The 55,975-nt window shown below is 69.3% G+C and carries 56 protein-coding genes and 2 pseudogenes (1 of these 58 cut by a window edge); 20 read left to right on the plus strand and 38 right to left on the minus strand.

What is annotated here, in order from left to right:
• On the minus strand, positions 1-629 hold a 629-nt coding region (locus AB0873_RS26065; protein WP_366602858.1), incomplete at its 3' end, for a transposase.
• 118 nt (positions 630-747) lie between these two features.
• Positions 748-1,358: pseudogene (locus tag AB0873_RS26070) on the minus strand (transposase family protein); the annotation flags it as partial.
• 56 nt (positions 1,359-1,414) lie between these two features.
• Here AB0873_RS26070 and AB0873_RS26075 point away from each other — a divergent pair.
• Positions 1,415-1,558, plus strand: coding sequence for a hypothetical protein (locus AB0873_RS26075; RefSeq protein WP_366602860.1), 144 nt, complete (start codon positions 1,415-1,417; stop codon positions 1,556-1,558).
• Between the two features lie 588 nt (positions 1,559-2,146).
• The gene (locus AB0873_RS26080; RefSeq protein WP_366602861.1) at positions 2,147-5,593 is read left to right on the plus strand and encodes a S8 family serine peptidase; all 3,447 of its coding nucleotides are present in this window, start codon (positions 2,147-2,149) and stop codon (positions 5,591-5,593) included.
• Between the two features lie 102 nt (positions 5,594-5,695).
• Here AB0873_RS26080 and AB0873_RS26085 read toward each other — a convergent pair whose 3' ends face one another.
• Positions 5,696-6,397 (minus strand): transposase, encoded by a 702-nt coding sequence (locus tag AB0873_RS26085; protein WP_366602863.1) that lies wholly within the window; start codon positions 6,395-6,397, stop codon positions 5,696-5,698.
• A gap of 839 nt (positions 6,398-7,236) precedes the next feature.
• Here AB0873_RS26085 and AB0873_RS26090 point away from each other — a divergent pair.
• On the plus strand, positions 7,237-9,702 hold the full coding sequence (locus tag AB0873_RS26090; RefSeq protein ID WP_366602865.1) for a right-handed parallel beta-helix repeat-containing protein: 2,466 nt from the start codon (positions 7,237-7,239) through the stop codon (positions 9,700-9,702).
• A gap of 149 nt (positions 9,703-9,851) precedes the next feature.
• Here AB0873_RS26090 and AB0873_RS26095 read toward each other — a convergent pair whose 3' ends face one another.
• The 7 genes from AB0873_RS26095 to AB0873_RS26125 form a co-directional block, all read right to left on the minus strand.
• Positions 9,852-10,436: a hypothetical protein gene (locus AB0873_RS26095; protein WP_366602866.1), complete on the minus strand. Its 585-nt coding sequence runs from the start codon at positions 10,434-10,436 to the stop codon at positions 9,852-9,854.
• A gap of 796 nt (positions 10,437-11,232) precedes the next feature.
• A complete protein-coding gene (locus AB0873_RS26100; protein ID WP_366602868.1) occupies positions 11,233-11,589 on the minus strand; it encodes a hypothetical protein in 357 nt (118 codons plus the stop codon).
• Between the two features lie 77 nt (positions 11,590-11,666).
• Positions 11,667-12,563 carry a ribokinase gene (locus tag AB0873_RS26105; protein WP_366602869.1) on the minus strand — a complete coding sequence of 299 codons (897 nt, stop codon included), beginning with the start codon at positions 12,561-12,563 and terminating at the stop codon, positions 11,667-11,669.
• A complete protein-coding gene (locus AB0873_RS26110) occupies positions 12,560-13,936 on the minus strand; it encodes a helix-turn-helix transcriptional regulator (RefSeq protein WP_366602870.1) in 1,377 nt (458 codons plus the stop codon). The genes AB0873_RS26105 and AB0873_RS26110 overlap by 4 nt, the downstream gene beginning before the upstream one ends.
• A gap of 79 nt (positions 13,937-14,015) precedes the next feature.
• Positions 14,016-14,897, minus strand: coding sequence for a carbon-nitrogen hydrolase family protein (locus tag AB0873_RS26115; protein WP_366602871.1), 882 nt, complete (start codon positions 14,895-14,897; stop codon positions 14,016-14,018).
• 185 nt (positions 14,898-15,082) lie between these two features.
• Positions 15,083-15,415, minus strand: a complete 333-nt coding sequence (locus AB0873_RS26120) for a hypothetical protein (RefSeq protein ID WP_366602872.1) — start codon at positions 15,413-15,415, stop codon at positions 15,083-15,085.
• 132 nt (positions 15,416-15,547) lie between these two features.
• Positions 15,548-16,195, minus strand: a complete 648-nt coding sequence (locus AB0873_RS26125; protein WP_366602874.1) for an AAA family ATPase — start codon at positions 16,193-16,195, stop codon at positions 15,548-15,550.
• A 75-nt stretch (positions 16,196-16,270) separates the two neighbouring features.
• On the opposite strand from AB0873_RS26125, the gene AB0873_RS26130 reads away from it, so the two are divergent.
• From AB0873_RS26130 to AB0873_RS26140, 3 genes are read left to right on the plus strand one after another with little or no spacing between them, the layout of a single operon-like run.
• On the plus strand, positions 16,271-17,419 hold the full coding sequence (locus tag AB0873_RS26130; RefSeq protein ID WP_366602958.1) for a tyrosine-type recombinase/integrase: 1,149 nt from the start codon (positions 16,271-16,273) through the stop codon (positions 17,417-17,419).
• Positions 17,416-17,775 (plus strand): helix-turn-helix transcriptional regulator, encoded by a 360-nt coding sequence (locus AB0873_RS26135; protein WP_366602876.1) that lies wholly within the window; start codon positions 17,416-17,418, stop codon positions 17,773-17,775. Before AB0873_RS26130 ends, AB0873_RS26135 begins: the two co-directional genes overlap by 4 nt.
• Positions 17,772-20,324, plus strand: coding sequence for a hypothetical protein (locus tag AB0873_RS26140; protein WP_366602877.1), 2,553 nt, complete (start codon positions 17,772-17,774; stop codon positions 20,322-20,324). Before AB0873_RS26135 ends, AB0873_RS26140 begins: the two co-directional genes overlap by 4 nt.
• Before the next feature lie 265 nt (positions 20,325-20,589).
• Here AB0873_RS26140 and AB0873_RS26145 read toward each other — a convergent pair whose 3' ends face one another.
• Entirely contained in the window at positions 20,590-22,011 is a 1,422-nt protein-coding gene (locus tag AB0873_RS26145; protein WP_366602879.1) for an MDR family MFS transporter, read from the minus strand.
• 54 nt (positions 22,012-22,065) lie between these two features.
• On the opposite strand from AB0873_RS26145, the gene AB0873_RS26150 reads away from it, so the two are divergent.
• From AB0873_RS26150 to AB0873_RS26160, 3 genes are read left to right on the plus strand one after another with little or no spacing between them, the layout of a single operon-like run.
• Entirely contained in the window at positions 22,066-22,596 is a 531-nt protein-coding gene (locus AB0873_RS26150) for a MarR family transcriptional regulator (RefSeq protein ID WP_366602881.1), read from the plus strand.
• The gene (locus tag AB0873_RS26155) at positions 22,593-23,159 is read left to right on the plus strand and encodes an NAD(P)H-dependent oxidoreductase (RefSeq protein ID WP_366602883.1); all 567 of its coding nucleotides are present in this window, start codon (positions 22,593-22,595) and stop codon (positions 23,157-23,159) included. The genes AB0873_RS26150 and AB0873_RS26155 overlap by 4 nt, the downstream gene beginning before the upstream one ends.
• A 24-nt stretch (positions 23,160-23,183) precedes the next feature.
• Positions 23,184-24,095, plus strand: a complete 912-nt coding sequence (locus tag AB0873_RS26160; RefSeq protein ID WP_366602885.1) for an NADP-dependent oxidoreductase — start codon at positions 23,184-23,186, stop codon at positions 24,093-24,095.
• A 412-nt stretch (positions 24,096-24,507) separates the two neighbouring features.
• On the opposite strand, the gene AB0873_RS26165 is transcribed toward AB0873_RS26160, so the two are convergent.
• Together AB0873_RS26165 and AB0873_RS26170 are read right to left on the minus strand one after the other, a co-directional pair.
• On the minus strand, positions 24,508-26,484 hold the full coding sequence (locus AB0873_RS26165; RefSeq protein WP_366602886.1) for an ABC transporter ATP-binding protein: 1,977 nt from the start codon (positions 26,482-26,484) through the stop codon (positions 24,508-24,510).
• 126 nt (positions 26,485-26,610) lie between these two features.
• Positions 26,611-27,084, minus strand: a complete 474-nt coding sequence (locus AB0873_RS26170) for an NUDIX domain-containing protein (RefSeq protein ID WP_366602888.1) — start codon at positions 27,082-27,084, stop codon at positions 26,611-26,613.
• A 299-nt stretch (positions 27,085-27,383) separates the two neighbouring features.
• Here AB0873_RS26170 and AB0873_RS26175 point away from each other — a divergent pair, with 299 nt between their 5' ends.
• Positions 27,384-28,739: a helix-turn-helix transcriptional regulator gene (locus AB0873_RS26175; protein WP_366602890.1), complete on the plus strand. Its 1,356-nt coding sequence runs from the start codon at positions 27,384-27,386 to the stop codon at positions 28,737-28,739.
• Entirely contained in the window at positions 28,736-29,401 is a 666-nt protein-coding gene (locus AB0873_RS26180; RefSeq protein WP_366602892.1) for a 2'-5' RNA ligase family protein, read from the plus strand. The genes AB0873_RS26175 and AB0873_RS26180 overlap by 4 nt, the downstream gene beginning before the upstream one ends.
• Before the next feature lie 75 nt (positions 29,402-29,476).
• On the opposite strand, the gene AB0873_RS26185 is transcribed toward AB0873_RS26180, so the two are convergent.
• The 4 genes from AB0873_RS26185 to AB0873_RS26200 are packed head-to-tail and all read right to left on the minus strand — an operon-like array spanning position 29,477 to position 33,323.
• Positions 29,477-30,490, minus strand: a complete 1,014-nt coding sequence (locus AB0873_RS26185) for an ornithine cyclodeaminase (protein WP_366602893.1) — start codon at positions 30,488-30,490, stop codon at positions 29,477-29,479.
• On the minus strand, positions 30,480-31,472 hold the full coding sequence (locus tag AB0873_RS26190) for a pyridoxal-phosphate dependent enzyme (RefSeq protein WP_366602895.1): 993 nt from the start codon (positions 31,470-31,472) through the stop codon (positions 30,480-30,482). The genes AB0873_RS26185 and AB0873_RS26190 overlap by 11 nt, the downstream gene beginning before the upstream one ends.
• Before the next feature lie 59 nt (positions 31,473-31,531).
• Positions 31,532-32,107, minus strand: coding sequence for a GTP cyclohydrolase I (folE, locus tag AB0873_RS26195; protein WP_366602897.1), 576 nt, complete (start codon positions 32,105-32,107; stop codon positions 31,532-31,534).
• On the minus strand, positions 32,097-33,323 hold the full coding sequence (locus AB0873_RS26200; RefSeq protein WP_366602898.1) for a hypothetical protein: 1,227 nt from the start codon (positions 33,321-33,323) through the stop codon (positions 32,097-32,099). Before AB0873_RS26200 ends, folE begins: the two co-directional genes overlap by 11 nt.
• 146 nt (positions 33,324-33,469) lie before the next feature.
• Here AB0873_RS26200 and AB0873_RS26205 point away from each other — a divergent pair, with 146 nt between their 5' ends.
• Positions 33,470-33,958, plus strand: coding sequence for an NUDIX hydrolase (locus tag AB0873_RS26205; protein ID WP_366602900.1), 489 nt, complete (start codon positions 33,470-33,472; stop codon positions 33,956-33,958).
• Positions 33,959-33,963: 5 nt separating this feature from the next.
• On the opposite strand, the gene AB0873_RS26210 is transcribed toward AB0873_RS26205, so the two are convergent.
• Genes AB0873_RS26210 through AB0873_RS26250 form a run of 9 tightly spaced genes read right to left on the minus strand, consistent with a single transcriptional unit; the run spans position 33,964 to position 40,920 of the window.
• The gene (locus tag AB0873_RS26210; RefSeq protein ID WP_366602902.1) at positions 33,964-34,362 is read right to left on the minus strand and encodes a hypothetical protein; all 399 of its coding nucleotides are present in this window, start codon (positions 34,360-34,362) and stop codon (positions 33,964-33,966) included.
• Entirely contained in the window at positions 34,353-35,207 is an 855-nt protein-coding gene (locus tag AB0873_RS26215) for a hypothetical protein (RefSeq protein ID WP_366602903.1), read from the minus strand. The genes AB0873_RS26210 and AB0873_RS26215 overlap by 10 nt, the downstream gene beginning before the upstream one ends.
• Positions 35,204-36,145: a hypothetical protein gene (locus tag AB0873_RS26220; protein WP_366602905.1), complete on the minus strand. Its 942-nt coding sequence runs from the start codon at positions 36,143-36,145 to the stop codon at positions 35,204-35,206. Before AB0873_RS26220 ends, AB0873_RS26215 begins: the two co-directional genes overlap by 4 nt.
• Complete coding sequence (locus tag AB0873_RS26225; protein ID WP_366602906.1) at positions 36,142-37,527, minus strand: FAD-dependent protein; 1,386 nt, start codon at positions 37,525-37,527, stop codon at positions 36,142-36,144. Before AB0873_RS26225 ends, AB0873_RS26220 begins: the two co-directional genes overlap by 4 nt.
• Complete coding sequence (gene tmk / locus AB0873_RS26230; RefSeq protein ID WP_366602908.1) at positions 37,524-38,144, minus strand: dTMP kinase; 621 nt, start codon at positions 38,142-38,144, stop codon at positions 37,524-37,526. The genes AB0873_RS26225 and tmk (AB0873_RS26230) overlap by 4 nt, the downstream gene beginning before the upstream one ends.
• Before the next feature lie 2 nt (positions 38,145-38,146).
• Positions 38,147-39,046 carry a PfkB family carbohydrate kinase gene (locus AB0873_RS26235; protein WP_366602910.1) on the minus strand — a complete coding sequence of 300 codons (900 nt, stop codon included), beginning with the start codon at positions 39,044-39,046 and terminating at the stop codon, positions 38,147-38,149.
• A 22-nt stretch (positions 39,047-39,068) separates the two neighbouring features.
• Positions 39,069-39,785 (minus strand): 7-carboxy-7-deazaguanine synthase QueE, encoded by a 717-nt coding sequence (locus tag AB0873_RS26240; protein ID WP_366602912.1) that lies wholly within the window; start codon positions 39,783-39,785, stop codon positions 39,069-39,071.
• Positions 39,782-40,171 carry a 6-carboxytetrahydropterin synthase QueD gene (gene queD, locus AB0873_RS26245; protein ID WP_366602914.1) on the minus strand — a complete coding sequence of 130 codons (390 nt, stop codon included), beginning with the start codon at positions 40,169-40,171 and terminating at the stop codon, positions 39,782-39,784. The genes AB0873_RS26240 and queD overlap by 4 nt, the downstream gene beginning before the upstream one ends.
• The gene (locus tag AB0873_RS26250) at positions 40,168-40,920 is read right to left on the minus strand and encodes a dTMP kinase (RefSeq protein ID WP_366602915.1); all 753 of its coding nucleotides are present in this window, start codon (positions 40,918-40,920) and stop codon (positions 40,168-40,170) included. Before AB0873_RS26250 ends, queD begins: the two co-directional genes overlap by 4 nt.
• A 337-nt stretch (positions 40,921-41,257) precedes the next feature.
• On the opposite strand from AB0873_RS26250, the gene AB0873_RS26255 reads away from it, so the two are divergent.
• Entirely contained in the window at positions 41,258-41,809 is a 552-nt protein-coding gene (locus AB0873_RS26255) for a CYTH domain-containing protein (protein WP_366602917.1), read from the plus strand.
• A 44-nt stretch (positions 41,810-41,853) separates the two neighbouring features.
• Here the strand turns inward: AB0873_RS26255 and AB0873_RS26260 are convergent, their stop codons facing one another.
• The 4 genes and pseudogenes from AB0873_RS26260 to AB0873_RS26275 form a co-directional block, all read right to left on the minus strand.
• The gene (locus AB0873_RS26260; protein ID WP_366602919.1) at positions 41,854-42,312 is read right to left on the minus strand and encodes a DUF296 domain-containing protein; all 459 of its coding nucleotides are present in this window, start codon (positions 42,310-42,312) and stop codon (positions 41,854-41,856) included.
• 109 nt (positions 42,313-42,421) lie between these two features.
• Positions 42,422-42,587 (minus strand): annotated as a pseudogene (locus AB0873_RS26265) (asparaginase); the annotation flags it as partial.
• A gap of 119 nt (positions 42,588-42,706) precedes the next feature.
• On the minus strand, positions 42,707-43,048 hold the full coding sequence (locus AB0873_RS26270) for a PPC domain-containing DNA-binding protein (protein ID WP_366602921.1): 342 nt from the start codon (positions 43,046-43,048) through the stop codon (positions 42,707-42,709).
• 4 nt (positions 43,049-43,052) lie between these two features.
• Positions 43,053-43,361 (minus strand): hypothetical protein, encoded by a 309-nt coding sequence (locus tag AB0873_RS26275; protein WP_366602922.1) that lies wholly within the window; start codon positions 43,359-43,361, stop codon positions 43,053-43,055.
• A 141-nt stretch (positions 43,362-43,502) separates the two neighbouring features.
• On the opposite strand from AB0873_RS26275, the gene AB0873_RS26280 reads away from it, so the two are divergent.
• Entirely contained in the window at positions 43,503-44,237 is a 735-nt protein-coding gene (locus tag AB0873_RS26280) for a haloacid dehalogenase-like hydrolase (protein WP_366602923.1), read from the plus strand.
• On the opposite strand, the gene AB0873_RS26285 is transcribed toward AB0873_RS26280, so the two are convergent.
• On the minus strand, positions 44,234-45,502 hold the full coding sequence (locus AB0873_RS26285; protein ID WP_366602924.1) for a helix-turn-helix transcriptional regulator: 1,269 nt from the start codon (positions 45,500-45,502) through the stop codon (positions 44,234-44,236). The genes AB0873_RS26280 and AB0873_RS26285 overlap by 4 nt on opposite strands.
• A 187-nt stretch (positions 45,503-45,689) precedes the next feature.
• On the opposite strand from AB0873_RS26285, the gene AB0873_RS26290 reads away from it, so the two are divergent.
• A complete protein-coding gene (locus AB0873_RS26290) occupies positions 45,690-46,298 on the plus strand; it encodes a CYTH domain-containing protein (RefSeq protein ID WP_366602925.1) in 609 nt (202 codons plus the stop codon).
• Here the strand turns inward: AB0873_RS26290 and AB0873_RS26295 are convergent.
• From AB0873_RS26295 to AB0873_RS26320, 6 genes are all read right to left on the minus strand, one after another.
• Positions 46,228-46,683 (minus strand): helix-turn-helix transcriptional regulator, encoded by a 456-nt coding sequence (locus AB0873_RS26295; protein ID WP_366602927.1) that lies wholly within the window; start codon positions 46,681-46,683, stop codon positions 46,228-46,230. The two genes, AB0873_RS26290 and AB0873_RS26295, sit on opposite strands and share 71 nt — an antisense overlap.
• Positions 46,684-46,993: 310 nt before the next feature.
• Positions 46,994-47,782: an endonuclease/exonuclease/phosphatase family protein gene (locus AB0873_RS26300; RefSeq protein ID WP_366602929.1), complete on the minus strand. Its 789-nt coding sequence runs from the start codon at positions 47,780-47,782 to the stop codon at positions 46,994-46,996.
• A 5-nt stretch (positions 47,783-47,787) separates the two neighbouring features.
• Entirely contained in the window at positions 47,788-48,402 is a 615-nt protein-coding gene (gene tmk, locus AB0873_RS26305) for a dTMP kinase (RefSeq protein ID WP_366602931.1), read from the minus strand.
• Positions 48,399-49,502 (minus strand): radical SAM protein, encoded by a 1,104-nt coding sequence (locus AB0873_RS26310; protein ID WP_366602933.1) that lies wholly within the window; start codon positions 49,500-49,502, stop codon positions 48,399-48,401. Before AB0873_RS26310 ends, tmk (AB0873_RS26305) begins: the two co-directional genes overlap by 4 nt.
• On the minus strand, positions 49,499-50,476 hold the full coding sequence (locus tag AB0873_RS26315; RefSeq protein ID WP_366602935.1) for an aminoglycoside phosphotransferase: 978 nt from the start codon (positions 50,474-50,476) through the stop codon (positions 49,499-49,501). The genes AB0873_RS26310 and AB0873_RS26315 overlap by 4 nt, the downstream gene beginning before the upstream one ends.
• On the minus strand, positions 50,473-51,060 hold the full coding sequence (locus AB0873_RS26320; protein ID WP_366602936.1) for a metal-dependent phosphohydrolase: 588 nt from the start codon (positions 51,058-51,060) through the stop codon (positions 50,473-50,475). The genes AB0873_RS26315 and AB0873_RS26320 overlap by 4 nt, the downstream gene beginning before the upstream one ends.
• A gap of 36 nt (positions 51,061-51,096) precedes the next feature.
• Here AB0873_RS26320 and AB0873_RS26325 point away from each other — a divergent pair, with 36 nt between their 5' ends.
• Complete coding sequence (locus tag AB0873_RS26325; protein WP_366602938.1) at positions 51,097-51,543, plus strand: hypothetical protein; 447 nt, start codon at positions 51,097-51,099, stop codon at positions 51,541-51,543.
• Here AB0873_RS26325 and AB0873_RS26330 read toward each other — a convergent pair.
• A complete protein-coding gene (locus tag AB0873_RS26330; protein ID WP_366602939.1) occupies positions 51,533-52,138 on the minus strand; it encodes a hypothetical protein in 606 nt (201 codons plus the stop codon). The genes AB0873_RS26325 and AB0873_RS26330 overlap by 11 nt on opposite strands.
• A gap of 421 nt (positions 52,139-52,559) precedes the next feature.
• Here AB0873_RS26330 and AB0873_RS26335 point away from each other — a divergent pair, with 421 nt between their 5' ends.
• The 4 genes from AB0873_RS26335 to AB0873_RS26350 form a co-directional block, all read left to right on the plus strand.
• Entirely contained in the window at positions 52,560-53,234 is a 675-nt protein-coding gene (locus tag AB0873_RS26335; protein WP_366602941.1) for an N-acetyltransferase, read from the plus strand.
• A gap of 37 nt (positions 53,235-53,271) precedes the next feature.
• Positions 53,272-53,715: a hypothetical protein gene (locus tag AB0873_RS26340; RefSeq protein ID WP_366602942.1), complete on the plus strand. Its 444-nt coding sequence runs from the start codon at positions 53,272-53,274 to the stop codon at positions 53,713-53,715.
• A gap of 38 nt (positions 53,716-53,753) precedes the next feature.
• Positions 53,754-55,172 carry an APC family permease gene (locus tag AB0873_RS26345; protein WP_366602944.1) on the plus strand — a complete coding sequence of 473 codons (1,419 nt, stop codon included), beginning with the start codon at positions 53,754-53,756 and terminating at the stop codon, positions 55,170-55,172.
• A gap of 361 nt (positions 55,173-55,533) precedes the next feature.
• Positions 55,534-55,975, plus strand: partial view of a hypothetical protein gene (locus AB0873_RS26350; RefSeq protein WP_366602945.1) — the 5' portion only. The gene runs 221 nt beyond the window's last position; only the first 442 of its 663 coding nucleotides appear in the window; the start codon lies at positions 55,534-55,536; its stop codon lies off the right edge, out of view.

Consider the following 55,975-nt stretch of genomic DNA (forward strand, 5'->3'; position numbering starts at 1 on the left):
GAGGCCACCATCACCAGGCCGTCACCCCGGCCCTCACCGGCATCCAACCACGAACACCTTGCCGGTGCCGCGCTAAGGAGGGTGCACCAGTGACCCTCATCCTCCGGTATCCCGCAGCGGATCCGGCGTGCGACCACCTCAGGACGGTCAGCCTCGTCAACGGCATGGTCGTCCCAGGACGTCGGGAGGAACAACCGCCAATCCAGCGGGCACGACGCGGTGTCGGTGACCGCGTGGACGCTCACCCCGATCTGACAGTTCGCCACCTTGCCCAACGTCCCCGAGTACTGCCGCGCCACGCCGGGTGAGCCCTTGCCGTCTTTCGGGAAACCGGTGTCATCGACAACCCACGCCACCGGCCCGACCACGTCGACCGCCCGCACGGCCAACCGCATCCGCACCGCCGTGGTGTCCCACGTCGAGGTCGTCACGAACTGCTGCAACCCCTGATGATCCACCCCGAGCCGATCCGCCATCGGTTGCATCGACTTGCGTCGCCCGTCCAGCAGCAGCCCTCGCAGATACGTGCCACCCTTCGCCCGCTGATCCGACCGCACCAACGGGGTGAACACATCCGCGGCGAACGCCTCAAGCCGTTGCCGCACAACGAAAAGCTCGTCAGGGGTCACCGCAACATCGAACTACCCGGAACCACTCCAACGACTCAGCGACACGCCGACCTAACAAAGCACTACTAAGGGCTGTCTCGTAACTCGCTGAAGGCGTTGCCCGGCACCGGGTTGGTGCTCAGCTCGTGAGGGCGATGTTGTGCAGGTTGGCGATGCCGGAAGCGGCATCGGTCAATGTGTGGGCGGCGCGGCGGTAGTCACGCAGAATTTTCCAGCACTTGAGCCTGGCCAGGGTGTGTTCGACCCCTGCTCGGACGGTTCGGTGCTGGACGTTGAGGGCTTCCTTCCAATCCGGCAGGTCGCTGCCGTCAGACGGCTTGCGGTACGGCATGATCACTTCGGGGTTGCCCCGGTAGCCGCCGTCGGCCATCACCGGCCGCCCGTCCAACTTCTCGGCGATGCCCAAGGTGCGGTAGACGGTCGTGTCGTTGCGGTTGCCGGGCTGCGGGTCGCCGACGGCGATGACCAGGCGGGTGCTGGCGTCGATGGCGATCTGCAGGTTGGTGGAGTAGCGGTCTTGCTCCGGGCGGCCAGGCGGTGGTCCCGGGTGGGGATCAGAGGGCCATCGACGATGGCGATCTGCTCGACCGGCCGCTTACGCACCGGCGCCAGGGCCAGCAGCGGCGCAAGGGTGTCGATGACCCGGTGCGCCGCGGAGTGCGACACCCCGAACAGCGGCCCGATCTGCCGCATCGTCAAGTTCGTACGCCAGTAGGCCGCCACCAGCAACCTCCGGCCACCCGACCCTCAGCCGCTAAACGATCTCGACCCACAGGTATTGACAATTGCTCCGCATCCCGGTTGAGCACGCCATTGCGGAGCTGAAGTGGTGGCGCCATCTGCAACGCTTCGCCGGCCGCTGCGAGATCCTGCCCGAGACCATCGACGCGGTCGCGGGCTTGCTATGCGACCGCGTGATCACCCGGTAGCCGATCCACATCAAGGCATCCCACACTCTGGCAATTGCCCACGAGATCGTAAATACGCTGGTCGCGGGACTTCGTCAAGATCTTGACAAGGTCTGGGGCGGGTCGCCATGCTGCGCACGCAGCTATGGCGATTGTCTACTCGCGCATCTCGCCGATCCGCGGTCGCTTCCCTCTGTTGTTCGAGCCCTTATCCGTAGGGCTTTCGCTCGAAGGCTCCACAAGAGCCAGTAATGTGAGGTATTAACAGTGATCCAAAGAAGTCCCTCACCCTCCTGCCCGGGGGGCGGCTCCGCCCGCTCTGTGGCCCGGGTATTGACGGCCGCGGCGGCCGCGGTGGTCCTAGCCGCCGGTAGTCCTGTACCGGTCGCTGCTTCGGCTGAGTCGCCTCCGGCGCGGCCGGCGGGCGTCGCCGGTGGCATATGGTCGGTAACCCTGATCACCGGCCACACGGTGGTGGTCCGCCGCGATGCGGCCGGTCGGTTCTCAGCGACGCCCCCGGACACCGAACGGTTCACCATGACAGAACGCGGTGGACACCTATATGTGGTCCCCGATTCCGTCCTTCCCCTGCTTCACACGGTGCTGGAATTGGACCTGTTCGACGTACGGGCGTTGATTAACGAGGGTTTGGACGATGCCCGGTCTGAAGCTCTGCCGTTGCTGATGGCACAAGAGGGCGCCGAGAACGGCAAGCGGCTCGTCGCATCCACGGCGGGCGCGATCAAGGTCACCCACGTGTTGCCGAGATCCGGCATGGTGGCGGCGGCCGTGCACAAGAAGCAGGCAAGGCGCCTCGGCACCCAGCTAAAGGATCTTGCGGGGTCGGGGGCGAAGCCGAGCGCCATTGGTGCTGGTATGGCCGGGGTCTCGCACGTCTGGCTGGATCGCAAAGCGACGGTCACGCTCGACCGCAACATTGTACAGATCGGTGCGCCGCAAGCATGGAGCGCCGGCTATACCGGCTCCGGTGTGAAGATCGCTGTGCTGGACACCGGTTATGACCCCGCCCATCCGGATCTGGTCGGGCGGGTCTCCACCGCGGCGGACTTCAGCGGCAAGGGCAGCCCGATCGACGGGCATGGCCACGGTACTCACGTGGCGGCCGTCGCTGCGGGCAGCGGCGCTGCCAGCGGCGGTCAGCGGCGGGGGATCGCCCCTGACGCGACTCTGATCGTGGGAAAGGTGCTCGGCGACACTGGATCCGGGCCAATTTCCAACATCATGGCCGGTATGGAGTGGGCGGTCGCGCAAGGCGCTGATGTGGTCAACATGAGCCTCGGTGCGGCACCGACCGACGGCAGCGACCCACTTTCTCGTGCGGTGAACGAACTCACCAAACGGGGAACCCTGTTCGTGATCTCCGCCGGCAACTCGGGAGCTAATGGTCCGAAGACGGTGGGTTCGCCGGGTACCGCCGAGGCGGCCCTCACCGTCGCTGCGGTGGATGGCGCCGACACGGTGGCGCCGTTCTCCTCCCGGGGTCCGCGCCTGGACGGGGCGTTGAAGCCGGACATCGCAGCGCCCGGGGTCTCGATCATCGCGGCACGTGCGGCCGGTACCAGCATGGGTACTCCGGTGGATGACAGATACACCTCAGCGTCCGGGACTTCAATGGCCGCCCCGCACGTCGCCGGTGCTGCCGCGTTGCTGGTGCAGCGCCACGCGGACTGGACACCTGAGCTGCTTAAAGCGGCTTTGGCGGGCACCGCCGATCCGCGCAGTGAGGTCGGTGTCTTTGATCAGGGCGCGGGCCGCATTGACATTGCCGAAGCCATCGATGCCACGGTGGTGCCTGAGGATGAAGACGTTGACCTGGGCCTGCTGACCTTTCCGCAGACCGGGGTCATTCAGAAGGCGGTGGGTTGGCGCAACGAGGCAGCAGAGCCCGTGGTGCTGAACTTCTCGCTCGACCTTTACGGCCCGGACGGCACCGCCGTTCCCGACAGTCAGGCGTGGCTGTCGGTGGAATCGGCGACCGTTCCTGCTCATGGGCGCGCCGAGGTCACCCTGAATGTCGACGCTCGGCACACTCAGTCCGGCCAGCACACCGGCTACCTGACAGCGGCCGTGGCCGGCACAGACCGGAAGCTTCAAACCCCGGTGGGGTTCACGGACGAACAGGAGATGTACCAGCTCACAGTGCGTGGCACCAACAGGGCCGGACAACCCGTCGACCGCAGCTCCCGCGTGTCGGTCATCAACATCAACGGCGCGACCCCATTCTCTGCGCTGCTTCGACCGTTCGACGACACTGGTGTCCTGCGCCTGCGGGTACCACGGCAACGATTCCACGCCGAAGCCCACATCCAAGACTACACGTTCAGGTTCGACAATGCCGGCGTCGCCCAGGACCGCGAGAACGACGCCGTGTCCGTCATACAACAGCCGGAAATCCTCGTGGACGGCGACACGACCGTGGACCTCGATGCGCGCACCGGCGTTGGGTGGTCGACCACGCTGGAGGGTACGCCCACCGAGGTGGCCGAACGAGCGGTCGACACCTTCCGTTGGGACAATAACAACAACGCTTTCAGGCTGCATACTTGGACCAACTTTCCCGGCAGCATGCCGACGTTCTTCTCCCCGCAGGTTCCAACGACGGTTGGCCGCTTTGAGGCGGCGACCACTGACCTGCTGATCAAACCACGAATCACCCTTGAGGTCGGCGGCCGTCGCGTGAAGGTCGCATTGGACCGAAAAACACCGCTCCCCAACCGTGGCGGACGCTTCCCAGTCGTTGACCTGGCCGCAGGAACCGAGTCCGACTTCGCGGACAAGGACGTTCACGGCAAGATCGTCGTGGTCCGGCGCGGCCAGCCGCTACCCCAGGTGGCCGCGCGAGCCAAGACCGCAGGAGCGGTGCTGCTGGCGATCACCAACGACCGACCCGGCATCTTCCAATCAGACCTGCTGTTCACCGCGAACATGCCCGCAGTAATCGTCGACGGCGGCGACGCCGCGATGCTTCACCAGGCGACTGGCGACTACGGCTGGGTCACCATAATTCCGGACTCGCCAGTGAACTATCGCCTGCACAGGCGGGCGACTGGCGGTATGCCCCAGCCAGCTGATAAGCGATATTCGCGTCAGGAAATCAACCAATTGGCGCGGCTTGACACCCATTACCATCACCCCGCCGGCAGCCTGAGATCGAATATCAACTTCGCCGACGCCTTTGGAGACACATATGCCCTAGTCGGAAGCCGGGACCGGGTCGAGTACTTCACGGCCGGCGTCGAGGCGGCCCCCTCGCTGTCCTGGATATACCCCCCGCAGTCGACACCTGGTGGGCCGCAAGGCATTCACACCTGGACGCGTGATAAGCGCGTCTACAGACCCGGCGAACGCGATACCCTGCACTGGCTCCGCGCCCCCCTACGCCCAGGTCTCGGCGGCCTAGAGAACGTGCCGGTGAGCCGGACCGCGACGACGCTGACCGGTGCAGTGACGGACGTGACCGACGCCGACGGCGCCCGCGGCCACATCACAGCCCTGGGGGGCCTACCCCAACCAACCCATCTAATCTCGCTGTATCGCGACAACACGCTGGTTGGCCAGGCGGCCACACGTAGCGACTTCCGATTCCCAGTCACGACCGACCGGGCCAGATACCGGCTGGTCACCGAACAGGACACCAAGGCGGGCGCCCCGCTGAACACCCGCCGGACCGCCACTTGGGATTTCACCTCGGAGAAGCCGGCCGGAAACAGCCAGGTGCTGCCCCTGCCAGTCGTCGATTTCAACCTGGACTGCGATAGCACCGGCAGGCTCACCGACCGCAAGATCACCCTACGGGTCATGCCGCAGGCCGGAACCGCCTCGATCCAACTCCACAGCCTGGCTATCTCCGTCTCACCCGACAAAGGAGTCACCTGGCAAACGCTGAAGCGCCACCACTCCTTCGAGGAAGGCGCAACCTTCGAGCTACCGAAATTTACAACCGGCCAGATCCTGTCCTTCCGGATCCAGGCGACGACTTCTCCAGGTGACGTTCGCCACGAGGAGACCATAATCCAAGCAATCCAAGTCCGTTAGCCCCAGCAGCCGCCGCCACAAGGTCGCCCGCCGCTGCGGCGGGCGACCTTGCGTTTCTGCTGGTAGGGGCAGTTTGGGGGATCTGTCGCCGATCTTGTGAAGTCAGTGCGTGAGTAGGACGCGTTTGCGGAGTAGGTCGAGGCCGGCGCGGCCGAACATCTGTCGTTTGATCATCTTGAGGCGGTTGATGGTGCCTTCGACGGCGCCGGAGCTGTGCGGCAGGGTCAGGCCGTTGCGGACGGCGTCGAGGTCGCGGCGAAGGTTGCGGGAGATCCGGGCCAGCGGCGCGAGGGTGTCCTGTTCGACGGCGGCGGTCCACTCGTCGAGGCGGTCGCCGTGGCGGCCGGTCATCATCACCGCGAACGCGCGGACGTGTTTGACCAGCCGGTCGAGGTCACGGTCGCGGTTGCGCAGGTCGCGCAGTTTGGCGGCGTCGCGGGGATCGAGGTGGTCGGGGTGGGTCATGATCCATGAGGTGACCTGGCGGACGGTGGGTGGTTTCGGACCGGGGTGCGGGGCGTGACCGCGGCCGGTCCGGAAGCGGCGCAGGTAGCGCTGAACGGCGAGTTCCCCGCCGGGGTAGCCCTGTTGCTGGATCTCGCGGAACAGTTGGGTGGCGTTGCGTTCGCCGTCGTTCCAGCGTTGGTGCAGGTAGCCGGTGCAGCTGCCAGGTGCGGCGCCGATCACGCCCAACGTCGAACGCAGTTGACCGTATAGTGCTTCCAGTACGGCGGCCGGCGGATCGTGTGGGTGCTCCGTGGGTGCTCGGATGCCGGCGATCCAAGCCGGATTCCACTCCAACATGCTGGATTTCTGTCGCGAGCGGCCGCCGATCAACCGACCACAATCAGCAACAACCGCCCTGACCTGCTGATACCGCGCGGTATCCACCTGGATTTCCGGCAGAGTTCCGGACGGAATCACCTTACGTTCAGTAGCCGCGACAAAGTCGCCGGGTGAGGATTAAAAGTCAGCAGCTCTACCTATTGAGCTAGCGGCCCGCCGCGCCACAAGGCTACCCGAGTTCCTGGCGAGGAGGCGCGCGGATTTCCCGACAGCCGGTCTCCCGCAGCCTATCCTTGCCAGGATTGGGCGTCTGCTGCTGCGCCTGCGGCCCTCAGGCCGCATTTTGCGCCGGGTCTGGATCCGCCTGCCACCAACCTGTCGGGACTACCTGTCCAGGTCTATGCCCGTCGGGGCCGTTCACTCGTTGATCAAGCAGCCGTCGTCCAGGTAGGCGGACACTCCACCCAGCCGCTCGTGTCGGCGTAGGTGAGTACCACGCAGGAGCGCAAAAGTGGTTTCAGGTCGCCTGGGGGACGTCCCCTGACGGGCGCCTGCGCTGCGGGATGGTACTCAAGCAGGTTGTCGACGTCGCCGAGCATCACACCCAAGCGATCAAGAGCCTTCGGCAAGGCGACCTTGAAGCACGTCGGGGCGGAGGAGCCCGGCCCGCAGTCGCCTACATTCGACAGATGGGAGGGCTGCATGCTGGTTTTCGGCGAGTTCCCCACGTCCACTACCTGCGCGCGGTGTGGGCTGCCCGCTCAGTGACCGGCCGGCGATGGCGTACGGGATCTATTCTTCCGGCGTGGTCTGTCGCCCTAGCCGGCGGCGGCTTGATCGCGGGGGAGGCGTGGCCAATGGGGATGCCGACGCTGGTCGTGTCGCTGACGCGGCCGAACGCGTACCGAGGGATCGGGCTGGCGGTGGCGGCTGCCCCCCACGGTGCGCTGATCGTGGTGGAGCCGGGCCGTTACGACGGGCAGGTCGCGGTGCGGGCGAAGGCGGTCACTATCCGGGCGGCCGTACCGGGTGGGGTGTTGGTGGAGAGCCGCGACGCCGCACCTGCGGTCTACTGCGAGGGTGCCGAGGTCGCGCTGCAGGGTCTGGTGTTGCGGACGTGGAGTTCCGACGCGCCGGCGACCGTCTCGACGGTCGGCGGAACCGTGACCTTGGAGTCGTGCACCGTCACCGGGCAGGCGGCCAACGCCGTGATCAGTGAGCGGGGTGCGGCGCACTTGCGCAGCTGCCACGTCAACGGGATGCGCCGCGGTGTGGCCTACATCGACTCCAGTGGAGTCATGGAGCACTGTCGGCTGTGGGACTTCGACGAGTACGCCGTGCTGTCCAAACGAGACAGCCAGCCGGCCATGCGGCACTGCCACGTCAAGGACGTCGGCCAGGGCTTCGAGGCGTTCGAGGGCGGTCGTGGCACGGTGGAGGACTGCCAGTTCACCGGTGTGCGGCAGGCAGCCGTGGTGGCGAGCGCCCGTTCCCGCCCGACGGTACGCCGGTGCCGGATCTCCGACGGCCGGGGCAGCGGGTTGGCGTTCAGCGGGTCGGCCGGTGGGCTGGTCGAGGATTGTGAGCTGACGGACCTGGAGGGTTGCGGCGTTGAAGTTTCCGGCGGGGCCGAGCCAGACATCCGCCGCTGCCTGATTGAGCGGGTGGGCCGCAACGGGATCTACCTCAGCGGCTCGCGCGGCACGTTCTCCGATTGCACCGTGACCGCCAGCCGGCTGCCTGCAGTCGCGGCCGTCGACGGGGCGGCACCGCAGGTTAGTGGCGGCGTGCTGCGGGGCGCGCGGGAGGACGCACTGCTGATCCAGGCCGCCGCCGGCCGGTACACCAACCTTCAGATCGAGGACTCAGGCCGGTACGGCGTGAGGGTGCAGGGCGGCGGCCCGACCCTTACCGATTTGACGGTCACGGGCGGCGAGGGCGGAATCGTGCTCGACGGTGCCCTCGACGCGGACGTCCGGATCGAGGGCGCCACCGTTCGGGGCGCCTCGCAGAGCGGAATTGGCGCTGAGGGTCCTGGCCGGCTTACCGGCACGATGGTGCGGGTGGAGGATGCGCCAGCGGGATTGGTCGGGGCCGAGAGGATCTCGATCAGCCTCACCGACTCCACGGTCTCCGGCGGCACTGTCGGCGTCGTCGGGGCAGGCCAGGCCGGCCTGCGCCTCGACCGCTGCACGGTCACCGGCATGGCCGGGCCGGGGGTGGTGCTGCGGGAGCAGTCCCGGCTGGACATGCGGGCGAGCACGGTGCGCGACTGCGGCGGGGACGGCGTGCAGGTGGAAACCGACGCCCCGGTACTGGTCGACCGGTGCGAGTTCGTCAACGTCACCGGCGAGCCGGTGCGGGGCGCCGACCGCCCGCTCGTGTCGGTGCTCGCCCCACAACCGACCGACAACCGGGACGAGCCGACCTCGGCTGGCTCCGAGGCCAGCGCCGACGGCACCGGCCGCGACGGCGATCCGGATCGCACCGACGTCGATGCCGACGCCACCAGCGTCGACGCCGTGTTGGCGGAACTGGACGCCATGATCGGCCTGGCAGCGGTCAAGCGCGAGGTGCGAACCCTGGTTCACCTGATCCGGGTGAGTGAGCAGCGGCGGCGGGCCAACCTGCCGGTGCTGCCATTCAGCCGGCATCTCGTCTTCACCGGGCCGCCGGGCACCGGCAAGACGACCGTCGCGCGCATCTACGGGCGGCTGCTCGCCCACCTCGGCATACTGTCAAAAGGGCAGGTCGTCGAGGTAGCCCGGGTCGACCTGGTGGGCGAATACCTGGGCAGCACCGCGCTGAAAACCGCTGCGGTGTTCGAGCGGGCGCTCGGCGGCGTGCTCTTCGTGGACGAGGCTTACACGCTCGCCCGCCAGTTCGGTGCCACCTCAGACCTCGGCTTGGAGGCAATCGACACCCTGGTCAAGCTGATCGAGGACCATCGGGACCAGGTAGTGGTGATTGTCGCCGGGTACCCCGCCGAGATGGAGCAGTTTCTGGCCACCAACCCCGGCCTCGCTTCGAGGTTCACCAAGACCATCGAGTTCGTCGACTACACCCCCGATGAACTGCTCGCCATCGTCTCCGGGCTAGCCGGCCAGCACGGGTACGACCTCACGAAGCCGACCACCGACGCCCTGCTGGACCGGCTCGCCAAGGCCGTCCGCGACCCCGACTTCGGCAACGGCCGCGGCGCACGGAAGCTGTTCGGCGCCATGATCGAACGGCAAGCTGAGCGGCTCGGCGACATACCGGCGCCGACATCGGAGCAGCTCCGGCTGCTGCTACCGGAGGACATCCCGCCCGCGGGCAACTGAGCCCAGTGCCCGGCAGGAGTCGCGGAGCGCGCAAGCGTCACCTCCGAACTGCTCCCCCCGAGCAGGCCAAGGCCCGCCTCGGTACGCAGCCGCCGCGCTGCCGCCGGATCAGCGGGCACTGCCCTCCGTGGAGGCGTACGACCAGCTGCTCACTCGGGATCGTCGTCAGTGAGATCGCGGGTCAGAGCGTAGGTCCGTGTCCACTGGCCAGGGGAATGCTCGGTGATGATCTCAGCGTCGGGAGCGTTGCCGTCCCACGGCCACCGCTTTGGCGGGTCCGGGAATGGCGACTCGCCGTCATCGCCGTCGAACAATCGCCCGTACGGGTCGGGGATCGTGCCCCACCCCCAGTAGGGCAACGGCTTGGCGGGAAGGATGCCCAGCGTCTCGACCGGATCGATGTCCTGGTCGGCGATGACGCACTGGTGCTTCCAGCGGTCGCCCAGATCGAAGATGTAGCCGAACTGATCGCCCGGCTTGAGCAGCTCGCCGATCGTCACCGTGTCGGCGTCGACGTCCTTCTCCGGGGCTGGATCATCCCAGAACCGCATCTCGGTGACCGTCTTGCCGAGCTCCCACAACTCGAAGATGTGCAGGTGGCTGCGGTCCCAGCGGGCGAACGCGTCATCGATGGCCTCGGCGAAGGTGTGAAACGTGTGCTGCGGCGACACCGCGAACACCCGGCCCGGCCGGGGCCACAGATCGCCGGCCATCCCGCCGCCGAACAGCTCCACCCGAACCGACCACCACCGCAACGGTACGGCCTTCTTGCGACCAGCCATGCCACCGATTGTCCCGGTGCACCGCGTCCGGCTCGCTCCCGGGACTACCAGCGGGCCAGCGCGGGGCCGTTAGGCAGCGCCTAGCGGGATGGTCGCGACCGGCTCCCAGGTGATCGTCTGGCCGCTGGCTGGTGCGGCGGTCACGTGCGAGATCGTCGTTAGCGTTAGTTTCCGCACGGATCTTCCTCAACCCCGGACCTGGCTGGTGCGGACCGCCCGTGCTGGCCGACTCCGATCTGGACGGCTTGCCGCAACGACAACGAGCGGGGTGCCGGCGACGCGTTCTGGGACGGCTGCGGCACCCGGACACCTCGACGACCGGCTCGCGGCGAGCCCTGATCAACGCACCCTGGCGCTTCAGCGCGATTCGGCTGGGAGCGGCACCGCTTGGGCGGCACCGCCGCCGGTGTCCGCGAAACCTACGACGAGCACACCGTGACGCTCGCCGCCCTGCTCTGACAGAGTCAGCGTTGATGCTGTGGGGTGAGGGTCAGCCCCACCCGCCACCGGCGACGAGACCGCCGAAGGCGAAAGCGAGCCCTGACCGGAACGCCGCGCCTTCCGGGCGCGTGCGGTGCAGCCCGGGTGTCGCGGGACGCCCACGCGATGTGACCGCCGCCGATTACCGCGGCGGTCAGGCACGCCAGGAGCACTCCGAAACCGTGAAGGCCGCTCAACGCGTGGTGCAAGAGCGGCATCCCGAGCGTGTCGGTCGGGACAGTATCGGTTCCGCGTGGCCCGTGTGTGCTCAGCGGGGCCAGTCGATTTGCGCCTCGGGAACGCCGATGGTTCGGGCGTAGGTGCTTGCTTCCTGTCGGCCGGTGTCGTCGCCGCGGGGGTAGGTGAAGACGCGGCCGGCGAACACGACCCAGCTGGTGGTGTCGGTGGCGTAGTCGGCGTACCAGCGTCCGGGGGCCAGCGCGGCGGCGAGTTGTCGGGCGAGTTCGTCGCCGACGTCGTCGGGGCAGGTGAAGTCGATCAGTGTCCACTGCGCGGGTTGGCCGCTGGCGGCGTTCCAAGCCGGGATGCGGTGGATACGCCGCAGGTTCAGCGGCACGTCGATCGCGGTGTTGAGGGCCAGGCTTTCGACCACGAGGGTGCCCACGATAGGCAAGGGATTCACCGCCTGTGCTGGTGGCTGGGGCGTCGGCCATCCTAGCTGCCCTCGAACTAGTGTTTCAATCATGGTGTGTGGTGTGCGATGTGGGCGCCGGCGTGTTGGGCGGTGTGGGAGCCGGCGTGGACGGCGGTGGTGATGGCGTCGGGTAGTGGGGTGTGTCGGGCGAGGTCGAGGGCGAGGGAGCCGAGGAAGGCGTCGCCAGCGCCGGTGGTGTCGACGACCGCCACGGTGGGGGCCGGGTACGTTCCGGACCCGTGGGGGTGGGTGTAGGCGGCGCCGTGGGGGCCGGCGGTGACGACGACGATGTGGGGGCCGAGACGCTGGAGGGCGGTGGCCGCATCCAGGGGGTTCTCGGTGCTCGTGTGCAGGATGGCGGCGGCTTCGTGCTGGTTGACCACGAGGACGTCGAGGTGCCGTAGGACAGCGGGGTCGAGGTTCGGGTGGGGGACGAGGTTGCCGATGACGACCGGCGCGCGACGGTGGCCCAGCAGCGCGGTCACGGGTTCGGGCGGCAGGTCGAGTTGGGCGACCACTGCCCTGGTGGCGAGGCCGGCGGTGGCGTGGTGGATGTCGTGTGCGGTGAGTTCGGTGGCGGGTGAGAGGGCGAGGGTGATGTAGCTCTCGCCGTCCGGGGTGACCTCGATGATCGCCGCGCCGGTGGTGGTGTCGGGGATGCGCCGGACGTGGCGGGTGTCGACGCCAGCGTCGGTGAGGGCTGCCGCGATCTGTTGACCCCACGCGTCGGCGCCCACGTTGGCGATCAGGGCGGCGCGCCCGCCGCGGCGGGCGGTGGCGATGGCCTGGTTGAGACTCTTGCCGCCGGCACTGGCGGACAGGGCCGAGCCAATGGCGGTGCGGCCTGGTCGGGAACGGTGAGGGACGCGGATGGTCAGGTCGATGTTGGCGCGTCCGACGAAGGCGACGTCGATGCTGTCGCCGGGATTGCCGTTGCCGGTCATGCCGTCATCGGGGATGCGGCCAAGGCGGCTTGTAGCTGCTGCACCTCGGGCTCGGTGGGGAACGCCGAGAGCTGACGGCCGACGGCCGCGACGTCACGCTGGATGCGTGCCGACTGGGTGGTGCAGGCGAGGTCGAGCGCGGCGAGGGCGGCAGCAGCGGCCTGCTGGGGTTCACCGGCAGCGGCGTGGGCGGCGGCGGTGCGCGCCAGGTAGCGGCCCCGCTCGCGTCGGTACGATTCCGGCCACGCGTCGAGGGACTGGCGGAAGCACTGGACGGCCGTGCGGGGATGGCCCAGCCGAAGCCAGCCGTCGCCCTCCTGCGCCCACACGTACGCCGTGGTGCAGAAGGAACCGAGACCAGCGTCGTCGGGTCCGGTATCGGCGGCGAGGCGCTGGGCGTCGTCGATGGCGGCCTGGAACGCGGAGCTGTCGCCCTCGACGGTGTGGCCTTGCGCGCGTTGCACCGCTACGAAGGCCCGTACCTGCGTCCGGATGCTGCCGGCGCGTTCGGCAGCGCGAGCGAGTCCGAGCACCCGGTCTTGGTCGGCGGCGTCGGTGGCCCGTTGCGCCATGCGGGCGAACACGTAGGCGGTGAATTCCGTGTCGCCGGACTCCTGGGCCATGCTCAACGCCTGGGCCAGCCACCAGTCGCCAGCGTCACGGTCGCCCAGGTCATCGCTGAGCCAGCCGGCGAACTCCGCCCACTGCGCCTCGGTGCGCAGAAGCGCGTCACGCAGGCCACCCCGGGCCGTTCGGCGGTAGCCGGCGATATGACCGAGCTGCTGCCGGGCCGTCGGAAGGATCGCCGCGGCACCGACTCGGCTGTCGGACTCCACGAGCACCGATCGCAGAACCGCGAAGTGCTCCACGATGGCTGGGTCAACAACCCGTGCCGCCGCAGCCGGCGGAGCTCCGCCTATCAGGGACGCCATCATGCCGCCGGGGACCGCCTGCAGGAGCGCGCGACGGCTGACCTGAACCTGCCGCTCGTGCCCGTCTGCCACAGCCGTCACGATAACCGTCTCGTCAGCGGCCTCACCGTGCGCTCCCGACAACAGAGCAGCGGACTTCGCTGCCGTTAATGACGCGGTGAAAGCTGCCGTGCCCCTGGCCCGCCGGTACTGCTGCTGGAGGGCGACGACCTGGTCATATGCCGCGGCGAGAGCACCATCAGTGTCGAGGACTTCGTCGCAGCGCTCCCAGAAGCCCCGGTCCGGATGTTGCCGCCCGACCTCCGTGTTCGCGATTGTGCTGCGACCGGTCAGCACCGTGGGCGCCAGCGAGTGCTGGGTGTGACCGGCCGCCTTGCGGAAATCGGCCAACCGCTGCCCGAGCGCTCGCCACGCCTCGCTCACCTCGTGCGGGTCCGCCATCGCCGTCTCTCCCGGAACACCGCGCCTCGGCCGGCGTCAACAGCCGAACGCCGATCAGAGGCGGTCTTCGATGTGGCAGTCACCCTACCGCGCGGTCGCGGCTACGCGGGTCGTCCACGCGCCGCCGCTGGTAGATAGCTCCGTCACGGGCGGTTGCGCGCCATGGCCGGGCGGCGTGCAGGGCGGTGTGCAGGGGCGGCGCGTCGTGGTCGAGGGTGACCCAGGCCATGCCGGCGCTGCCGTCGGCGGCGCATCGGGTGAGCCAGGCGCCGTGAGGGCCGATGATCCCCGCGGGCATCGCGGTGCTGCACTGCGCGGGGACGGAGACGCTGATCCACTGGTTCATGGTGGCGGCGTGCCCACGTGCGATTACGTCGAAGATCGGGTCGCGGGAGAAGGTCGAGAACAGGACGCAGTCCACACCCTGGTGGAGGTAGTCGAGGAACACCTCCGGAAAGTTGATCTCAATGCAGACGGCGAGACCGAACCGGTAGCCGCCGATGTCGATGGTGGTGGGGGTGAAACCGGGGGTGTAGAAGTCGGTGATCTCGGCGCGGGACAGGTAGCGCTTGTCGTAGCGGTCGACGATGTCGCCACGCTCGGAGATCACGTAGAGGCTGTTGTGGGGGCGGTGTCCGTCGCTGAGGCGGTGGTTGCCCCCGAGGATGACCCAGAGGCCGAGCTGGGCGGCGAGGGCCCGGATGCCGGCCAGTTCCTGCCGTACCGGCGTCCAGTCGATGTCCCAGCCGGCGAAGTGCTGCTTGTCCTGCCCGGCGTAGCCGGACAGCGCACCTTCCGGAAAGTGCACCAGACGGGCGCCGCGGCGGTGGGCGCGGCGCATCAGGTCGCGGATCGCGGCGCCGTTGACCGTGGGGTCACAGGTGACCGGTGGCTGCGCCGCGGCGATCGTCAGCGTCTCGACGCGGTCGATCCCGATGCCCATCTCTGCGCTACTGGTCACGATCTCCTCCTTCCCGGCAGGGGTCGGGCGTCGCCGGTGCCGGGGTAGCCGCGTCCCGGGCCGGCCAGGGTTGGCTTACCAGAGGTTGAGCTGGTCGAGGAGCTGCGGGGGCAGCGGTGCGGTGGGCTGGCCGGTTATCAGGTCGTCGGGGATCGCGCCGGGTACTCGGCCGGCGGGCCGCACCGTCATGACCGTTGCGCCGTGTCGGCGTGGTCGTGGTGCAGCCGCTGAGCGAGGTAGTCGCCCAGCGACGTCGCGTACGGCACGTCCGGGTCGCCGGTGGCGCCGGCCGGGACGTAGCGGGTGTGGCGGAGCGCGTCGACAAAAACGGTCGCGGGCGCACCGGCGTGCAGTCCGGTGGTGATCGCGGTGGACAGGGCGTCGGTCAGCCCGGCCAGGGTGGAGCCGTGCTTGCCGGCCCGCAGGTCGACGTGTGTGAGCTTGCCGTTGGGTGCGGCGGCGGTGACGAGCCGTCCCGGGACGCCACCGATCACGAACTGGCTGCTCACCCCGGTCATGCGTGGCCGCGTCGGCGCAGGTGGCCGTGCCGTGTCTTTCATGAGGGCTGTGTCCTCCTCCGTGTTATGGGCCCTGATCCGCGTGAGCGGGTCTGATCGTGTTGCGGTACGGCGTGAGTCCGCACGATGGGGTCAACAGGCCGCTGCGGCTGCGGCAGCGGACTGGTCGGATTCGCGGGCGCAGTGCCGGCAATGCCGTGGGCACGGCGTCTGCGGTGTCACGGCGGTAAGGCCGCTGGCGTGCAGGATGGTGGTGACCGTTTGCTCGAAGGTGCTGGTTTCGCCGATGACGGTCTCGCCGGGGACGTCGAGCAGGTCGCGATGGGTGTACCACTGGCGCATCTCGTCAGGGGTTACGGGGATGGGCTCGTCCCGGTTGAGGTGGCGGCGAATGGTTTCGTCGAAACAGACGTCAAGGTAGAACACGGCGACCGGTCCGGGATGACGGTCGATGAGTTGGTGCAGGGCGGCGGCGTAGCGTTCGGTGTGCAGGATGCCTTCGAGGATGACGTGGTAGCCCAGGTCGAGGGCGGTGCGGGCGGTCGCGGCGATGAACGCCGGGGCGACCGGCTGGATGTGGGCGCTGTCGTGTTCCCTGAGCAGGGTTCTACGCAGGTAATCCTGTTCCAGCAGCGCCAGCCCGCGCCCGAACCGACGCCGAGCCTCGCGGGCGGCCGTGGTCTTTCCGCTGCCGGAGTTTCCCCGGATGATCACCAACGTAGGCGAGCCCGGGGAATTGCGTCCGATGCAAGAAGTGTCGGGGTGCTGGCCCTCTGGCATGGGGAACTTTAGCAGTCGCACCCGCCCCTCCTGGCGACGCTCCGAGCTGCGTGTTTGCCGCGAAGATTGCATGTGATGCAGGATTCACGCATCGAGCGGAGGGGTGCGTGGCTAGGGGTGGGTGATCATCCGGATGGTGCGGCACGGCTGGAGTTGGCTGCTGGGGTGCGGTTGTTGCATCCGGAGGACGCGGTGTTGCGGGCGATGTTGTCGGGGTGGGCGAAGCAGCAGCTGGGTGGTCGGCGGCTGGATCGGCGGACGATCACAGCGCGCGAGCGGGTCATCGACGGGTTCGTGGCGTTCACGAATGAGTACCCGTGGCGGTGGACCGCGGCGCTGGTGGACGAGTGGACGACGCATCTGGTGGCGGAGCGGCGTCTGGCCCGCTCGACGATCCGCGGGTATCAGGGGGCGTTGCGGCTGTTCTGCGACTATCTGGTGTCGCCGTACTACGGGTGGGCGCAGGAGTGCCTGCAGCGGTTCGGTACGCATCCGACGCAGGTGTGCCACGAGTGGAACACCGCGGCGCATCTGGTGGAGTACGAGGGCCGTCCGGGCCGGCGGCCGTTGACGCGGGACGAGGTGCAGCGGTTGTTCGACTATGCCGATGATCGTGTAGAGCGGGCGGTGCGGCTGGGCCGCAAGGGGGCGCTGGCTGCGTACCGGGACGCGACGGTGTTGAAGACGATCTACGGATGGGGGTTGCGCTGCACGGAGGTGTCCCGGCTGGATCTGGCCGACTTCTACCGCAATCCGCAGGCGCCGGCGTTGGGCCGGTTCGGGATGGTGCACGTGCGTTACGGCAAGGGCACGCGCGGGTCTGGGCCGAGGCGGCGGATGGTGGCCAGTTTGATGCCCTGGGCGGTGGAGGCGCTGGAGGACTACGTGGTCAACATCCGACCCAGGTTCGGGTTGGCCGAGCATCCGGCGGTGTGGGTGACGGAGCGGGGCGGGCGGTTGCGACCACGGGAGATCGAGGAGCGGTTCGCCGCCTACCGTGACGCCCTCGGCTTGGACGGGGACCTGTCGCCGCACTGCCTGCGGCACTCGTACGTGACGCATCTGATCGAGGATGGGGTGGACCCGAAGTTCGTGCAGGAGCAGGTCGGGCACGTGTTCGCCTCGACCACAGGCCTCTACACGCAGATTAGCGCGGCGGCGATGAACACGATGATGGACCGGGCGTTGCACCCGGTGTTGACTGCGGAAGGGGCGGCGCGGTGACGGCGAAGCTGGACTACCGATGGCGGCTGCGGGAGGTGATGGCCGAGCGGGGCCTGTTCTCCACCACGGACCTTCGCGGGCCGCTGACCGAGCGGGGGATCGACCTGTCGGCGAGCCAGGTCTACCGCCTGGTGGTCGAGAAGCCGGAACGGTTGAGCCTGCGCACGTTGATGGCGTTGCTGGACATCCTCGGCTGCCAGATGACCGATCTGATCGTTCCGGTCGCCGCTGCGGGATCCGGCCGGGCTCGCAAGGCAGCTGCGGGCGGCGGGACGCCGGCCGGTGGCCGCGGCGCTGAGGCAGGCGTGGGTGAGCTGCGGCCCCGGCGGGCTCGGGTCACGCCCAACCAGCCGTGACAGCCGGGGCGCCACCACGGTTTCTGACCGAGCCCCGCGCCGTCCTCATCGAGGTCGTCGCGGATGCGGAACCGCTGCTGGATCCAGCCGCGATCGACTCGGTGATCGACCAGGTGGCGCCGACGCGGGCCGAACTGCGACGCCTGGCCCGGGCGCTGCACGCGGATCCGGGGTTGTTGACCTCGGGTGAGCCGGACGGGCCCCGGCTGTTGCAGGCGCTGATCGGCGCGCTGGTCACCGCTGGCGCGCGTCACGTTCGGCCGGCGTCGTGCGCCCGCTGCCGTCGGATGCGGCCGCTACGGCGTCGCATCGAGGACCGGCTGGTCTGCGCGCCGTGCGCGAATGCGGCGGCCGTGCGCCGGGAGGCGTGCTCCCGCTGCCAGAGGGAACGGCGGGTGGACGGCCGGGACGGGGCCGGGGCGCCGTTGTGTGCGGCGTGCGCCCGGCAGCAGCGCGGCGCGGATCCCCTCGGTGAGCTTGTCGATGGCCTCGACCGGCTCGGCACGGGCCTGCCGCCCTCCGCGTTGCGCGAGCTGATCCTCGCAGCGTTGCCGCGGCCGCACCAGCACCGTACGGTCGCCGCGGACCTCGCCGCCCGTCCGACCATGCTGGCTGACAACGCCGCGCACGGCTCGCATCACCTGGTTCTGCTGGCCGAGGTGTTGATCGCGGCCGGCGCCACCGGCGTCGCCCCGCCGGCCTGCCCGTTCTGTCAGCAGTCAGCCAAGATCCGGTTCCGCCGCGACGGGCTGCGCTGCTGCAAGCGCTGTTACGAGGCGAGCAGGTCGCAGCCGTGCACGCAGTGCGGGCAGTCCAGACCTGTGGCTGAGCGGACGGCGGACGGCGCAGCGTTGTGCAAGGCCTGCGGCCAGCGCGACCCGGTGAACTTCGAAATCTGCGCCCGGTGCGGGCAGCACGCCCGGCTGGTTCCGACCGACAGCGGTGAACGCTGCTGCCGGGCCTGCTGGCGGGCACCTGTCGCGACCTGCTCGGTCTGCGGACGCCGTCGTCCCTGCCACGGCGCCAGCGGGCCGAGCCCGCGCTGCGAGACCTGCGTCAAGCGGTTGAACACCGCTTCCTGCCAGCGCTGCGGCGTCACCCGAGTCGTCTTCGCCCGCACGGCACAGGGGCAGCCGCTGTGCCAACGCTGCGCCGGACCCCGCGAGCGGTGCGTCCGCTGTCACCGGGTCCGGCCGGTGGTGGGCCGCCCACCGTACGGCCCGGTCTGCGGAACCTGCTGGCGCCGCGACCCCGCCGCCACGCACCCCTGCCAACGCTGCGGCACCGTCACCTGGCTGCACCACTTCGGACTGTGCGCGGCATGCGCCTGCCCCGGAATGCTGCGCGAGCTGCTCACCGCCGCCGACGGCACCCTGCGTCCGGCCGCTACAACGGTGCTCGACGTGTTGGCCGGCGACGACAACCCGGCGGCCGTGCTCAAGTGGCTGCAGGCCCCCACACCCCGAGCCCTGCTGGCCGCCCTCGCCGAACAGGCCGGTCCGCTACAGCACATGACCCTGGACCGGCTGCGCCCGACGAAGGCCGCTGACCGGCTCCGCGCGCTGTTGGTGGCCCGCGGCGCCCTTCCGGCCCGAGACGAGCACCTCGTCCTGCTCGAGCGCTGGATCGACACCGCGACCGCCGCCATCGCCGACGTCAACGACCGTCGGCTCGTGCGCCGCTTCGCCACCTGGCACCACCTGCGCCGGCTCCGGCAGCTCTCCACACCCGGCCGGCCAACCGGCTACGGCCAGATCAGCGCGGCACGCGGCGATCTGGCCGCCGCCATCGCGTTCCTGGCCTGGCTGCGCACAAACGGCACGAGCATCGCCACCGCCCGGCAAGCCGATGTCGACGACTGGCTCACCAGCGGCCCCAGCAGCCGCCACAACGCCAGCGCGTTCGTCAGCTGGGCCGTGCGCCGCCGCCACGCGCACGACATCAACCTGCCCGCACGATCGAGCACCACGCACCGGCGAGTCCTGCCGCAACGCGATCAACGCTGGCAACTTGCGCGGCGGCTGCTCCACGACAACGACCTCCACGCGGTCGATCGGGTCGCCGGGCTCCTCGTGCTCCTGCACGCCCAACCCGTCAGCCGCATCGCCGCCCTCACCGTCGAGCACGTCGAGGCCACCCCCGACGGCACGCACCTGCGCCTGGGCAGCACACCCATCCGGCTCCCGCCGCCCCTGGACCACCTGGTGGCCGAGCTCGTCGGCCGCCGTGCCGGGCACACCGCCGTGGGCCGCACCGCGGCGAACCGCTGGCTGTTCCCCGGTGCCGCACCAGGCCAGCCGCTCAGCGCGCAACAACTCGGCGCGCGGCTACGACGCCTCGGCGTCCCCGCCCGCGTGAGCCGCAACACCACCCTCATGGACCTCGCCGGGCAGCTACCCGCCGCAGTGCTCAGCCAACTCCTCGGCCTGCACCTACAGACCGCGACGAACTGGACCCAGGAAGCCGGCAACACCCGACCCCGCTACGCCGCAGCCGTCACTACCCGCACAGCACCCGAGCGACACTCCTCCAGACCCGACCTGCGGTGAACCCGACTGAAGCCCCGGCCGGAGCGATGAATCAGCAGCGGTCGGCCGCCGCAGCCGCCGGCTCGCCGCACCTGTGCGGTGGCCCCGGCCCCGCCGCAGCACGCGCTACCGGGCCGGACCGAACGCAGCCCCGAGTCGCCGCGCACATCGCGGCAGACGTGCGCGCGTTGTCTGTTCGGTCCCGCCCAGAGACCGCCAAAGGCCATGGGCAGATGTAGATCTGTCCTCGTGCCTGACGACACCGATGCTGGTGCATCGCTTCGCGCTACGGCTGTATCCGCTTTCGTGCGGGCAGGAGGGAGGCGCAGGGCAGCAGCAGGAGCGCGAACCCGACGGTCCACCAGAAGGTGTTCGCGTAGGCGTGAGCGCCGCCTGGGCCGTGGCTGATCTGTTGTTGGAGGATGACGGCTATCACGGCGGTTCCCAAGGATGCGCCGATGCGCTGGATGACGTTGACCGTGCTCGTGGCTCTCGGGATCGCGGTGGGCGGGAGTTGTTGGTAGACGGCTGCCATCGCCGGGATGCCGACGGCCGCCATGCCGATGCCGCGCAAGAGCAACGACGCGCTGAGGAGCAGGTCGTTCGGCTCGGTGGGCAGCAGCGTGTAGGGGAGGGTTCCGGCAGTGGTGATCAGCGCACCGGCGGCCACCAACGGCCTGAGGCCGACGCGGTCAGCCAGCCGGCCCACGATGGGCAACGCGACGGCAGTGCCGATGCCTTGCGGGGCGAGCATGAGGCCGGTCGTGAGCGCGTCGAACCCGCGGGCCTGCTGGTAGTAGAGGGGCAGCAGAAACATCGGGCCGTAGAGCGCCGCGCCGGTCAGCAACATCAACACCGCGGACGCGCGGAACGACCGAAATCGGAACACGCGCAGGTCGATGACGGGCGCTTTGGCGCGCAGTGCGTGCACGGAGAATACCGCGAGCAGTCCGAGGCCGATCGCGACCGGGACCGTCGTGCCGGCGGTGACGAAGCTGGACTGCTCGCCGGCTTGTGCGAGGCCATAGACCAGGGCGAGCACGGCCGGTGACAGCAGCGCGATGCCGAGCACGTCGAGCGGGTGCCTGCCGCTGTCGACGGGGTCGGCGGGCAGCGCCCGCCAGGCCAGCACGAGAGCGGGTACGCACACGGGCACGTTGATCAGGAAGATCCATCGCCAGGACAAACCGTCGAGCAGCAGCCCGCCGAGCACCGGTCCGACAATGGGGATGAGGTTGCCGGGGACGGCGACCAGCGCCATGACTCGGCCGAACCGCTGTGCGCCGGCGGCCCGCGCCAGGATGAGCTGAGTCAGCGGCAGGATCATGCCCGCGCCCAAGCCCTGCACCACGCGGAAGGCGATCAAGCTCGGCGCTGACCAGGCGACGCCGCACAACACAGAGCTGGCCAAGAACAGCGCCAGCACAGCCAGCCACGTCCAGCGGGAACCGAAGCGGTCGACGCACCATCCGGTGAGCGGGATGACCAGCGCCATCGCCAGCAGGTACGCCGTGGACACCCACTGCACGGTGGAGACCGGCGCTGAGAACGCCTTGCCCAGCTGATCCAGCGCCACGGTGACCACGGTCGTGTCCAGCAGCGCGGCGACCGCGCCGAGCAGGACGATCCCGGCGATGCGGAGCAGCGCCGGGTCGAGCCGGTCGCTAGTCGGCTGTGTGTCGGCGGACCCGTAGGATTTTGTTGGCATGCCAGCAGTATGTTACTTTTTTTGGCATGCCAACAAGTTGGATGAGGTGAGATCATGACCACGGAACCCGGCGCAGCCGGCACCCGGCCGCCGCACGTCGGCATCAGCGTGGCCGAGGCGCCGTTGACCTCGCTCATGCTGCAGCTCGTGCGAGCACACGCCGCGATCGCGACCGCGATGCTGCAGCAGATCGACCTGGTCGCCCCGCAAGAGCTGGTCCTGCTGTTCCTGCAGGAGCATGGGCGCACACCGCAGTCGGAGATCGTCTACTTCCTCGGCCGCGACCGGTCCACCGTCACCAACACCCTGCAGGCGATGGAGCGCGCCGACCTGATCACGCGGACAGCGTCACAGACCGACAAGAGGTCGATGGTCGTCAGCCTGACGAGCAAAGGCCGGCAGCTGTGCCCACGTATCCGCGAGATCTGGTCCGAACTGGAGCGGATGGCGTTCGGCGGGCTCACCGCCCAGCAGCGCGCCGACCTTGCTCAACTGTTCACCGACATCCGGCAGGGGCTGCCGCCGGCCGGCGGACCCTATCCAGGCTCGCCGGCCGCAACCGAGCACGAGGAGACGAGCCGATGAGCGACATGCCGCTGCAGCTTGCGGTCATCATCGCCAGCACCCGGACCGGACGGTTCGGCGAAACCGTCGGCCGCTGGTTCGTCACTCGGGCACAGCAGCACGACGACCTGAAGCTCGACGTCATCGACCTGTACGACCTCGAGCTGCCCGACAGTCTCGAACACAGCCCCCATGTCGCGGCGTACACCGCCCGGATCGACGCCGCCGACGCGTTCGTCATAGTGACGCCCGAGTACAACCACGGCTACCCGGCGGCGCTCAAACGCGCGATCGACGCCGTCCGCGCCGAATGGCGAGCCAAGCCCGTCGGGTTCGTCTCCTACGGCGGCCTCGCCGGCGGGCTGCGCGCCGTCGAGCAGCTCCGGCAGGTCTTCGCCGAGCTGCACGCCGTCAGCATCCGCGACACCGTCAGCTTCCACATGGCCCACAACCAGTTCGACAGCCACGGAATGCTCCGTGACCCGCATGCCGCCAACACCGCCGCAGCCACAATGCTGCACCAGCTCGCCTGGTGGGCAAGGGCGTTGCACACCGCCCGCGCAGCACAGCCGTATCCCGACTGACCGGCACAATCCAGGAGCATTCCCATGGCCATCGCGATCGTCTTCGCCGAATACGGCGACCCGGAAGTCCTGCACCCCATCGACATCGACCCGCCCACTCCCGCAGCTGGCCAGGTTCGCGTCCGGGTCAAGGCCGCCGGTGTCAACCCGGTCGACGCCAAACTCCGCCGCGGCGACTTCGCCGCCGTCATGCCCGCCGACTTCCCGTCCCGCATCGGCAACGAGTACGCCGGCGTCATCGACCAGATCGGCGACGAGGTGACCGGCTTCGCGGCCGGCGACCAGGTCCTCGGGTCGGCGACGGGCCAGTGCTACGCCGAATACGTCGTCGCCGACGCCTCCGACGTCGTACGCAAGCCCGCCACGATGCCGTGGACCGTGGCCGCCGGTCTCCCCGCCGTCGGCCAGACCGCGCACACGGCGCTGCGGCAGATCGCCGTCCGGGCCGGCGACACCGTGCTGATCCACGCCGCCGCCGGCGGAGTCGGCACCATCGCCATACAACTAGCCCACCTCTGGGGTGCCACGGTCATCGGCACCGCCAGCGAACGCAACCACGACTATCTCCGCTCGCTCGGTGCGACACCGGTCGTCTACGGAGACGGCCTCATCGAACGGGTCCACGCACTCGCGCCGGCGGGAGTCGACGCCGCGCTCGATGCCATCGGCGGCGAAGCGATCACCGCATCCCTTGCTCTCGTGCCGGATCGCCACCGGATCGGCACCCTCGTTGACGCCGAAGCCGCGAAAACATACGGGATTCAACGCGTCGGCGGCCGATCGACCGCGGCCTTGCGCGAACTGGTCACGCTGTACGAGCGCGGCAGCCTGCAGCTCCCGATCCACGCGACGTTCCCCCTGACCGAAGCCCACCACGCGCATCGCGAGGTCCAGACCGGACACGTCCGCGGCAAAGTCGTCCTGACTATGCCGTGACCTGTCACTGACCCTTCGCGGGGTTCGACGTGGAAGGGTGCATGGTCTGCTCCGCCGGGTCAGACAGGCGGCCTAACCTAATCGTGTGGAGCCGGCGCGCACTCATCTCAAGCAGAAGCGGATGCGCCACGTGGTCGATGCCGAGTCGCTGGTGACGGATCGTTATGACGGTCGCCGACCCGTTCCTGTGAGTCTCGCTGAGTCCGCTGGTCGGCTCGCGGAGGTTGATGCATCGGACGGCACCCGGTCGTCGCGTCGTCCGCCTGCACGACGCTGTGCACGTTCGCCTGTACCTACCCGTGCACATCGGCCCGTACGCCGATAGCCGCAGCATTGCGCACCTTCTGATATCCGACTCTCCCAATAGGTAGCACGAGCTGCCTGGTGTTCGGCGTTTCCATGGTGTGGTCCTTCAGGCGGATGCGGTCTGTCGAGGCAGCGGGGCGGCGGAAGTGGACGGGGTGGTGTCGTAGCCGGCGGCTTGGAGGGTGAACAGTTCGGCGTACCGGCCGCCGGCGGTCATGAGTTGGTCGTGGGTGCCGGCCTCGACGAGGCGGCCGTGGTGCAGGACGAAGATGCGGTCGGCGTGGCGGACGTTGGCCAGCCGGTGGGTGATCAGGATGGTGATGCCGCGTCCCTGCCGGTCGCGAATGGCCTGAAAGAGGGCGTCCTCGGCGCGGGGGTCGAGGGCGGAGGACGGTTCGTCCATGATGAGCAGGTCGGCGTCGCGGAGGAACCCGCGGGCGGCGGTGATGCGTTGCCACTGCCCGCCGGAGAGGTCCTGCCCGCCCGCGAAGGTGCGGTCGAGCAGCGTCTCGTACCCGTGGGGTAGTTCGATGATCATGTCGTGGGCGACGGCGCGGGCGGCGGCTGCCTCGATGCAGTCCTGCGAAGGTGTGGTGTTGATGTCGCCGATGGCGATGTTCGTGGCGGCGGTGAACGGCCACTTGTGGTACTCCTGCGTGAAGACCGCGATCCGGGCTCGCAGCGCGTCGGTATCCCAGTCGCCTGCAACGTGGCCGTTGTAGCGGATGCTCCCGTTGGTCGGGGTACGGAGGGTGGAGATCATCGTGGCGAGGGTCGACTTGCCGGAGCCGTTCTCTCCGACGAACGCCACGGTCTGTCCTGCACCGATCGTCAGGCTCACCTGGTCGACAGCCGCGGTGTCGCGGTCGGGGTAGTGCAGGCTGACGGCGTCGACGGCCACCTCGCGCAACCGGTCGAGCGGTGCGGTGTGCAGGTTCGGGGTGGCGGCGGGCGGTAGGTAGTCGGCGGCGCGGGTCATGAAGCCGGTGTAGTCGCGGAAGTGCTGGCCCTCGGTGTAGACGCGGTCGATCTGGAAGGTGACCACGGCCAGGGAGCGTTGCGCGGACTGGATGGCGATGACGCAGGTCGCGGCGGCGGCGAGGGGGATCTGCCCGTCGACGAGCAGCAGGCCGAGCAGGACGTAGACGGTGGCGGTGGCGATTCCGCCGATCATCGCGCCGATGGTGGTGGTCGTGGTGACTCGCCGGGCGAGCGCGAGTTGGATGGCGGTTTCGACGCTCATGACCCGGTCGTACTGGTCGAGCAGGAAGCCGCGCAGGCCGTAGGAGCGCAGTTCGGAGGCGGAGTCGCGTTCGGCCATCAGTCGGTGCAGCAGCCACAGCCGGCGCCGCCGTACCGATCCGGCGGCGTAGGTCTGGTAGCGCAGGTGCCCGGCCCGCAGGGACGCCCACCCGTTCGGGACGGTAGCGACAAGGAGCGCGAGTAGCAGAAGTGGGTGGATGACCACGACGGCGACCGCGACCGCGAGGACGCCGGCGAGGCCGGCGAGCAGGTTCATCGACGCCTGGACGAGGCCGGTGGTGGAGTCCGCGCCGCGGGAGGCGCGTTCCATGTCGTCGGCGAACGCGTCGGCGTCGAACGCCGCCAGCCGCACCGCCGTGGTCACCTCGAACAGGCCGCGCTCCACCTCGCGGTCCACCTTCGGGGTGAGGCCGTTCTGCGCGTACCCCATCGCGGTGGCCATGCCGGCGCGCAGCGCGGTCACCGCCGCGAGGGCGACCAGGGCGGGCAGCGCGGCGATCACTTTGTCGGCGGTGGGCCCGCCGGCGAACAGCTCCACCAGCACCCGCTGCGCGGCGAGGAGTCCGAACGCGGACATCACCCCCGCGCCCACCGTCGTGGCCGCCACGATGGTTGTGCGGAGGCGGTCGGCGCGCCAGCTCACGGTGAGGGCGGCCCAGACCAGGCGGGGCAGCTCGGAGAAGATGGCGAACAGGCCGGCCTGCGCCCGCGCACGTACGCCGGTCTCCCACCACATCTCCCGCAACTCCGGCAACACCGAATCCCGTTGCGTCGGCTCGGGACGGGATGACGTGCGGTCAGGGTGGCCTGTTCTGGGCATGAAGGTACCTCCCGAGAGAGAGCAGGTTGGGCTGCGGCGGCGATGCGTCGGTGGCGGGCGGCCCGCTCTGCCGGTGATGTCGCCCGGTGTCTCCCTTGGTGGGCGAGGGGCACCGGCGATCCGAGGTCAGGTCACCTGGACGGCGTCTTCGAGGTAGCGGGCGGAACCGTCGGCGCGGGCGCTCAGGGCCTTAGCGACCTGGCGCGCCAGCAGCGGCCGTGGTCGCTGGGCGGGCTGCGGCGGATCCGACCACGCCCAGCCCTGCAACTCGTCCGGGGGAACACAATGCGTGCCGCCCGGACCGCGTCGAGGACGCGGTCCGTCGTAGACGAGCATGACGCCGTCGGTGCGGCGGCCGTGGGCCGGCACCCAGTCCACGACGAGCAGCCGCCCCGGTGACAGGTCCAGACCGAGCTCCTCGCGGCACCCCCGGACCGTCGCCTGATACGGCGACTCGTCGGCCTCGATGCATCCGTCCGGGATCTCCCACTCCGCGTTGTAGGCCGGCAGAGCCCGCCGTTTCGGGTCGGTGATCAGCAGCGCGTCGGCCATCCGCTTACGGGGCAGGTCGGCGGTGAAATCGAGGCGTCTCGAGGGCATGCAGGGACGGTAGGACGCCCGCCGCCCGACACGCCCGCAGCGCCGTGCGCCGACATTGTCGGCAGATGCCGACACCAACTCCGACAAAACTTTGACATCGCGATCCGGCCGTGGGCTGCCATCGATCTCGACAATGAGCACCCGATGACACGGCGCGCTGGGCCGCGTGATCCCGGCGCGACCGTCGGTTGCACCGATGCTCGGCAGCGCTCCGGCCGGTCGGGAATGTCACAGGTCGCAGCTATGGTGTGCGCGCATCGTGATCGGCAGCGTCCGCAGGTGAACGGGGGTTAGCAGCGATGGCCGACAGCGACGAGATCAAGACCGCCCGCCGCGCGCTCGGCCGTCGGCTCGCCCAGTTGCGCAAGGCCGCCGGTCACACGCAGCACGGCTTCGCCCGGCTTGTGCAGTACGGGCGCAGCTCGGTGGCGAACACCGAGACCGGCCACCAGCACCCCGACCGCGCGTTCTGGTCCTGCTGCGACACAGTGCTGCAGACCGGGGGCGTGCTTGCCGCCGAGTACGACCGCATCGCCGAGCTGGACCGGCGGCGACGCCGCTTGTCGGCGATCCAGGGGACCACACCCACGTCCCGGCCGGTGGCACCCACCCACACCAGCCCCGACGCCCCTGGAGCGGATGGTGGCTCTGTTCTGTGGGAACGCGAGGACAGCATCGACGCCCGCCGGCTGGCATTGAAGTCCGCCACCGACGACGACGCCCGCCTGGCGTACCTGGAGAACGAGGTGCGGCGGGCGATCGCGGACAACGAATGCCTCACCCCGGCGGTCCTGATGGCGCGTTTGCGACCACTGCGTGTCTACGTCGACCAGCTCATGGCGGGCCGGCAGCATCCACCGCAACGGGCCCGGCTCTACACCGCCGCCGCTCACTTGTCCGGACTCCTCGGCGCTCTCGCCCTGGACCTGCGTGCGTTCCGAGTGGCGCACGCCTACGCCGCCGAAGCATTCGACCTCGCCGATGCCGCCGAGCAGCCCGACGTGCAGGCCTGGGCTCGGGCGACGCAGAGCCTCATCGCGTTCTACACCGGCGACTACCACGACGCGCTGGCCTACGCCCAGGACGGCCTGCGCCGCGCCAGCGCCAGCCCGCACCGCCTCCGCCTCACGATCAACGGCCAGGCACGGGCACTGGCCCGGCTCGGCGACCGCTACGGCGTCGACCGCGCCGTCGACCGCGCGTTCACGATGCTGTCCGACCACCCATCTGGTTCGGAGGTCAGCGCGAGCCTGACCCTTGGCCCGTACTGCCCGGCCAGGACAGCGGCCAACGCGGCAACCGCCTACCTGGCCCTCGGCAGTACTGCGGGCGTCACCGACCACCTCACCACCGCCATCACCGCCTTCGACGCGGCGGCGCTGGCTGGTCCGCGAGCACTGTGCCGTCTCGACCTGGCCACCGCGCACCTGCACGCCGACGACCCCGACCCCGAGCAGGCAGCCACGCTGGCGGTCGAAGCGCTCACCCTCACCGCGCAGCAGCGTTTCGAATCAGTCCACCAACGCGCCCGCCAGTTCCTCGCCGCCGCCCAGCCATTCGCTCGCCACCCGCGGCTACGACACGTCGCCGACATGCTCGCCGACCGGACACAGGTCGATGCCACGACACCGTCCGCTCTACCATCGCCGTCATGAGCAGCCGGGAACTGGCCAACCTGCACCAGCGCTGGACCGCCTACCAGGACCTGCCCGAACTCACCAACCACTGGTACTGGCGCCCCGGCTGGCGAGCCGACCGCCAGTTCTACACCTGGCACCTCACCTTCGAACACCAACCCCAACTCCACCACCTCGTCACCGACCTACAGCGCCACCTGGCGCTGCCCGGGCTGGACCTGGTGCCACTCGACGGCCTGCACCTAACCATGCAAGGACTCGGCTTCACCGACGAGGTCAGCGACGCCGACATCGAGGCGATCGTCGCCGAAGCCCGCCAACGCTGCGGCGCCCTACCACCCCTGGAACTGTCCCTCGGCCCCGTCGACCCCGACGCCGAAGGAATCGGCCTCCTCGTCCGCCCCTGGGACCGCGTCGAACACCTCCGCGCCACCATCCGGGACGCCATCAGCGCGGTGTGGCCCACCGTCCCCGAGCCCGCGCAGGGATTCCGGCCGCACGTCACCATCGCCTACAGCGGCGCACCAACGCCAACCGAACCGATACGCGCCCGGCTGGCCGAACTCCGTGACCAGCCCCCGGCGAAGGTGAACATCAGGCAGATGCCGCTGATCGCGCTCCGACGGGAGAACCGCACCTACCGATGGACAACGGTTGCGACGGTGCCCCTGGCCGGATGAACGCGGTCAGTCGTCAAGGGGCTACGCGGCGGCGCCCTTGTTGGCGGTGGGTCAGTTGAGATCGCCGAGAACGGATCATCGCGGCAAGAGGCTCCCAGTATTTGATTGGACTGCGGCGACGCGTATTTCAGTGGCGATCGCGATGTCGTGGACGCCCATGCCGAATGGGTTGATCACGGCGCGGTGGTGAGGGTGAACTGGTCGTTCATAGCGGCCTGACACGACGGTAGCTAGGTCGGCATCGATGTGGCGGCTGTTGACAGTGGCTGGTTCCGTGGGTCCTACGACCTTTCCTGCCTGGGCGAGTCGGCCGAGTAGGCGGTGGTGGTCGTTTCTCACGAGGTTCCAGTCGTCGACGATGAGGTGATCGCTGCCGAGCAGGAGTGGCTCGGTGGCGTCGTCGAGTGAGACGTTGAGGAATGTCGCTCCTGGCTGAAGCCAGTCGAGTTGCGCGTATGGGGTTGTCGTGGTGGTGACCGCGACGACGAGCTCTGCGTCTCGGACCGCTGCTTCCGCATCGGCGGCGACATGGATCCCTGCCTGGCTGCGGTGGTTATCGGCGAATCGGTTCGCGCGCTCGACGTTCAGATCGAAAGCGAGAATGTGTCGGAGGTTGACGCACAGGCCTACTAGCAGGTTGAGGTGGGTGGAGGCTTGCCGGCCGCAGCCAAGGAAGGCGATCGTGCGGATTGCGCTCAGGTCGCGCAGCGCCCGCACGGCGATGGCGGAGACCGCTGCCGTGCGTAGCGCGCTGATGACCCCGCCTTCCATGATGCAGATCGGCGCCGCTGTGGCATGGTCGTGCAGAACGATCAGGCCGTGGGCTCGTGGAAGCCCGCGGTCAAGGTTGCCAAGGCACGAGTTGATGATCTTGCAGCCGTGGGTGTTGCCGGAGTTGGCTGGTAGGACGAGGCTGCGGGCGGCGGTGCCGTCTGGTGCGGTCCATCTCAGGGCGGCCTCGGCGGCGACGCCTGCGGTTCCCCGCGCGACACGGCGGAAGGTGTCCTCGACGATGGCGAGCGGATCGAGTGACTGGCACAGCTTCGTGACGTCGGCCTCGCTGAGGTACAGCAGCGGATCAAGCGGCATGGAAGACGCCTCCTTGCGGTAGTACGGCGTGGTGGAGGGCGGTAATGGCGCCGATGTCGCTGACTGTCGTTGGTGGCTCGGCGGCAGCGGCGTAGATGGTGGTTTCGTAACGGTCGCCGCCGTCGGGGCAGAGGCAGGCGATGTCGCTGATGGTGGGGTCGTCGAGGGCCAGCCGAGTCGCGGCGGTGACGGCGGCGCCGGCTGAGCCGCCGAGGGATAGCCCGGTGCGGGCTCGGATGACGCGGCAGGCGTGTGCGGCGTCGTCGTCGGTTACGTGGATGACGCGGTCGCACTCGTCGGGGCGGATGAGCTGGGAGACGAGACCGGAGCCGAAGCCGGGTAGCTTGCGGGGGCGCGGCCGGAGTGGTTTGCCGGTTGCGGCCGAGCCGACGGCGTCGACGGCGACGACGCGGACGGTGGGGGCATGCCCGCGTAGGTGCGCGATGACACCGGCCAGTGTGCCGCCGGTCGATACGGGGATGGTGACGGCGTCGGGTTGCCCGAGCGCGGCTGGGCCGAGGAGCTCGGGGCCGGTGGTGGCGGCGTGGACGGCCGGGCCGGCGGGGTTGCTGTACTGGTCGGTCCACGCGGTGTCGGGATGGTCGAGCCGGAAGGCGCGGACGGCGTCGATGCGCGCGTGGATCTGGTGGATCGGGTCGGCTGCGTCGACGGTGACGACGTCTGCGCCCAGTTCGGTCATCGCGGTCAGGCTGTAGGAGGGTGTGGCGGCGTCGACCATGAGGGTGCACCGGTAGCCGCGCTCGCGGCACAGGCCGGCGAGGGCGATGCCGAGGTTCCCGGATGTTGACTCGACGACGTGCCCGCCGGGTCGGAGAGCGCCCCGGGCGACGAGGGAGTCGAGCAGGGCTTGGGCGGTGCGGACCTTGACGGAGCCATACCGGTTCGCGGCTTCGAGCTTGAGGCGCAACCGCACGGTCCGGGACGGCATCGGCACCTGCAGGACCGCGACCGGGGTCGTCACATTACCGGCGGCTGCGCTGCGCGGTGATGGCCACGATGTTGCCCGCGTCATCTCACTGCTCACCGGGCCGGGTGCAGGAACTCGTCGCGCAGCGCCGCGTCGGATCGGACCGTGCCGAGCAGCGCGGTGGTGATCGTCTCGGCGCCCGGCGCCTGGGCGCCGCGCAAGGTCATGCACAGGTGCTCGGCGCGGACGAGGACACCGACGCCGGCTGGTGCGAGGTGCTCGGTGAGGTATGTGGCGATCTGCTGGGTCAGACGCTCCTGGACCTGGGGGCGTCTGGCGGTGTGTTCGACGAGCCGGGCCAGCTTCGACAGCCCGACGATCTTGTCGGTGGGCTGGTAGGCGACGTCGGCGGTGCCGCGGAACGGCAGCATGTGGTGCTCGCAGAGGCTGTGGAACGGAATCGCTCGGACGGTGACGAGGCGGTCGTAGGCGGCGTCGTTCGGGAAGGTGGTGAGGGTGAACGGGCGCGGGGCGAGCAGTTCGGCGTAGGCGGCGACCATCCGGGTCGGGGTGTTGGCGGTGGCCGGGGCGTCGATGTCCACCCCCAGTGCCTTGAGAAACTGTGCGGCGGCGTCCCGGGCGGACTCGAGGTCCGGCGGGGCGATGGTCGTGCTGGGGTCACTGGTCATGGGTGTCCTTGTCGACCGGCGGCAGGAGGTGCGGACGCCGTGCCACGACGTCGCGGAGGAAGGACAACTTGGAGTAGTAGCCGAGCTGGGCGGGCAGTGCGTGCTCGGCGAGGATGCCGGCGACCCAGTCGGTGATGCGCTCGACTTCGGTGAAGACGGCGGGCTCGTCCAGGGGCAGCACGCTTCGGCTGCGGAGGTATTCGACCTCGACCTGGACGAGTGTTTCGGTCGGGTCGGCGTGCAGGGTACAGCGGTCGACGAAGATGCCGTAGTGGTGGCCGGTGCGCAGCGACTCGAACTTGATGTCGTAGCGCATGCGGCGGAAGCCGGGCATGGGCCGCACGAGAAGGCCGAGGGTGTCGCGTACGTAGCGGTCGAGGGGCTCGGTGATGGTGACGTCGATGTCGACGTGCTCGTGGCGGACCAGGGCGTCAGTGTCGTAGTTCTTGCGTTTGACCTGGTAGATGCCGGGCCGGGTATAGAGGAACGAGACGTAGCCGCGCTGCGGGCCCGGCCCGTGGACCTCGAAGAGGGTGTTGGCGAAGTCCCACGTTTCGAGGGGGTCGCGGAAGCGGGGTGCCATCTCGGGTAGCGCTCCGGCGGCGACCCGGTCGTGCAGATCGACGGCGAGGGGCCACAGGGGGCTGTCGCGCCGCAGAGTGAACTTGGTTTCGATTTCCTTGCCCATGTGGGCTTGGGCGATGGCGCCGTCGAGGCTGTTGAGCTGCGCGGCGTGCGCCCCATGGCGGGTGACCGCGTCGCGTATCCAGCCGACGGCATCGGTCGGATCACCGGCGGGGGTAGCGGAGGTGCGGATAAAGCAGCCGGCGTCGGGACGCAGGTGCACCCGGCTGTAGGTGTGCCAGCCGTCTGGGTGGGCGGTGGCACAGAACAGCGGTGTGTGGCCACGCGGGTCAGCCCCGCCGATCGTGGTCAGCGCATCGGTGAGCGCGCGGCCGAGGTGCAGACCGGTCAGCAGGGCGTCGGCCGGGATCTGCTGGATGTGCTGGCGGGTTCCGTCGTGGGTCCGGGTGAGCACCGGCAGGAGTCGGTTGCCGCTGAAGCTGGGAATGATGGTGTGCGGCGTGTCTGATTGCGGCGGTGTGGGCACGGTGACCACGGTCATCGGCTCGTCCGGCCGCAGTGCCCGGGGCTGGTGGAGCAGGTCGGCGTCCGCGATGAGCAGCAGCGCCTGGCCGGCGGCGGGATATGTCATTGAGGCTCGCCTCTCTGCATGGAGCGCCGGGGCGTGTCGTGGAGGGCGCGCAGTAGACCGGCGGTAGGGTGCCACGGGCGTCTCTCGCCCGGTCGCTGACCGCTGATGCGAGGTGCGGGCGCCGTTGGACTCCGTACCGGGGACGGGTGATTGTGACTGCGAAGCCGACCATCGCCGCGCTGGCGGTCGTCCCCACCCCGTCCGGGCAGGTGGTGTTCGTACGGCAGCAGCGCGGCCCGTACGCGGGATGGCTGCTGTTGCCGGGTGGCAAGGTGGAGTTCGGGGAGTCGGCGCACGACGCGGCCCGCCGGGAGACGGTGGAGGAGGCCGGCTTCGAGGTGGGCTCGCTGACGCCGACCGGGGTGTACGAGATCCGCGCCGAGGACGGCTCTTACCACTTCGTGATGTTCGCGTTCCGCGCCGGCACCGCGACGCGGGTGACCGCCGGCGGGCATCACGTGGACGGGGTGTTGCAGGCATCGGTGGATGAGGTGCAGCCGCACCCGACGGTGATGCAGATCCTCAATGACGCCGGCGTCGCCAGCTACCCAGCGCGGGACATTGAGGAGGGCCTGCGCCGGGATGGGATTCTGATGCGTGGGCATCTGACAGCAGCCGCGGGTGCTCTGGTCTGAGGGGTTCACTGGCCGGCCTCCGCCGGGTCTGGGTCCCACTGAACTCCACCGCCGAGGATGCCGTCCTCGGCCACCGTGCAGCGCACCCGCCGGTGAGTGCCGTACCGCTCGGTGATCGCTGCGACGAGCCTTTCGGCGAGGTGCTCGCAGCTCTGGGTGCCGAAGTCCAGCGGCCCGTCCGGACGGTCGGGCGGATCAGCGAACGAGCCGAGGACGGTGGTGAGCCAGCGGGCGACCGCGTTGATCTCCAGCTCGCGGTCGCCGTGCTCGACGGAGATCTCGACGAAGGCGACGAACAGGTGCCGGTGGGGCGAGGCGAGGTAGCCGTCGGGTGGGCCGGCGTCCGGCCACCGGTGCAGTCCTTCGACCTGGGTCGTGACGTGGATGTGGCGGGTCAGCGCCATGCCGCCTCCTGCTCAGTGGGCGTCTCGGCGGGCAGGGGTGGGAGTCCGGCCGCGTCGCGCAGCAGGGCGACGTGCCGGTGGGCGGCGGCGAGTTGCACCGGGTCGAGGACATGGTCGTGCAGGTTCGGTTTGTCCGGGGCTTGCCGCTCGGCTCTGCCGGTGCGGGCGTCGGCGGGCAGGTCGTGGGCGGCGTACCAGAAAGCGAACGACGAGTCGTTGCCGGTGATGAACGTGTCGTAGCCGCGCTTGTGGTGTTGGCGTAGCTCCCAGATCAGGGATCGGTCGCCGCCCAGCAGATGCAGCGGTAGCGGTGGGTTGCCGTCGCTGGTAAGCGCGGCCAGGCAGTCAAGTCGGGCTTCGGCGACCGGGCCGGTGAAGCATCGGGGCACGGACAGCTTGCTCAGCCCGATCATGTCGACGCCGGGCAGGTCGGCGAGCCGCGCGTGGCAATCGAGCCACGCGCGGCGGGTGGAGCCCTGCGGCACGGCCATGTACGTGAACCGGCCGGGTTCGGCCAGGTCCGCGGCCTCGGCCAGAAACCGGCGGGTGGCTTCGACGGTGGCGGGGCCGTCGTAGAGCACGTCGTGGCAGATGACGACCGCCGGGTTGATCAGGTGCGCGGCGCGTAGGACTGCCTCGGCGCTCATACCCTGACCGGTGGTCTCTTCCAGCTCGTAGGCGCTGTTGTCGAGCACGACCCGGCTCCCGGACTGGGCGCGCGCGGCGAAGTGTGCGGCCTGAGCGGGTTCGGTGAGCACGAGATGGGTCAGCGCCATGTCGATGCTGCCGGCCGTGGACAGGCCGGCCAGGTGCGGCGTACTGGCGATGACCGCGACGTCGATCAACGTTGGTTCTCCTCGTTCGGTTGGGAGCTGCTGGCGTGGCGGCAGTCGCGGCGCAGGAAGCAGGCGGTGCAGGCGGGCGGGCCGGCGGTGCAGGTGGTCCGGCCGACCAGCAGGAACACGAAGTGCGCCAGCGCGACGTCGGCGCCGTGGGTGAGCAGCTGGGCGATCACGGCGTCGCGCACGCTGGGGGTGAGTTTCCCGTCGTGGCGGGCCAGGCCGAGCCGGTCGGCGACGCGGAACAGGTGCACGTCGACCGGCATGGTCGTGGTGGTGCGGGCGGAGAACACCAGCACGCAGGCGGCGGTCTTGTGCGCCACCCCGGGCAGGGCCTCAAGGTAGGCCAGCGCGTCGGCGGTCGGGCCGTGCATGATGAGCTCGTCGAACCGGTCGAGGCCGTCGACGGCGACCAGCGCGGCGAGCTCGCCCAGTCGATCCGCCTTGTAGGGCCCCGCGGAGCGGATGGCGGCGCGCAGCACGTCGCGGTTTAGCGCGGCCAGGCTCTGCGGCGTCAGACCACCGCAGAGCTGGTCGAGATTCGGGTAGACGCGGCGGACGATCTCGCCGGTGCGGTTCTGCGACAGCACGGTGATGACCAGCGCCTCGAACGGCGGCGACCACATGACGATCACACCGCCGTACCGGGCCTGCAACTGTGCCCAGACGGGGTTCGTTCCGAGGTCGAAATCGGCGACCTGGACCGGGAACATCCGCCGCAGCAGTCCAGGCAACTCGTTGTGAGGGTGACTCGCGGTGACACGCAGGCCGCCGTCAGCCTCGCGGACGGTGACGACGATCGGGTGGCCGCCGAGGTGTAGCACCCGACGGTAGCCGCCTGCCGGATCGGGCCGCCAGGCCAGCGCCGGGATCTGAATGTCCATGGTGGCGTCCAGGTCCGGCGGCGTGGCGAACGGCAGGTCGAACTCGGTGGTGGCGCTCATCGCAGGCTCGCCACCCGTGCCTGGTCGGCGATGGCTTGGCCGGCGATCAGGCCGCTGAGGGCGGCGGCCGAGAGGCTGGCGGTGTAGCCGGCGGCGTTGCCCACCACGTACAGGCCGGCGATATCGCGGCTCTGCCAGGTGGCCGGGTCGATGGGGACGCGGTAGTTGTAGTACTTGATCTCCGGCGCGTACAGGACGGTGTCCGGGGCGAGCACCGGCGGCAGAGCGGCACCGAGGGCCGTGATGTAGCTGGCGAACGCGTCAGACAACGGCGGCGGCAGCACCGCGCGCAGGTCACCGGCGCGGGTCTTCGGGTTCGACGCGGCAACGCCGAGCGGCTGCCCGGTCGCCCCGTCAGGGAGGAACCCGGCGAGGGCCTGCCGGACCGGGTAGCCGCCGGTGGCGGCCGTGATAGCGCGGGCAGTGTCCCGGACGTACGCCTTCGGGTCGGAGGTGAACGCCTCGGTGACGGTGGCCAGGATCGCCAGGTTGGACAGGTCGCTGCGCCGGTGCAGGAACGAGTGGCCGTTGACGCCGCGGATGTTCAGGGGGCGGTGGAATTCGTTGACGATGTAGCCGTGGCCGTTGACGCAGAAGCTGCGCACGTCGATGCCGCCGGGGCTGGTGTGGTGGGCCTTGAAGTCGTAGAACTGGCCGATCAGCGGGTCGAGTGCGGCTGCCGAGGTCTCCAGTCGGATGCCGATGTCCGCCGGCCCAGTCTCCAGCGTGACGCCGGCGGCGGTGAGCTGCTGTTCCAACCAGGGTGTGCCGACCATACCGACCGCGGCGACGACCACCGGGGCGTCGATGGTGAGCGGACCAGAGCGGTCGCGGCCGACGACTCCGACGACCTGGCCGTCGCTGATGCGCAGCGTGGTGGCGTCGACGCCGGTGAGCAGCCGCGCGCCGCGGTCCTGGAGCTCGGCGCTGAACCGGTGGCCGAACTCGCGGATGCCGTCGGATCCCACGTGCAGTAGCGGGTACGACTCGCCGCGCAGCCGTGTCTCGTGCCCGGCCAGGGCGGACAGTTCCGGTACGGGGGCGTAGTCGACGGCGTCGCTGACGTTGCGGCGAACGGCCGCGGCGATGATGTCGAGCTGTTCCGCCTGGACGTCGGTGAACAGGCGTTGGGAGTGCGTGCCGCGCACCGCGGACAGGGTGATCTTTCCGTCGGAGAAGGAACCCGCCCCGCCTTCCCCCTCCAGCACAGGGCAGGTGCGGCACTCGCAGCCCGGGCCGGGCGGGCAGGCCCGCCGCGTCATCGGCCGGCCCCGCTCGGCGATCACGATGTCAGTGACACCGGCGCGCAGCAGAGCGTCGGCGGCGAACAGTCCCGCCGGGCCGGAACCGAGAATCAGGGCGGTGCAGCGCAGGGTTGTCATGCGGCGTTGCCTCTCGACGTGGGGGCGGACAACCGGTCATCGACCGCCGCCAACGCGGCGGCCAAGACGGCTGGGGCAGGCTGCTGCGCATCGAGAACGACGACGTCGGCTCCCTGGCCGCGCAGCAGGGCGAGACAGGTGTGGTAGGCGCCCGGTAGGCGGCTGGTGAACTCCGCCGTCTCCCAGCGGCTGTCCGGCGGCCGGTCCACGCGGCTCGCCGCCACCGGCACCGGCACATCGAGGTACAAGTACACGTCCGGCATCCGCACGCCGGCCGCGCAGGCGGCGTAGAAGGCGGGACCGATCCCGTCGGCGTGGTGGTACGCCAGCCCGGACAGGTAGTACCGATCGGAGATCACGACCTGCGCCTCACGCAGCAGTGCCCGCAACGTTGGCTGCTGGTGGTGCCGGTCGGCGGCCGACAACAACGCCAACGCGGCCGGGCAGGCGGGCTCCTCGACCGCGAGACTCCGCAGCAGACTCCCGATCGGTGCGCTGGTGGGCTCCTTGTGCCGTCCGACGGCGACACCCCGGCCGGTCAACGTCCGGTACAGGCTCTCGGCGAGGGTCGTCTTGCCGCTGTGGTCGATGCCCTCCACCGCTACGAACAGTCCCACCGTCAGCTCCCTACCTCGACGACGGAACGGCACAGGGCGGCCACGCGCGTGGCCAGCACACCCTGGTCGGGGTGCAGCAGCGCCGCCGGACCGAAGTCCTCCACCACAAGGGACGCGACCGCGCACGCGTACCCAGCGGCGCTCACTAGCTCGTCACCTTCGGCCAGGCAGGCCGCGAGCGCTCCGGCGAACGCCTCGCCAGCGCCGGTGGGATCCACGGCAGGGCGAGGAAACGTCGGAATCCGGTACACAGCCTCGCTTGTGACGACGTGGCAACCCCTGGCCGCGTCGGTAACCACCACCGCCCGCCCCGGTCCGCCGACCGTCCCGGCGAGCCACATGAGCGCGTCAGCCACCTGCGTCACGCCAGCGAGAGTGGTGGCTTCCGGTGCGGAACACACGAACACGTCGCAGGCGTCGAGCATCCGCAACACACAGCTGCGGTCGGCGGCGATACGGGCCAGGAACGTGCCGGCGCTGATCCGAGCATGCTTGTTGCCGGACATCGCGCGCAGGGCTGTCGCGTAGTGCAGCTGGGTGACCGGGTCGCCCAGCGCGCACAGGTGAAACCCGGCGGCGCCTCGGTAGAGCGGCGGCACCTGTCCGGGATGCAGGTACTGCTCATCCGCGGCGCGGTCGGTGCGGTAGGTTGCCTGACCGTCCCCGTCGTAGCTGATGTCGAAGGCGAGGCTACGGCCAGGCAAGGTGACCAGCCCTGCATCGCTGACCGCGGGCCGCCACGGCCGGCCCGCGGCCAGCGGGTGGTCGCTGCAGATCCCGACCAGGCCGACGGTGGTGCGGGTGGCGGCGGCCAGCGCCGCGTAGAGCCCGCCGCCACCGAGGACCTGCACCCCGCGCCGTAGCGGTGTGCTGATTTGGTCGACGGAGACACCGCCGACCACGACCAGCCGGGGTGTGCCCAGGTCAGCGTCCACGGGTGTCCTCCCACAGCAGCACATGCAGTCGACCAGTTAGGTTCCACCCACGCCGCAGCGTCTCGTCCGCCATCGTGCGAAGGTCTGCCACGAGCCGCCCGGAACGAGTGCCCTCCGGCATGACCCACACCGGCGCCAACCCGTACCGCTCAGCAAGGTCGCCGACCGCGTCGAAGTCGCCCGGCCCTGTGACGACGAACTTGAACACCGCCCGTCCCGTCGCCACGAACGCAGCCAGCGCGGCGCCGTTGATTGGCCGGTCACCGTCGGCGGCGAACGACGGCAGCTTCGGCGAGACGTTGAACCGGTCCACCACGGCGGTCAGCGCGGAGCTTGGGGCGATCGTGCCGTTGGTTTCGATCTCCACCCGGCGCCCGGCGGCGACGAGCCGCTCAGCCAACGCGGTCACCGTGGGCTGTTGCAGCAGCGGCTCCCCGCCTGTGATCACCACCAAGGCTGGCGGTGCGGCGAGCACCTGCGCCGTGACGGCCTCGACGGATGCGGCGACCGTATGTTCCCGCAGGTCGTAGCGGCGGGTGTCCCACGTGTAGGGGGTGTCGCAGCCAGGACAGCGCAGATTACATCGGGAGAGTCGGACGAACATCGCCTGCTGCCCGGTCGACGGGCCTTCGCCCTGAAACGTCGGGCCGAACACGTCTGCCAGCAGCAGCCGCCGGTCCGACATCGGCGAAAGCACCGTGCTCACGTCAGGTCCAGGACGTACTCGGCCCAGCTGCTGGGCGTCTCGGACACTCGGACGACAGCAAGCCGACCACCCAGCGAACCAGCCAAGTTGTCCTCAAGCCACCGCGCGAGGTGCCATGCCAGCCGCTCACTCGTGGGTGCGATGTCGCCCAGGACGTCGTTGAGGTGCCGATGATCGAGGTGATCGTTGATGTACTGGCCGAACGGGGCCAGATCACCGAAGTCGGTCACGAAACCCGGCCCGGTGAGCGAGTCGCCTTCCAACACCACCTCGACTGTGTAGGTGTGCCCATGCAAGCGACCGCACTTGTGCCCCTCAGGCAAGCCCGGCAGCCGGTGCGAGGCGTCGAAGGAAAACCGCTTGCCAATGCGATACACGCCGATCACCGACCAGCCGTGCCAACAGATGCCGACCTTGAACGCCGCCCATCAAGAGTGGCCACGACCAGCTCGGTGACCGCTTCACCGACGTCCTGCGGCGACATGCCATTGACGTCCAGAGGCGTCCAACCGTGCTGGTCCGTCCACGCGTCGAGCACCTCGGCCAAGCGCCGCTGGTAGCCGACGAATGCCTCCCGGGTCAGCGCCACGTCGCCCTCGTGGTTGCCCGCCTCACTGATACCGAATGTCGCCTTGCGAGCTGCCGCCGTCACAGGGTCAAGGTCCAGACGGACGACAAGGTCCGGCTGCGGCAGTCCATCGAACACCGCAGCCGCCGCCGCAAGGTCCACATCCGGGCGCATCGCCAGCTTTGCCAGGAACTTGTAGGTCCAGGTGTCCGTCACCACCACCTGCCCGGCCTCGAGCATCGGCCGGACCGCACAGTGCGCCGCGGCCGAGTACCAGGCGGCTTGCAGGTACACCCAGTGCATGTCGCCCAATTCGAGGTACGGGTCGTCGGCGGGGTGCTCCCAGATCAACGCCCGTAGCTCGCGGGCATGGCGACGCACGTAGTCCGAGCCGAACTGCGTGCTCTTCTTGTCGAAGACCACGGCTGGGATCCCACGCCGCCGCAACGCCTCGACGACACGGCCAACAGCGGTTGTCTTGCCGGCACCGTCGATCCCCTCGATGCAGATGAACCGCCCGCAGTTTCCGGCGATCTCCTGCCCGGCCAACGCTTGAGGCAAGCCCATGACAAGCGCTCTCCTTCTCTCAACGGCATCGCCGCCCCAGCTGTCGACGCGGGTCTCGTTCGAGCCCGCTGCGGGCGCCCACGGCGTCCCTGGCGATGCGTTGAGGATGGATGCCCCTGGCGGACCCACGGCCACCGTTGGGAACAGCCGGCCGCGCACGACTCTTGAGGTGAGTCCACCAAGTGCTCGTCGATGTCGGTAAGCCCTGCCAGTCGGCTCCGACAATCCGCCGACAATCGGATGACCAGCACTGACTCCAGCCCAACACTGCCCAGGTTGGGTACGGTCCGCCTGGCGGCGAGGGCCCGCCCCACCAGGGGATGTATAGGCTGCCACGGTGCAAGAGGTTGAGGTCAAGTACCTGGTCAGGGACGAGCCTGCGTTACTCGCGGCACTCGCTGACCAAGGCATCGCGCTGTCCGAGCCGGTACGCCAAGACGATCAGGCGTACGCACCCTCTTCCTGGCGGTATGGGATGTCCAAGCGGGGCGTTCCCTTCGCGCGGCTGCGTACGCAGGCCGGCCGGCACGTATTCACCGTGAAGCGGCCTATGAACAACGAGCTGGCCTGCCTGGAGCACGAGACAGTTGTCGCCGACCGAGGGCAGATGCACGACGCGCTGCTGAGTATCGGCTTCACGCCGACCGTGCGGATCACCAAGACCCGCAGAGTCGGCGCCTGGGGTGCGGTAACCATCTGCGTGGACGTCGTCGACGGGCTGGGGACCTTTCTGGAACTGGAGACCATGGCTCGGGAGGACGAGGCTGGCGCAACGACGCAGGAGCGACTGCACAAGCAGGTCATGGCGCTGGGGGTTGCGGTCGAGCGTGTCACGCAAACCTACGATTCCCTGCTTCGAGCCGCCAAAGCGCCGGAGCCGTCCGTGTAGGCGGCCGAGGCGCCTGACAACGGCGGTGAGCCACCAGACGGGGTTCAGGGGAACTGCAGGAGCGGCACGTCGTAGAGGTTCGGTTGGCGGACCCGCCGCAGCGCGGGCTCGGCGATCTCCACGATCACCATCTCAGTGAGGAACTGGACGGTCGCGGCGAGCAGGTGGCTGGTGTGGGCGGTGGCGCCGTGTGCCTTGAGGCCGACGGTCAGGTGGATGTGCGGCTGGAGTGCATCGGTGTCTGGGTCGTAGGCGAGGGTGCCGCCGCCGAGGGCTTCGATGTTCGTGAGGTGGACCTTCTTCCAGACGGGAGCGTCCGGGTTGTCGAGGCGCTCGCAGGTGCCAACGAGGTCTGCGGTGGCGAGACCGGCGATGAAGGTGGGGATGTAGCCCTGACGGATGCCGTGGGCGCGGCAGGTGCGGTTGAGGGCGTCGTAGAAGTCCTCGCCGTGGTCGAAGACGACGAGGATGGTGCGCCCGGTGACGATCTCGCGGCTGCGCAAGCGGACTCCTTCAGTCACATGACGTGGTGGTTGCTGGGGACGGCCACGGCCAGGGCTGTTCCGGATGGATGTCTGTGCGGAAGGTCTGTGATAGCTGACGGGTGGTAGTGGCACCTGCGGCGAGGGTGAGGTGGAGCAGGATTCGGGCATGTAGGGGTCGAGGAAGCCCGCGGGATGAGTCCTCGGCTGGTGAGGACTCGCTCTGAGCCGGGGAAGCCGTAGGTCGCGGTGAGGAAGGGGCCGGCTCCGGTTCCGGAGGCGATCAATGCTGGTAGGCACCCCTCACCGTGATGTTCAGTCCGAGCAAGTGATGATCCGTTTGAGCGGCGTCCGGGCTCACATCGGGCTCACTTGGACTCACGCAGGCGACCATGGTGGGCCGGTTGAGCGCTGGTCACTCCTCGTGCATCGCAAGGGTGTACGCGTGGACGAAGAACGTTTCGACGCGCGCCCGGTGCAGGTGGCCGGCAAGTGCGGCGTCACCCTCGCGGCCGAGTACCACATGCACATGGACTTTGCCGTCACGGATTTCTCCGGTGCCACTTAGCTCAAGCGGTTGCCGATACTCGCTGACAATATCCGTGCTTGCGTCGGTTGCGGGCATGTTGCTGATTGCGCACTCATCGACGGCACCGATGAGAGAGACGATAGCGCCGTTCACTATTCCCTCTTCTGCGGCCCGCCGCGTGAGCGTTTCGATTACCTCTTCGCCAGGCTTGACGCTCAACAGTTTCATTCGCTTATCCCATCGCTAGAGGGGTGATGCCAGCCAAGACTGCCGCGTACGCCCGTAGGTTCTCACGGCACGTTTCACGCTCGACGGCGGATATTAGCGCGGATCGAGCGCCGCCGTCCTTGGCATTAACGAAATTGGCGAGCAGTACCGCGCTGCACCATCGGGCGGCGGCGTCACGGGTATTGGCAAGCTCGGCCGTCAAGCGGCGCGATGCCCACTCTTCTATGCCACCGAGTCGATCAATGACGGTGTTGAGGCTGGGTCCGCGCGCGGGGTTGATCGCGTTCAGCGCATCTTGGGCTTCCTGGCGCATCTGGTTCCGCAGCTTCAGGTGGTGCCATCGCCAGGTCGATGACCGCCGCGACCGTGTCTGGTGTCTGGCCGTCCCGGCCCGGCCGCGAACCCGGCGATGCTCGACAGGGTTACCTGCCCGTGCGCGTGCGACGATGCATCTATGAACCACGGCAGCGCAGGCTTGGTCATCTGGGACGTTGACGGGACGCTCATCCCCGCGGACTTGCGCTGGCTGACGCGAGCGATCGCTCGTGCGTACGGCATCGCGGAGTCCGAGGTTGTCTTTCCTGACAAGAAGGTGCATGGGTATACGGACGAGTCGATCGCCATCGACACGGCGATCGCTTCGGGCGTCGATGCGTCGGCTGCGGAGGCGGGCATACCCGCCTTCCGTCAGGCCATTGCCGCGGTCATGCAAGAGGGTCGGCAGGAGTTGGCTGAGGTCCAGCCGCCGTATCCAGGTGCTGCGGCGAGCATCGCGGAGTTGCACGGCCGTGGTTTCGTCCAGACCGTTCTGACCGGAAATCTGCGTTCGGCCGCCGAGGTGAAGCTGCACGTGTCGGGCTTGGATGAGTTTCTCGATCTTCGCATTGGCGGGTTCGGGTCGGACGCTCGAGATCGCTTTCAGCTTCCGGCGGTCGTAGCTCGACGCTACTCCGCGATTTACGGTCATCAGCTCGATTCTGCTCGAGTGATCGTCATCGGGGATGCGCCCAACGATATCGCTTGCGCACGTCACGCCGGCTTTCGTGTCGCCGTTGTAGCTCACCGGATTGGTCGTCAAGAGTTGATCTCCTACGAACCTGACCTGGTACTCGACAGTCTCGACCCAACGACGGTGGTGGCCGCCGTCAGTTCGCTGTTGAGTTCGGGCGGGTCGCCGGCTACCTGTTAGGCGGCCATCTGCTCCTCAAGTTCGAGGACAACCGGCTCAGCGCGCCATGGGGCTAGCCGCTCTCGGGCTCGTTGAGCTCGGGCGATGCCTCGATGGTTTCCACCGCCTTTCAGCTGATCGTAGGTGTTGCCGAGCAGGGTGCAGGATTGTTCAAGTTCGCCGGTTTCTGCGTAGGCGCTGGCGAGGTCTACTGCTGCTGCGAGGACGACGTTGATGTTGGCGTGGTCGTGTTCCAGCATTTGTACTGCACTTTCGAGCACCGTCACAGCCTGGTCGGGCTGGCCGAGAAGAAGATGGCATGTGCCCGCATAGACGTGGAGGCGGGCGTTGCTCCAGTCGCTGTAGAGGCCCACACAGTCAGTCGGTGACAAGTCGTTGACCGCTTCTTCTGCGCGCTTCAGGGCCGCGGTAGCCTCGCGTGGAAGTCGCAGGGCGGCATAGGCCTGGGCCTGCTCGGCGGCTAGTCGAGCTCGTGCGGCGGGGTTGAGATCTTCCGAGGCGTGAGCGGCCTCGTCGAGTAGCCGCAGGCCGATCATGATGTCACCGTCGGCTTCGATCAGTGTGGCGGCTTCCGAGTGGAGGTTGCTCTCGAAGATCCGTGCGGTCGCGCTGATCCTGCGGTTGCCGAGCCTGTCGCCGAGCTGGCGGGCGTAGGCGCAGTGAGCGAGTGCGAGGGCACGATTGCCCTGTGCGCTCCACAGCCGGCTGGCGACGATCGAGGCTTCGGCGAGCATGGCTCCGATATCAGCACGGATGGGTGCACGGCCGGCTTTGCGGTAGAGCGTCGACAGGCAATCACGGTGTGCCTCGATCAGCCCCAGTAGCGCGTCGGGTGACACGGCCTGGCGCTGCTGCGCCAGCATGCTGGTGAGCGTGGAGAAGCTGTTCCACTCGCCCATCAGGTAGTCGGTGCCGGCCGTGCGCGCTAGCGTCTCCACAGTCATGGAGGACGACGGCGCGGCAGCGACCTGTAACGGCTGAGTGGCAGGCATGCTGCTTGGCGCGTGCCGGGTGCTGGCAAGCCGGATGCGATCGTATTCTCGGGCCAGTCTGCCGCCGGTCTCCAACAGTTCGTCGCTTCGGGTCCAGAAGTCCCGCCCCACTCGCTGCCGGCCGGTCTCCACGTTCGCGATCGTGCTCCGTCCATAGTTCAGACGAGGCGCCAAGGTCTCTTGCGTGTAACCAGCGGCTTTACGGCTGCGGGCGAGCATTTGACCCAGGGCGATCCATGCCTTGGCTACGTCTTGCGGTGGAACGCTCGACATCAGCAGCTCCCGATGGGTACGAACGCTCGCGCGAGGCGAGACGCGGTGGCGTGAGAGCACTGTAGTGCAGACCTGTGATGCGTCGGCTACTCAGCGGCTTCTTCCAACATCTTTCCGACAAAGTTCCGACATCGGCCTGCAGTGTTCCGAACTCGCGCGACCTGCGATTCTCGAATGCTCCCTGCTCGTGACCTGCGAGCTGGCCAATCATGAGGTTGAGTCCAAGTACCGCGTCGACAACCTGCGAGAGTTGATCACGGCGCTCGCCCAGCGGCAGGTGTTGTTGTCGGAGCCGTCGGTACAGGACGACCAGGCGTACGCACCGGCCGGCTGGTCGTACGGCATGTCAAAGATCGGTGTTCCGTTCGCGCGTCTGCGCATTCAGGAGGGTCGACATCTGTTCACAGTGAAGAAGCCGATCGACCACGAGATGGCGTGTCTGGAGCACGAATGCGTGATCTTCGGCCGTGACGCGATGCACGCTGCTCTAGGCGCGATGGGTTGGGTGCCAACCGTGCGAATCGTCAGGCAGCGCCGAACTGGCGATTGGGACGGCGCGGCGGTATGCGTGGACGTCGTCGACGGGCTCGGCGCGTTCGTCGAGGTGGAGTTGGTGGTCAGCTCCCAGCATTCGGGTGAGCAGGTGCAGGACGAACTCGATGCGATGATTCGTTCACTGCGCAGCATGCCCATCCAGTGCGGCATCAGAGTGGGGTTGACGGGACCTAGCTCACTCGGTACCGACCTGGGTCGAATCTCGTCGGACTGGGCCTCGTCATCGGGGGTTCGCTGCTGAGTTCGGTGAGATCAAAAGCGAGCGCGGACAGCCCCACCCGTGCATCGTCTGACTGGCGATCTGTCGCGCCATCGTCACGATCCGCTTGCGGCAGTACGGGGGTGGAGCGTGCGGCGGCGCGTAGCGCCGATGCACGGCGCTGCTGACGAGCAAGGGCGACGATCGCGTCGTACTCCTTGACCAGGGCACCACCGGTCTGGAGGACCATGTCACAACGCACCCAGAAGGCACGGTCGGGCTGCTGACGGCCGGTCTCGGTGTTGGCGACGGAACTGCGCCCGTACTGAACGAGCCCAGCGAACCCGTGCTGCGTATGTCCCGCAGCATGCGCCAGGGTGCGGCCGAGGTCGCGCCGGGCGCTCTTGATCTCGTCGCTGTCGACCATGGCCGCTTCTCCCACCGACGGGCGCTGCGGTAACGATGGGCTAGACCCTAACTGCTCCGGGTGACGGCAGGTGTGACCGTCTGCTCCCGGTGCGCGCCCGTATGGGCAATACCTTGCCAGCGAGTTCCACTGACACCCGTCTCCCCGGCGGGCAAATGCCCAGCGTCGGCGTATCTCGACGGGCCGGTGCCGGTCAAGATCGTCGTGGTGCCGCTCGATGATGAGTGGTTGTCGGAGTCTTGCTCGGTGGCCCGGCCCCCCGGCGCGGGCCGTCGAGCCCTTCAAGAGGTACAGGGGACGTACGGCCTTTTCAGTGCGTCGGCATTGCGAGTACGGCACCGCGCCTGACGGTAGCCGGGACGTCGATGTCGACGCTGTGCGCGGCGTGGTCGGTAAGGCCGTCTAGGCGGGGTTGGTGCAGGTAGGCGGCGGCGGTCAGGTGGGGCAGTAGCCCAGGGCCCGTATGGAGGTAGTCGAAGCGGTATCCGTTGCCGCTGCGGCCGATCCAGCTGTGGGCCTGCACGCCGGGGTGCAGGCTCTGGTGGATGTCGGCGAGTCCGAGGTCGCTGAGGGTGTTGAGGAACTCGTACTCGAAGGCGAGGAAGCCGGGGTAGCGCGGTTGGTGGTCACGGCTGATGACGTTGTAGTCCCCGCCCACCACGAGATGATTCCGGTCGGCGGCGCGCATCTTGGCCAGGGTGTTTCGGACGGTGGTGAGGAAAGCGCGTTTCTTGGCGACCTTGGTGGGTGCGCGGTCGCTGGAGGGCACGTACAGGCCGAGCACGCTGACCCCGGGGTCGGTGTCGAGGGTGACGGCGGGGGCTCGACCCGGCAGGCTGATTCCGGCGGTGAGGTGTAGGGCTGGTTGGCTCGGGACGCGGGTGGCGATGGCGCAGCCGCGGTCGCCGTCGGGTGAGAGCTGGTGGGTGACGGTGAGGCTGGCGGCGCCCAGTTCGGTGAGGAGGTGTCGGGTGCCGGGGCCGTTGCTGGTCTCGGTCAGGATGATCACGTCGTCGTCGCGGGCCAGGAGCCAGGTGAGCAGGCGTTGGGCGCGGGCTGGCGCGGCTGCTTGCACGTTGATCGTCAGGACGGACAGCATGGTTGCTAGGCCTCGCTGGTCAGGGGCACGTCGGCGGGTAGGAGGCCGAGGATAGTGGCCACGATCTGCTCGGGGGTGAGCCCCTTGCAAGCGACGGTGTGTTGGCGCCATTCCTGCCGGTGTAGGTGCCGGGCCGCGTCCCGGTAGAGGGCGAGTTCCTTTTCGGGTGAGCCGGCGCGTTCGAGGCGGGTCAGGTGCGGTCGGGCTTCGAGTCGGGCGCGGATGACGTCGGGTTCGTCTTCGAGGTAGATGACGGTGGCGGGTAGAACGTACCGGTTGTAGGACCAGATCTCGGCGAGGTCGAGCCCGTCGACGCGTTGCAGAACCAGCGACGAGGCGACGTATCGGTCGGTGACGACGTGGAAGCCGTCGTCGAGACGGGGGATGATCTCGTTCTCGATGTGCGCGGCGCGGTCGGCGGCGAGCGCGAGGGCGAGTGCCTTGCCGTAGAGGAAGTCTTCCTGCCGTCGCAGGAGCTGGCCCAGCGGCGTGCGGGTGGGCTCCGCGGTCAGGTGCACGCCGGCAGGGCCGAGGTCGGCGAGGCGGTCGGCGAGGCGGCGGGCGATGGTGCTCTTGCCGACTCCGTTGGGGCCTTCGATGGCGATGAACAGGCTGATCACCCCTCGGCGACGGCGATTGGTAGCAGAAGCCGTCCGTTCGGGCCGGTGACCGGGCATTGGTCGGTGTCGACGTCGCCGATGCGCCCGCCGGCCGCGACGACCGCCGCGGGGCAGCCCTTGCCGCACCGCCCGCCGAGCGCGCAGGAGCCGCAGGTCGGGTTGCCGCCGGGCTGGTAGCGGGTGTGGAAGTCGTGGCCGTCGAGGTCGGCGGTGATGTCCGCGGCAAGGATGTTGCCGGCGAGGAACTCGGTGTCGCGGTGCTGGGAGGCCGGTGTGCGGGCGGCGAAGACGAGGTACGGGCAGATCGCGACCTGCCCGTCGACGAAGACGTAGATCAGCTTGCCGGCGTCGCAGCCGCCCAGCGGCAGGTCGTCGTTGGGGAAGCGGATCCGCACGAGGTCGAGCTGGTCGGCGAAGCGGTCGGTCACCGCGCGGATGGCGTTCATCGCCGCCGCGGTGGCGGCGAGCCGTCCTCGGCTTTTCACCCCTCGCCCGAAGGGCGACAGCGGGTTCATCAACACATATTCGGCGCCGATCTCTACGCCGAACGCGCACAGGTCAGCGAACTCCTCGGGCACGGTCAGCGCGTTCGGTGTCGACAAGAGTCCCTTGAGTAGGCCGGCGTCGGCCAACTTGCGGGTGGTGGCGAGCGTGGTGGTGAACGACGACCGGTCGCCGCGGAACTTGCCGTGGCTGGCGGGGCGGAAGCCGTCGAAGGACACGTTGATGTGGACGTTGCCCAACGCGGCCAGGGCGGCGATGTCCTCGTCGGTGGTCTGCGTCGCGTTCGTGCAGATGCCGACCGGGAGCCCTCGATCGGCTACTGACTGGCAGATCGCGAGGAGGTTGGGGTGGACGAAGGGCTCCCCGCCGGTGAGGGTGAGTCGTTCCACCCGGGCGTCGAGTAGCCGGGGTAGGACGCGGGAGGTGAAGTCCTCCATCGCCAGGTCGGACCCTTGGGCCGTGGAGGAGACGAAGCAGTGGGCGCAGTGCAGGTTGCACCGCTCGGTGATCTGCACCAGGGCTTTGCGGCCGTCCCCGCCCACTGAGGTGCGGAAGTAGCAGGACGAGGCGTGGGTGTCGATGATGAGACGCTTCACGATGATCTTCCCGCTTCCACTTGTGGACGACTGGCGCCGGCCGGCGCCGCGTCGAGTAGCTGTGCGGCCCCGTGGAGTTGCCGGAGCACGACGTGGGCGTGCCGTCGGTCGGTGTCGGGCCGGTGGTGGCCGGCGGCGGCGGTGGTGAGGAACCACCAGGCCGCCCACACCCTGTGCCAGCCCAACGCCCACCGGGCAGCGGGTAGGCCACCCCGGTCGGCTTCCGCGTCCGGGTGCCCGCCTGCACCCACGTAGGCGCGGATGAGTCGGGTGAGCAGTCGGGGTTCGGGTGGTGTGCGGGTGCCGAACCAGGTGGCCAGGTCGAGCAGCCCCGGCCCGGTGAACGCCTTGGCCCAGTCGACGAGGTGGCATCCGGTACGGCTGACGTGCAGCGAGCTGCGGTGGAACTCACCGTGGCACAGCCCGAACGGTGACCGTTCAGCGCCGTCCGCCCTGCGCTGTGCGACGGCGGCGAGCCGTTCCAGCACCTCCTCGATCTGGTGGCTGGTGTCGGGGAAGCGCTCTTGCCCGCGGAGGCCAGCGAGCGCGTCGAGTGACTGTCCGGGCAGCCGCGCTAGGCCCGCATGGTCGAACGTTGGCAGGCCAGTGATGCCGTCAACGGCGTGGACCCAACGGGCAGCGGCGACGGCTTCGGCCGATGTCGCGGCGCGAATCGGGTCGCCGAGGTCGTCCATCAGCATGCCCAGCGCCTCGGGGCGCATCGCGTAGCCGTGGAGCACCGGCGCGGCGGCGTCGCGTTCGTTCAGGGCACGCAACACGATGGCCTCGCCGGTGAACGGGGCTACTGCGACCTTGCACACCAGGCTGCTGCCGTCGGAGAGGGACAGCCGTTCGACGGCGGACAGCTCCCATTCCTGGATGACCTGCCGCCCGGTCGGCACCCGCCGCGCTGCGGTGACCAGGTCACACCGCAGCTGCGCGACGATGTTCTCGTCGAGCCTGGCGGTATTCACCGCACACCCGCTGAAAGGATGCCGGCGGCGACCTGTTCGAGCCGGGCGAGGACGGCGTCGAGGTGCGCCGACATGCTGGCCGGCACCCGAGGATGGGCCGCCTGCTGGAAGGCCCGGAAGTGCGGCAGCAGCCCGCACAGCACCGGCCGCTGGGCGAAGAAACCCGTCACGTCGCCGGTGGCACGGGCCCGCCGCAGTAGCGACGTCAGCGCGACGATCTTGTCGGCGGTGGAGGCGAGCAGCACCGGCTGGTCGTCGACGCGGATGGGCGGGTCGGGTTCGTCGAGGGCCCGGTGTTCGGCCTGGAGTGCGGCGATGATCCGTGGAACCTCCGGCCCGTAGCCGGTGGTGAGGACCTGGTAGACGTCCAGCGCGGCAGGGGCGAGGTCCGGTGCGTCGTGCAGTAGCGCCGCCGCGATCACCTCCGGCGGTGGCGCGGGCACGTGTTCACCGATGGTCACTGCGACCCGGACCGCGTGGACCAGGGCCGGCCGGTCATCGATGGTGTGCCCCGCGCACCACGTCCGGGCGTCACGAAGGGCGCGGTCGATGACGGCGGGACGTGGAGGGGATAAGACCGTCATACCCTGATACCTCCTGATTGCCGTACGATCGGCGCCATGTCCGGGCCGCCTCCGCACTGGTGTGAGCAGACCTGCGTCGTGTGTCCCGCCCAGCAGCTCGGGCCGGGCCAGTTCGACGTGGTCGACCGGCCCGGACCCGAGTTCGCCTACCGCCCCGACCTCGGGTGGCGTGCCACCCCGGACGGCGTTGCCGTGTGCGTCCACCCCTTCCGGGTGGGCCTTCCCGCCGGCCGGTACGCCTCGCGCGGGGAACCGGTCCCCGACCAGGCGCCCCGGCCGGCGCCGACACCGGCGGCCCTGGAACTGCCCGCCGACGTGGTGGATCTGGAAGGCTGGCTCGTCGCCGTGCTGCGGGACGCACCCGCCGAGGGGATCTTCACCGCGGTCGGCCGGGCCGAGCGGCTGGCCGGCGAGCGGTTCGATCCGAAGCAGGTGGTGGCGGCCATGCGGCGCGTGCTGTCCGTGGAACTGGCTAACCGCTGACCCCGGCGGCGACCGCCTCCGGCTGGTCGAAGTCGAAGTCGTGGCTGCGCCCGTCACGGCCGAGACCAGCGGCCTGGTAGTGGGCGTTGAGCAGGTCGAGGCGTCGCGTCACCTCGGCCGAGTCCAGCCAGTACCGCAGCGGCTGCTCACCCCATCCCGCGGCGGCGTAGTAGGCGTCGGTGATACACCCGCGGGTGTAGGTGAACTCCTCCAGCTCCGTCGCATGGGGGAACACCACTCCCAGGTCGGCCTGCATCCGTGACATCAGCGTGAACTGCGCGAGCACCGCGTGGATCATCTCGTCTACCGGTGCCGGCACCAGCAGCTCGGCGGCCTGCTCGTCGCCGCCGGACAGCTCGAACACCGCGGCCTTGAGCGCCAGCACCCGCAGCGCCTCGACCAGCAGCGGCCCGGCGTCGCGCTCGAGGGACCAGCGGCTGATCGCCGGGTATCCGGTGAACGTCGCCCAGCAGGTGGAGTACTTCATCGACGAGCTGTGCAACCGGTCATACGCCGGATGCGCTCGCATCCGGTCGAGAATCTCGGCGGCCCGACGGCCGACCTCCTCAACGTCCGGCGTGGATGGACTGGCCATGGTGCGTCCCCTCCTAGGGGCAGTGGACACCGGGAGACCGATCACTGCCGCCGCAGCTAACGGTCCCTCACCACCCACGGCGCCGCAGGCGGTGACAAAAACATCAGAATCCGCTGTTGCCCGTGTCGATAAGAGACGCCATCGACTTCCGACAATTCTCCAACATTCACGTCTGCATCAGGTCGCCGTCGCGGGATTGTCGGCGGATTGTCGGAAACGATCGACGCGACTGGCCGACATCGATCGATCTCGCCTTAAGTCACTCCTGTGTCGACTCAGCGCCGCCACTGAACGGCCAACGAATGCCAGTTCCTCGAGGGGGTGTCGTGCACACAACCAACATGTCGCTCCTGCACCACTGCCAGCGGTGCGGTCACCGGCCGGGAAGATTGACCAATCCAGAGGGAACAACGTGACGCTGATGGACGCGATCGTGCGCCCGGCGTCCGGCGAGGACACGGCGGCGCTGGTGCCGGTCGTCGCGGAGGCGCTGACGACTGGCGGCTTGGGTGTGTGGTTGGTGCCGGACGCGGCCGATCGCGGCGAGGTGCTGCGCCGCTACGCGCGGTTCGTGCTGGAGCGCGGGTTGGCGCATGGCCGGGTCGATACCACGGATGACCGGTGTGCTGTGGCGGTCTGGTACGCGCGGTTGCGGCCGCCGCCGCCGTCGTCGGTGTGGTGCTACGACCTGCATCGGCTTCTCGGTCCATACGCGCCTCGGGCCGCGTTGCTGCACGCCTATGTCGACGCGGTGCCCCCGGACACGCCGCATCACTACCTCGCCCTTTTCGCGACCCGTCCGGGGCGGGAGGCAGCCGCGAGCGAGTTGCTGGCCGGCTACCACCGGGTGCTGGACGTGGACGGGCTGCCGGCGTACGCGGAGGTCGCCAGCGACCGTCCTCGAGAGGGTGTGTTCGCCCGACTCGGTTACGAGCCGCGGTCGCCGATCCTGTTGAAGCCGGGCGGCCCGGTGCTGTGGCGGATGGTGCGTCGTCCTGCCGGTGAGCGGCTTGGTGGGCTGCCGCGCCGGGTGCGCCTGTATCGCTGCGCGACGCCGTTTCGCGGCCGGGTGATCCCGGCGCCCCGTTCTCCCTGACCCCGGGCCCATACCGAAAGCCGATCACCTGTGGGCGATGACCTCAGGCCCGGCGGGCTACCTCGTTGCACCCCTGATTCCGAAGGAGGGCACCCTCATGCTGCCTGTTATCACCCGTTTGCGCACCTTGGCTCCACCGCGGCGGCTCAATGCCGGTTGGTGGTGGCCGGCACGGCTGACCACCGCCCATACCGGTGCCGCCGTCACGGACGCGGGAGGCGTGACGTCGGAGGAGTTCGCGTGGGGGTACGCGATTCGACGCGAGTGGCCCGATGGTGCTCACGACCTGTTCGGGTTCACTGCGGACGCGGCCATCGCGCAGCGGCGCCTCGACCGCGACCGGGGTTTCTGGCGGAGCGGCCCGGTACGGCCGGCGGCGGTGTATCTCGTGCCCGTCAACGCCGCCGTTGTGCGGCGGCATCCGGTGGGCGGCTGCCGCAACTCGTCGTGCCCGGACGCGCCGGAGCGGGGTCAGCGGTGAGGGTGACGCACGCGCAGGTGGCTCTGGCTCGGCGGACAATGACTCCGACCGGGTTGTGGGTGTTCGGTGCGGCGGCGTCGGCGCCGATGGTGGTGCTCGCCGGAGGCATCGTCGCCACGTATGCCGCCACGGGGGTGACGGCGTTGCCGTTGACGTTCCTACTGGTCTCAGGCGTGGTTGCGCTGTTGGCGGTCGGGTACACGGCGATGGCCCGGCAGGTTGGTCACCCGGCGGCCTACTACGGCATCCTCGCGGGCGGTCTGGGCCCCGGCTGGGGTGTGGCCGCCGGCCTGGTCGCCCTGGTGGCCTACAACGCGATCCAGGTCAGCCTCTACGGGTTGTTCGGGGCGACGCTGGCCGCTCAGCTCGGCGGCACCTGGTGGGTGTGGGCGGGCATCGCCCTGGCGGTGGTCGGGGTGTTGGGGGTGCGGGCGATCGTGCTGTCGACCCGGGTCCTGGCCACGGTGCTGGCGGTGTCGCTGCTGATCGTGACGGTGTTCATCCTCGCGGGGCTCGGGCAGCCGGCCGACGGCGGGTTGTCCTGGGACGGGTTCAACGCCTCCGGGCTGGCGGTCAGCGGTATCGGCGGTGCGGTGGCGTTGTGTGTCGCGGCGTTCATGGGTGTCGACGCGCCGGGCTCGTTCGTCGAGGAGGCCACGGACCGGCGGTCGGTTGGCCGGGCCACTATCGCCGGGGCGCTGGTTCTTGGCGGGGTGTATGCGGCGGCGGCGTGGGCGATGGGGGTGGCGGTCGGCCCGGATGATGTCGCGGCGGTCGCGGCGGATCCGGCGGGCGGGCTGCCGTTCGCGGTCCTGGAGCGAGCCGGCGGCTGGTGGGTTTCCCTGGCGAGCGTGGTGCTGGTGTTCGCGGTGATCACCTCGATGCTGGCCTTTCACTCGGTTGTCGCCCGGTATGTGTTCGGGATGGCCCGGGAGGGTGTGTTGCCTGCGGGGCTTGCGCGCGCTGGCAGCGGCACGCGCGTGAGCGCACCGCGCGGCGGGTCGCTGGCGCAGACCACGGTGGCCGCGCTCGTGGTGGCCGCGTTCGCCGTCGCCGGCGTAGACCCCCTCGCCGTGATGTTCACGTGGTTGTCGACGTTGGGCGCGATGGGCTTGTTGTGTCTGCTGCTGGCGGCGTCGGTTGCCGCGCTGGCGGCGCCAGCTCGGGTGCGCGGTGACCGGGCGGGGGTGTGGCAGTGGCGGCTGGCTCCCGCCCTCGGCCTGCTCGGCGGGGCGGTGGTGCTGGCGCTGACGGTGGTCAACGTCGACTCCCTGCTGGGCGCGGCCCCCGGGTCGCCGCTGCCGTTTCTGCTGCCGGCGATCCTGGCCGGCACCGCCCTAGCGGGCGGGGCGTGGACCGGTCATCTGCGTCAGTCCCGGCCCGAGGTGTACGCCGGTATCGGTCGTGGCACTCCGGCGACGCATGCCGTTCCCGACGCCATCAACGTCTCGATCTGACATGGAGAGTCGACGAATGATGACGCACGCGGCCATGCCCGCCGGGCGGTACGGCCCTGACCCGCTGCACCCCGGTTGGCGGCCCGAGCAACCCGCGGCGGCACCGCCGGCCGGCCACCGGCCTCCTGCCGCCCAGATGCCACCGCCTGGATACGGCCTCGCCCCCGGCCAGTACCCGTACCAGCGCCCGCCGGAGCCGCCGATTCCCCCACCACCGCCAGCCCCAGCCCCAGCCCCATCTGGGCCGTCGTACTCGACGGGGGAGGAGCCGGACGGCGAGGCGGCTTCTGCCGATGCCCGTTGGTGGGCGGATGTACGCCGGCAGGTGGCCTACCGGTGCAAGCGCCTCAACTCCGGTCACATGATCGAGGCTGACCAGCGGTTCGACACACGCGACGCGCTCGGCCCGCACGGCGTGGCGTTGTTCTTCACCTCCGAGGCGCCCAGCGAGCCGCACGGCTACCGGCTGCATACCGCCTACCGGCTGTTCCTCGCCTCACCGGAGTCCAACGACCTGCCGCGACTGCTGGCTGACCTGACGCAGGCCGCGGCGTCCAACATCGCCCGCGCCGTGGCCGGCCGCTACCGGTGGCATCCGCTGGGCCCGGACGGGTCGATGGTCAACGGCGGCGACATGACCCTGCCGCCCGCCGCCGCTTACGTCGGGGTCGGGGTGAGCACCCTGGACTCCGATGAGGGCCGCTGGACCCAGGTCGCCCGGAGCCTGCGCGAGCCGGCCGCGACCGGACGGTACCGCTCGGCGTGGGACCTGCGCGGCCAGTGCTACGTGCTGCTGACCGACG

Source organism: Micromonospora sp. NPDC047707 (genome assembly GCF_040704235.1).
Lineage (GTDB): Bacteria > Actinomycetota > Actinomycetes > Mycobacteriales > Micromonosporaceae > Micromonospora.

Excerpts from the sequence above, each read along its gene's own strand:
- AB0873_RS26085 (WP_366602863.1), bottom strand. The coding sequence starts at position 6,397 with ATGTTGGAGTGGAATCCGGCTTGGATCGCCGGCATCCGAGCACCCACG.
- AB0873_RS26090 (WP_366602865.1), top strand. The coding sequence starts at position 7,237 with ATGGGGATGCCGACGCTGGTCGTGTCGCTGACGCGGCCGAACGCGTAC.
- AB0873_RS26105 (WP_366602869.1), bottom strand. The coding sequence starts at position 12,563 with ATGACCGGCAACGGCAATCCCGGCGACAGCATCGACGTCGCCTTCGTC.
- AB0873_RS26110 (WP_366602870.1), bottom strand. The coding sequence starts at position 13,936 with ATGGCGGACCCGCACGAGGTGAGCGAGGCGTGGCGAGCGCTCGGGCAG.
- AB0873_RS26120 (WP_366602872.1), bottom strand. The coding sequence starts at position 15,415 with ATGACCGGGGTGAGCAGCCAGTTCGTGATCGGTGGCGTCCCGGGACGG.
- AB0873_RS26125 (WP_366602874.1), bottom strand. The coding sequence starts at position 16,195 with ATGCCAGAGGGCCAGCACCCCGACACTTCTTGCATCGGACGCAATTCC.
- AB0873_RS26130 (WP_366602958.1), top strand. The coding sequence starts at position 16,271 with ATGCAGGATTCACGCATCGAGCGGAGGGGTGCGTGGCTAGGGGTGGGT.
- AB0873_RS26145 (WP_366602879.1), bottom strand. The coding sequence starts at position 22,011 with ATGCCAACAAAATCCTACGGGTCCGCCGACACACAGCCGACTAGCGAC.
- AB0873_RS26150 (WP_366602881.1), top strand. The coding sequence starts at position 22,066 with ATGACCACGGAACCCGGCGCAGCCGGCACCCGGCCGCCGCACGTCGGC.
- AB0873_RS26155 (WP_366602883.1), top strand. The coding sequence starts at position 22,593 with ATGAGCGACATGCCGCTGCAGCTTGCGGTCATCATCGCCAGCACCCGG.
- AB0873_RS26160 (WP_366602885.1), top strand. The coding sequence starts at position 23,184 with ATGGCCATCGCGATCGTCTTCGCCGAATACGGCGACCCGGAAGTCCTG.
- AB0873_RS26165 (WP_366602886.1), bottom strand. The coding sequence starts at position 26,484 with ATGCCCAGAACAGGCCACCCTGACCGCACGTCATCCCGTCCCGAGCCG.
- AB0873_RS26170 (WP_366602888.1), bottom strand. The coding sequence starts at position 27,084 with ATGCCCTCGAGACGCCTCGATTTCACCGCCGACCTGCCCCGTAAGCGG.
- AB0873_RS26175 (WP_366602890.1), top strand. The coding sequence starts at position 27,384 with ATGGCCGACAGCGACGAGATCAAGACCGCCCGCCGCGCGCTCGGCCGT.
- AB0873_RS26180 (WP_366602892.1), top strand. The coding sequence starts at position 28,736 with ATGAGCAGCCGGGAACTGGCCAACCTGCACCAGCGCTGGACCGCCTAC.
- AB0873_RS26185 (WP_366602893.1), bottom strand. The coding sequence starts at position 30,490 with ATGCCGCTTGATCCGCTGCTGTACCTCAGCGAGGCCGACGTCACGAAG.
- folE (WP_366602897.1), bottom strand. The coding sequence starts at position 32,107 with ATGACCAGTGACCCCAGCACGACCATCGCCCCGCCGGACCTCGAGTCC.
- AB0873_RS26200 (WP_366602898.1), bottom strand. The coding sequence starts at position 33,323 with ATGACATATCCCGCCGCCGGCCAGGCGCTGCTGCTCATCGCGGACGCC.
- AB0873_RS26210 (WP_366602902.1), bottom strand. The coding sequence starts at position 34,362 with ATGGCGCTGACCCGCCACATCCACGTCACGACCCAGGTCGAAGGACTG.
- AB0873_RS26220 (WP_366602905.1), bottom strand. The coding sequence starts at position 36,145 with ATGAGCGCCACCACCGAGTTCGACCTGCCGTTCGCCACGCCGCCGGAC.
- AB0873_RS26225 (WP_366602906.1), bottom strand. The coding sequence starts at position 37,527 with ATGACAACCCTGCGCTGCACCGCCCTGATTCTCGGTTCCGGCCCGGCG.
- AB0873_RS26250 (WP_366602915.1), bottom strand. The coding sequence starts at position 40,920 with ATGGGCTTGCCTCAAGCGTTGGCCGGGCAGGAGATCGCCGGAAACTGC.
- AB0873_RS26270 (WP_366602921.1), bottom strand. The coding sequence starts at position 43,048 with ATGAAACTGTTGAGCGTCAAGCCTGGCGAAGAGGTAATCGAAACGCTC.
- AB0873_RS26275 (WP_366602922.1), bottom strand. The coding sequence starts at position 43,361 with ATGCGCCAGGAAGCCCAAGATGCGCTGAACGCGATCAACCCCGCGCGC.
- AB0873_RS26280 (WP_366602923.1), top strand. The coding sequence starts at position 43,503 with ATGAACCACGGCAGCGCAGGCTTGGTCATCTGGGACGTTGACGGGACG.
- AB0873_RS26285 (WP_366602924.1), bottom strand. The coding sequence starts at position 45,502 with ATGTCGAGCGTTCCACCGCAAGACGTAGCCAAGGCATGGATCGCCCTG.
- AB0873_RS26295 (WP_366602927.1), bottom strand. The coding sequence starts at position 46,683 with ATGGTCGACAGCGACGAGATCAAGAGCGCCCGGCGCGACCTCGGCCGC.
- AB0873_RS26300 (WP_366602929.1), bottom strand. The coding sequence starts at position 47,782 with ATGCTGTCCGTCCTGACGATCAACGTGCAAGCAGCCGCGCCAGCCCGC.
- AB0873_RS26320 (WP_366602936.1), bottom strand. The coding sequence starts at position 51,060 with ATGACGGTCTTATCCCCTCCACGTCCCGCCGTCATCGACCGCGCCCTT.
- AB0873_RS26325 (WP_366602938.1), top strand. The coding sequence starts at position 51,097 with ATGTCCGGGCCGCCTCCGCACTGGTGTGAGCAGACCTGCGTCGTGTGT.
- AB0873_RS26330 (WP_366602939.1), bottom strand. The coding sequence starts at position 52,138 with ATGGCCAGTCCATCCACGCCGGACGTTGAGGAGGTCGGCCGTCGGGCC.
- AB0873_RS26335 (WP_366602941.1), top strand. The coding sequence starts at position 52,560 with ATGGACGCGATCGTGCGCCCGGCGTCCGGCGAGGACACGGCGGCGCTG.
- AB0873_RS26340 (WP_366602942.1), top strand. The coding sequence starts at position 53,272 with ATGACCTCAGGCCCGGCGGGCTACCTCGTTGCACCCCTGATTCCGAAG.
- AB0873_RS26345 (WP_366602944.1), top strand. The coding sequence starts at position 53,754 with ATGACTCCGACCGGGTTGTGGGTGTTCGGTGCGGCGGCGTCGGCGCCG.